The sequence below is a fragment of the Streptosporangium sp. NPDC000396 genome, from assembly GCF_042898655.1.
GTDB lineage: Bacteria > Actinomycetota > Actinomycetes > Streptosporangiales > Streptosporangiaceae > Streptosporangium.
Genome location: NZ_JBIAZA010000011.1, coordinates 1 through 57671 on the forward strand (window position 1 = coordinate 1; position 57671 = coordinate 57671).

The 57671-nt window shown below is 69.1% G+C and carries 53 protein-coding genes, 1 tRNA gene and 1 pseudogene (1 of these 55 running past the window's edge); 31 read left to right on the forward strand and 24 right to left on the reverse strand.

The window, feature by feature from the left end; all coding sequences use genetic code 11:
• The 6 genes and pseudogenes from ACFY2X_RS18820 to ACFY2X_RS18845 form a co-directional block, all read left to right on the forward strand.
• Positions 1–204: hypothetical protein (locus ACFY2X_RS18820; protein WP_389939740.1), on the forward strand; the 204-nt coding region annotated here is incomplete at its 5' end.
• A gap of 294 nt (positions 205–498) precedes the next feature.
• Positions 499–729 (forward strand): annotated as a pseudogene (locus ACFY2X_RS18825) (hypothetical protein); the annotation flags it as partial.
• Between the two features lie 35 nt (positions 730–764).
• Positions 765–1067, forward strand: a complete 303-nt coding sequence (locus ACFY2X_RS18830) for an integrase core domain-containing protein (protein WP_389939741.1) — start codon at positions 765–767, stop codon at positions 1065–1067.
• A gap of 67 nt (positions 1068–1134) precedes the next feature.
• Complete coding sequence (locus ACFY2X_RS18835; protein WP_389939742.1) at positions 1135–1539, forward strand: hypothetical protein; 405 nt, start codon at positions 1135–1137, stop codon at positions 1537–1539.
• Between the two features lie 362 nt (positions 1540–1901).
• Positions 1902–2627 (forward strand): dienelactone hydrolase family protein, encoded by a 726-nt coding sequence (locus tag ACFY2X_RS18840; protein WP_389939743.1) that lies wholly within the window; start codon positions 1902–1904, stop codon positions 2625–2627.
• Between the two features lie 1179 nt (positions 2628–3806).
• Complete coding sequence (locus ACFY2X_RS18845; RefSeq protein WP_389939744.1) at positions 3807–4184, forward strand: hypothetical protein; 378 nt, start codon at positions 3807–3809, stop codon at positions 4182–4184.
• A gap of 13 nt (positions 4185–4197) precedes the next feature.
• Here ACFY2X_RS18845 and ACFY2X_RS18850 read toward each other — a convergent pair whose 3' ends face one another.
• The 3 genes from ACFY2X_RS18850 to ACFY2X_RS18860 all read right to left on the reverse strand — a co-directional run bounded on the left by ACFY2X_RS18850 (position 4198) and on the right by ACFY2X_RS18860 (position 6491).
• Positions 4198–5181, reverse strand: coding sequence for a BtrH N-terminal domain-containing protein (locus ACFY2X_RS18850; protein WP_389939745.1), 984 nt, complete (start codon positions 5179–5181; stop codon positions 4198–4200).
• 612 nt (positions 5182–5793) lie between these two features.
• Complete coding sequence (locus ACFY2X_RS18855; RefSeq protein WP_386296029.1) at positions 5794–6132, reverse strand: helix-turn-helix domain-containing protein; 339 nt, start codon at positions 6130–6132, stop codon at positions 5794–5796.
• Complete coding sequence (locus ACFY2X_RS18860) at positions 6129–6491, reverse strand: type II toxin-antitoxin system RelE/ParE family toxin (protein ID WP_389939746.1); 363 nt, start codon at positions 6489–6491, stop codon at positions 6129–6131. The genes ACFY2X_RS18855 and ACFY2X_RS18860 overlap by 4 nt, the downstream gene beginning before the upstream one ends.
• Positions 6492–7026: 535 nt before the next feature.
• Here ACFY2X_RS18860 and ACFY2X_RS18865 point away from each other — a divergent pair.
• The 4 genes from ACFY2X_RS18865 (at position 7027) to ACFY2X_RS18880 (ending at position 9378) form a co-directional block, all read left to right on the forward strand.
• On the forward strand, positions 7027–7413 hold the full coding sequence (locus ACFY2X_RS18865; protein WP_389939747.1) for a type II toxin-antitoxin system RelE/ParE family toxin: 387 nt from the start codon (positions 7027–7029) through the stop codon (positions 7411–7413).
• Positions 7410–7739 carry a helix-turn-helix domain-containing protein gene (locus ACFY2X_RS18870; protein ID WP_389939748.1) on the forward strand — a complete coding sequence of 110 codons (330 nt, stop codon included), beginning with the start codon at positions 7410–7412 and terminating at the stop codon, positions 7737–7739. The genes ACFY2X_RS18865 and ACFY2X_RS18870 overlap by 4 nt, the downstream gene beginning before the upstream one ends.
• A gap of 374 nt (positions 7740–8113) precedes the next feature.
• Entirely contained in the window at positions 8114–8485 is a 372-nt protein-coding gene (locus ACFY2X_RS18875; RefSeq protein WP_389939749.1) for a hypothetical protein, read from the forward strand.
• Entirely contained in the window at positions 8458–9378 is a 921-nt protein-coding gene (locus tag ACFY2X_RS18880; RefSeq protein WP_389939750.1) for an NAD(P)-dependent oxidoreductase, read from the forward strand. Before ACFY2X_RS18875 ends, ACFY2X_RS18880 begins: the two co-directional genes overlap by 28 nt.
• 207 nt (positions 9379–9585) lie before the next feature.
• Here the strand turns inward: ACFY2X_RS18880 and ACFY2X_RS18885 are convergent.
• From ACFY2X_RS18885 to ACFY2X_RS18910, 6 genes are all read right to left on the reverse strand, one after another.
• Positions 9586–9657 (reverse strand) — tRNA-Val (locus ACFY2X_RS18885).
• 31 nt (positions 9658–9688) lie between these two features.
• Positions 9689–10636, reverse strand: coding sequence for an ROK family protein (locus ACFY2X_RS18890; RefSeq protein WP_389939751.1), 948 nt, complete (start codon positions 10634–10636; stop codon positions 9689–9691).
• Positions 10637–10747: 111 nt separating this feature from the next.
• Positions 10748–10990 carry a hypothetical protein gene (locus ACFY2X_RS18895; protein WP_389939752.1) on the reverse strand — a complete coding sequence of 81 codons (243 nt, stop codon included), beginning with the start codon at positions 10988–10990 and terminating at the stop codon, positions 10748–10750.
• A gap of 128 nt (positions 10991–11118) precedes the next feature.
• A complete protein-coding gene (locus tag ACFY2X_RS18900) occupies positions 11119–11577 on the reverse strand; it encodes a peroxiredoxin (RefSeq protein ID WP_389939753.1) in 459 nt (152 codons plus the stop codon).
• Positions 11578–11662: 85 nt separating this feature from the next.
• Positions 11663–12091, reverse strand: coding sequence for a DUF3052 domain-containing protein (locus ACFY2X_RS18905; protein WP_389939754.1), 429 nt, complete (start codon positions 12089–12091; stop codon positions 11663–11665).
• A 123-nt stretch (positions 12092–12214) separates the two neighbouring features.
• On the reverse strand, positions 12215–12622 hold the full coding sequence (locus tag ACFY2X_RS18910; protein ID WP_389939755.1) for a secondary thiamine-phosphate synthase enzyme YjbQ: 408 nt from the start codon (positions 12620–12622) through the stop codon (positions 12215–12217).
• A gap of 546 nt (positions 12623–13168) precedes the next feature.
• On the opposite strand from ACFY2X_RS18910, the gene aceE reads away from it, so the two are divergent.
• Together aceE and ACFY2X_RS18920 are read left to right on the forward strand one after the other, a co-directional pair.
• A complete protein-coding gene (gene aceE / locus ACFY2X_RS18915; RefSeq protein ID WP_389939756.1) occupies positions 13169–15916 on the forward strand; it encodes a pyruvate dehydrogenase (acetyl-transferring), homodimeric type in 2748 nt (915 codons plus the stop codon).
• An 88-nt stretch (positions 15917–16004) separates the two neighbouring features.
• Positions 16005–17555 (forward strand): alpha/beta hydrolase, encoded by a 1551-nt coding sequence (locus ACFY2X_RS18920; protein ID WP_389939757.1) that lies wholly within the window; start codon positions 16005–16007, stop codon positions 17553–17555.
• Positions 17556–17646: 91 nt separating this feature from the next.
• On the opposite strand, the gene ACFY2X_RS18925 is transcribed toward ACFY2X_RS18920, so the two are convergent.
• From ACFY2X_RS18925 to ACFY2X_RS18940, 4 genes are all read right to left on the reverse strand, one after another.
• Entirely contained in the window at positions 17647–19452 is a 1806-nt protein-coding gene (locus ACFY2X_RS18925) for a serine/threonine-protein kinase (protein WP_389939758.1), read from the reverse strand.
• A 293-nt stretch (positions 19453–19745) separates the two neighbouring features.
• On the reverse strand, positions 19746–19970 hold the full coding sequence (locus tag ACFY2X_RS18930; protein ID WP_389939759.1) for a hypothetical protein: 225 nt from the start codon (positions 19968–19970) through the stop codon (positions 19746–19748).
• 240 nt (positions 19971–20210) lie between these two features.
• The gene (locus tag ACFY2X_RS18935) at positions 20211–20597 is read right to left on the reverse strand and encodes a VOC family protein (RefSeq protein WP_389939760.1); all 387 of its coding nucleotides are present in this window, start codon (positions 20595–20597) and stop codon (positions 20211–20213) included.
• Between the two features lie 86 nt (positions 20598–20683).
• Positions 20684–21385, reverse strand: a complete 702-nt coding sequence (locus ACFY2X_RS18940) for a helix-turn-helix transcriptional regulator (protein WP_389939761.1) — start codon at positions 21383–21385, stop codon at positions 20684–20686.
• Between the two features lie 145 nt (positions 21386–21530).
• Between ACFY2X_RS18940 and ACFY2X_RS18945 the strand changes: the two genes are divergently transcribed.
• The 9 genes from ACFY2X_RS18945 (at position 21531) to ACFY2X_RS18985 (ending at position 30141) form a co-directional block, all read left to right on the forward strand.
• A complete protein-coding gene (locus tag ACFY2X_RS18945) occupies positions 21531–21938 on the forward strand; it encodes a hypothetical protein (protein WP_389939762.1) in 408 nt (135 codons plus the stop codon).
• A 10-nt stretch (positions 21939–21948) separates the two neighbouring features.
• Complete coding sequence (locus ACFY2X_RS18950) at positions 21949–23109, forward strand: glutathionylspermidine synthase family protein (RefSeq protein WP_389939763.1); 1161 nt, start codon at positions 21949–21951, stop codon at positions 23107–23109.
• A gap of 19 nt (positions 23110–23128) precedes the next feature.
• Complete coding sequence (locus ACFY2X_RS18955; protein ID WP_389939764.1) at positions 23129–23608, forward strand: DUF350 domain-containing protein; 480 nt, start codon at positions 23129–23131, stop codon at positions 23606–23608.
• Positions 23609–23851: 243 nt separating this feature from the next.
• Entirely contained in the window at positions 23852–25030 is a 1179-nt protein-coding gene (locus ACFY2X_RS18960; protein WP_389940006.1) for a PucR family transcriptional regulator, read from the forward strand.
• A 122-nt stretch (positions 25031–25152) separates the two neighbouring features.
• Complete coding sequence (locus ACFY2X_RS18965; RefSeq protein ID WP_389939765.1) at positions 25153–26049, forward strand: ACP S-malonyltransferase; 897 nt, start codon at positions 25153–25155, stop codon at positions 26047–26049.
• Positions 26050–26160: 111 nt separating this feature from the next.
• Complete coding sequence (locus ACFY2X_RS18970) at positions 26161–27117, forward strand: beta-ketoacyl-ACP synthase III (protein WP_389939766.1); 957 nt, start codon at positions 26161–26163, stop codon at positions 27115–27117.
• 62 nt (positions 27118–27179) lie between these two features.
• Entirely contained in the window at positions 27180–27419 is a 240-nt protein-coding gene (locus ACFY2X_RS18975) for an acyl carrier protein (protein ID WP_389939767.1), read from the forward strand.
• Between the two features lie 54 nt (positions 27420–27473).
• Entirely contained in the window at positions 27474–28706 is a 1233-nt protein-coding gene (gene fabF, locus ACFY2X_RS18980) for a beta-ketoacyl-ACP synthase II (RefSeq protein WP_389939768.1), read from the forward strand.
• Between the two features lie 13 nt (positions 28707–28719).
• Positions 28720–30141, forward strand: coding sequence for an acyl-CoA carboxylase subunit beta (locus ACFY2X_RS18985; RefSeq protein ID WP_389939769.1), 1422 nt, complete (start codon positions 28720–28722; stop codon positions 30139–30141).
• 312 nt (positions 30142–30453) lie between these two features.
• On the opposite strand, the gene ACFY2X_RS18990 is transcribed toward ACFY2X_RS18985, so the two are convergent.
• Positions 30454–30948 (reverse strand): DUF3145 domain-containing protein, encoded by a 495-nt coding sequence (locus ACFY2X_RS18990; protein WP_389939770.1) that lies wholly within the window; start codon positions 30946–30948, stop codon positions 30454–30456.
• A 205-nt stretch (positions 30949–31153) separates the two neighbouring features.
• On the opposite strand from ACFY2X_RS18990, the gene ACFY2X_RS18995 reads away from it, so the two are divergent.
• The 4 genes from ACFY2X_RS18995 to ACFY2X_RS19010 all read left to right on the forward strand — a co-directional run bounded on the left by ACFY2X_RS18995 (position 31154) and on the right by ACFY2X_RS19010 (position 35737).
• Entirely contained in the window at positions 31154–32206 is a 1053-nt protein-coding gene (locus tag ACFY2X_RS18995) for a S8 family serine peptidase (RefSeq protein WP_389939771.1), read from the forward strand.
• Between the two features lie 61 nt (positions 32207–32267).
• Positions 32268–32840, forward strand: coding sequence for an RNA polymerase sigma factor (locus ACFY2X_RS19000; protein ID WP_389939772.1), 573 nt, complete (start codon positions 32268–32270; stop codon positions 32838–32840).
• Entirely contained in the window at positions 32837–33301 is a 465-nt protein-coding gene (locus ACFY2X_RS19005; protein WP_389939773.1) for a hypothetical protein, read from the forward strand. The genes ACFY2X_RS19000 and ACFY2X_RS19005 overlap by 4 nt, the downstream gene beginning before the upstream one ends.
• The gene (locus ACFY2X_RS19010) at positions 33302–35737 is read left to right on the forward strand and encodes a CHAT domain-containing protein (protein WP_389939774.1); all 2436 of its coding nucleotides are present in this window, start codon (positions 33302–33304) and stop codon (positions 35735–35737) included.
• Here the strand turns inward: ACFY2X_RS19010 and ACFY2X_RS19015 are convergent.
• The 4 genes from ACFY2X_RS19015 to ACFY2X_RS19030 all read right to left on the reverse strand — a co-directional run bounded on the left by ACFY2X_RS19015 (position 35677) and on the right by ACFY2X_RS19030 (position 41189).
• Entirely contained in the window at positions 35677–36489 is an 813-nt protein-coding gene (locus ACFY2X_RS19015; protein WP_389939775.1) for a sulfurtransferase, read from the reverse strand. The genes ACFY2X_RS19010 and ACFY2X_RS19015 overlap by 61 nt on opposite strands.
• Positions 36486–37604: an alkaline phosphatase family protein gene (locus ACFY2X_RS19020; protein ID WP_389939776.1), complete on the reverse strand. Its 1119-nt coding sequence runs from the start codon at positions 37602–37604 to the stop codon at positions 36486–36488. Before ACFY2X_RS19020 ends, ACFY2X_RS19015 begins: the two co-directional genes overlap by 4 nt.
• The gene (locus tag ACFY2X_RS19025; protein WP_389939777.1) at positions 37601–38191 is read right to left on the reverse strand and encodes a DUF5998 family protein; all 591 of its coding nucleotides are present in this window, start codon (positions 38189–38191) and stop codon (positions 37601–37603) included. Before ACFY2X_RS19025 ends, ACFY2X_RS19020 begins: the two co-directional genes overlap by 4 nt.
• Before the next feature lie 340 nt (positions 38192–38531).
• Positions 38532–41189 (reverse strand): GNAT family N-acetyltransferase, encoded by a 2658-nt coding sequence (locus ACFY2X_RS19030; protein ID WP_389939778.1) that lies wholly within the window; start codon positions 41187–41189, stop codon positions 38532–38534.
• A gap of 176 nt (positions 41190–41365) precedes the next feature.
• On the opposite strand from ACFY2X_RS19030, the gene ACFY2X_RS19035 reads away from it, so the two are divergent.
• Positions 41366–42259 carry a carbohydrate kinase family protein gene (locus ACFY2X_RS19035; RefSeq protein WP_389939779.1) on the forward strand — a complete coding sequence of 298 codons (894 nt, stop codon included), beginning with the start codon at positions 41366–41368 and terminating at the stop codon, positions 42257–42259.
• 164 nt (positions 42260–42423) lie between these two features.
• Here ACFY2X_RS19035 and ACFY2X_RS19040 read toward each other — a convergent pair whose 3' ends face one another.
• Together ACFY2X_RS19040 and ACFY2X_RS19045 are read right to left on the reverse strand one after the other, a co-directional pair.
• Positions 42424–44493: a RecQ family ATP-dependent DNA helicase gene (locus ACFY2X_RS19040; protein ID WP_389940007.1), complete on the reverse strand. Its 2070-nt coding sequence runs from the start codon at positions 44491–44493 to the stop codon at positions 42424–42426.
• A 133-nt stretch (positions 44494–44626) separates the two neighbouring features.
• On the reverse strand, positions 44627–45448 hold the full coding sequence (locus tag ACFY2X_RS19045; protein ID WP_389939780.1) for a TauD/TfdA dioxygenase family protein: 822 nt from the start codon (positions 45446–45448) through the stop codon (positions 44627–44629).
• 340 nt (positions 45449–45788) lie between these two features.
• Here ACFY2X_RS19045 and ACFY2X_RS19050 point away from each other — a divergent pair, with 340 nt between their 5' ends.
• On the forward strand, positions 45789–46394 hold the full coding sequence (locus ACFY2X_RS19050; protein ID WP_389939781.1) for a GNAT family N-acetyltransferase: 606 nt from the start codon (positions 45789–45791) through the stop codon (positions 46392–46394).
• Positions 46395–46396: 2 nt separating this feature from the next.
• On the opposite strand, the gene ACFY2X_RS19055 is transcribed toward ACFY2X_RS19050, so the two are convergent.
• Positions 46397–47203 (reverse strand): hypothetical protein, encoded by an 807-nt coding sequence (locus ACFY2X_RS19055; RefSeq protein WP_389939782.1) that lies wholly within the window; start codon positions 47201–47203, stop codon positions 46397–46399.
• Between the two features lie 191 nt (positions 47204–47394).
• On the opposite strand from ACFY2X_RS19055, the gene ACFY2X_RS19060 reads away from it, so the two are divergent.
• Entirely contained in the window at positions 47395–49890 is a 2496-nt protein-coding gene (locus ACFY2X_RS19060) for a DNA topoisomerase (ATP-hydrolyzing) subunit A (RefSeq protein WP_389939783.1), read from the forward strand.
• A 1148-nt stretch (positions 49891–51038) separates the two neighbouring features.
• Complete coding sequence (locus tag ACFY2X_RS19065) at positions 51039–54215, forward strand: S8 family serine peptidase (RefSeq protein WP_389939784.1); 3177 nt, start codon at positions 51039–51041, stop codon at positions 54213–54215.
• Between the two features lie 301 nt (positions 54216–54516).
• On the opposite strand, the gene ACFY2X_RS19070 is transcribed toward ACFY2X_RS19065, so the two are convergent.
• On the reverse strand, positions 54517–54882 hold the full coding sequence (locus ACFY2X_RS19070; RefSeq protein ID WP_389939785.1) for a VOC family protein: 366 nt from the start codon (positions 54880–54882) through the stop codon (positions 54517–54519).
• A gap of 282 nt (positions 54883–55164) precedes the next feature.
• Here ACFY2X_RS19070 and ACFY2X_RS19075 point away from each other — a divergent pair, with 282 nt between their 5' ends.
• Complete coding sequence (locus tag ACFY2X_RS19075) at positions 55165–55725, forward strand: thioredoxin family protein (RefSeq protein WP_389939786.1); 561 nt, start codon at positions 55165–55167, stop codon at positions 55723–55725.
• On the opposite strand, the gene ACFY2X_RS19080 is transcribed toward ACFY2X_RS19075, so the two are convergent.
• Entirely contained in the window at positions 55726–56043 is a 318-nt protein-coding gene (locus ACFY2X_RS19080) for a hypothetical protein (RefSeq protein ID WP_389939787.1), read from the reverse strand.
• Positions 56044–56196: 153 nt separating this feature from the next.
• Between ACFY2X_RS19080 and ACFY2X_RS19085 the strand changes: the two genes are divergently transcribed.
• The gene (locus tag ACFY2X_RS19085) at positions 56197–56703 is read left to right on the forward strand and encodes a beta-class carbonic anhydrase (RefSeq protein ID WP_389939788.1); all 507 of its coding nucleotides are present in this window, start codon (positions 56197–56199) and stop codon (positions 56701–56703) included.
• Between the two features lie 66 nt (positions 56704–56769).
• On the opposite strand, the gene ACFY2X_RS19090 is transcribed toward ACFY2X_RS19085, so the two are convergent.
• Positions 56770–57671: the 3' end of a type IIA DNA topoisomerase subunit B gene (locus tag ACFY2X_RS19090; RefSeq protein WP_389939789.1), read on the reverse strand. Its footprint extends 1171 nt past the window's final position; the window shows 902 of its 2073 coding nt (coding positions 1172–2073); its start codon lies off the right edge, out of view; its stop codon occupies positions 56770–56772.

Consider the following 57671-nt stretch of genomic DNA (forward strand, 5'->3'; position numbering starts at 1 on the left):
GTGCGCGAGGGGCACCCCGGGCTCACCCACGCCGTGCTGATCCGGCTCGAGGACGGCACCTACACCGACACCTGGCACTGGGAGAGCGCCGAGCAACTGGGCGCCGCGTTCGCCGCCCTGCCCACCTTCCCGGAGGCGCCGCTGACCATGGCCCTCACCAAGGACGCCACCGCCCTGAACGGCCAGGTCGTCGACGAGCACTGAGAACCGATGATCGTCTCCAGCACCGACGATCTCGACGCGACCTTCGAGCGGGTACGGGCATCCGGCGCCGAGGCACTGCACGAGCCCATCAATCGGCCCTGGGGGGGCACGCGACTCTACAGTCACGGGTCTCCCAGCTCGAAAACGGCGACCTCGACGCCATGGAGATGGAGACTCTCCGCGCTTACGCGACCGCGCTGGGCGGACACGTCGATGTGACGATCAACGGCCGAACACGATGTCCTTGCCCATGCCAGAGTCAAGCAGGCCGATCCCGCCTGGCAGCTCTGCTATCAGCACAGATCCGGTGCCGAAGGGACGATCGCCCAAGCGGTGGGGAGCCTGGGCACACGTCGTTCCCGCTACCGAGGCACCGCCAAGGACGCTGCCGAACGCGGTCTGGGCGGTGGACTTCCTGTTCGACGCCACCACCGACGGCCGCCCGATCAAAATCGTCTCCATCGTCTACGAGCACACCCGCGAGTGCCTCGGCGGCCTGGTCGAGCGCAACGTCACCGGAGATGACCTCATCGACGAACTCGACCGCATCGCCGCCGTGCGTGGCTACCCGACCGCGCTGCGACAACGGCCCGGAGCCGGCCTGCACCGCGATGGCCGACTGGGCCCGCGAACGCGTCGGGCCGCACTTCATCCTGCCCGGCGAGCCCTGGCGCAACGGCTACATCGAGTCGTTCAACAGCCGCATCCACGACGAGTGCCTGAACATCGACATCTTCTGGAGCCTGACCCACGCCCGGGTCGTGATCAGCGACTGGAAGGACGACTCCAACCACCGCCGACGACACGGCTCCCTCGGCTATCAGGCACCAGCGGCCTACGCCGCGTCGTGCACACAGCGATGAGTCGTCCGTTGTCGAGCGCAGCCCACATAGCCACACGCGACAACCCCTGTGACGTAAGGTCCCGGGTGTGGACACAACAGCCCCGGTACCCCGCGTCCTCGTGATCGGCCTTGACCCGTATCGGGTTCCCGGGCCCTGGGACCCGAAGCCGGTAGCCGACGCGATCGAGGCCGGCATGGCTCGATTCGCCGAGCACGGCGTCGGCGTCGAGACCTGCCTGTTCGGCCTCGACGGCAGCGACGACGTGGAAACGATCGTCAGCCATACCCTGCGCGCGCGGCCCTGGGAATGCGTTGTCATCGGCGGCGGCGTACGGAAACTCGAAGATCAGCTTGAGTTGTTCGAGCAGGTCATCAACCTGGTACGACGACACGCTCCCAACGCGGCGATCGCGTTCAACAGCACCCCGACGGATACCTTCGACGCAGCCGCCCGCTGGATCGACACTCCCGGACCGACCAGTTCCGGCTAACCAGCGCGGCACCTGACCAAAGCACACCCCGGCCGCTAGGTTTCGAAGCGAAGCACCACCGGACCGCCGGCTCTCACCGCGTCTGGATCACTTCTCGGGGTCCCTCCACGTCAGGCAGTCGAGGGCGGGGGAGAAACCATCAGCGTCCTCAAACGTTTTAAGCCCCATCTGGTGCCGCGTCAGGCAACGTTTACCCAGCGAGGTCTGTGTGATACGTTCAGCGGCGCCGTGCGGCACTACGACTGGAGGAGGTGAGACCGATCAACGCTGTGATGACAGATCGGGGCTCCCTCTCGTGCATGGTCTAGGGAGCGCCCGCACAAGGCACCCCCGAAAGGCTTTGAAACGCTATGCGCTTCAGCTTGACCTCTCAGACGTCGACCAACGGCGTCACCGAACAGTCCTTCACCCTCGGCGAGATCCCCGGCGTGTTGTTCACGCCGCAAGGCGCCACCGGCCCCCGCCCGCTGATCCTGATGGGACACGGCGGCGGCCAACACAAGAAGGCCCCCGGCGTCCTGGCCGGCGCGCACCGGTTCGCCGCCGAGGGAGGTTTCGCCGTCGCCGCGATCGATGCTCCTAACCACGGCGACCGGCCGAAAGACGAACAGTTCATCCAGCTCGCGGGCGACATGCGGGCCCGCATGGCGGGCGGCGAGGATCCGACCGGGCTGGTCGCGGCCATGCACGACCTGCTGGCCGGACAGGCCGTCGCCGACTGGCAGGCCGTTCTGACCGCGGTCCAGGAGCTCGACCACGTGGGCGCCGGCCCGGTCGGCTATTGGGGTGTGTCGATGGGCTGCGGGCTCGGTGTGCCACTACTCGTCGTCGAACCCCGGGTCCGCGCCGCGGTGCTGGGCCTGCTCGGCGTGCACGGGCTGGCCGAGACCGCGGCCCGGGTCACTGTGCCGGTGCAGTTCCTGCTCCAGTGGGACGATACGCGGGTGCCCAGGGACCAGGCCTTGGCACTGTTCGGCGCCCTGGGCTCGACCGGCAAGACGCTGCACGCCAACCCCGGCGACCACGGGGGAATCCCCGCGTTCGAGATCGACAATGCGCTGCAGTTCTTCGCCCGGCACCTTGGATAAGACCGCTGCCTTGTAGCTCGCGACGCGCTGACCGGGGTCCGTTCCCGGTCAGCGCGTTCGAGCCGGACTGTTCGGCATGGCCGAGCGGGTTCAGGTGCGGGAGATTGACGATTCCCGTGATAGCGGCACGTCAGCGCGAGGTTGCCGGAGACCTCTTCGACGTGACGGATGATGGCCGGGCACCGCTTGGCCTCATGATCGAGCGAGGGTTCGGGTTCGACATGGATGATCTCCGTAGTGGCCGGAGACCCAGACGTCAACGACGATCGTCAGTTTTAGAGCCAATCCGTCGACCATCAACTGAAGATCGACACGAGTGATCATGCATCACATAGGTTGGCGAAGTGCACATCCTCGATGACCCATCGGTCTCGCCACGAGTGCGGAATCTACTCCTGACGTACGGCGAGCGGATCACTGCCACCTCGATGGAGCAGATCAAAGCCCGCAACTGCGCGGTTGACCAAACCGGAACCTCAGTCCCGATACCGTCAAGCGTAGTGGCGGCAATGGTCGACTTCGAGGAGCGATACGGCGGTCTCGCCTACGGCTTGCCTGGAAAGAACAGCATGGACTACGCCTCGACGGTGAGATGGAGGCTCGTGAGACTCCCTACGGCTGGGCGTTCCCCGCAATCGTCGACGGCGATTGGACTTGGGAGGCCGATGTCCTGGAGGACGGGCGAGTCGCAATGGCGTTGTCCCCGCCCATTCCATACCAGATCATCAATCGATCGGTTGAGCAGCGCCTTGAAAGCCACGCGCTGCTCGCTGTCGTCCGATCATGGCCACATCGTGCCTTTGGGCTGACAGTCGACACAAACGAGACCCCTATGATCGCGTCAGATGAGCTCCCGCCGGTCGTGTCGGAGGCCACCGGACCGGCAGACCTCTGGTGGTACGACGACGAAACGGCAGTGCATCTGCAACTCGACTCCTGGTGGGAAGATCATGACACTTGGGTGCTGCGGTGCTTCGCCAAGCGTCTCGAACCACTCAAAAAGATCCTGGCAGCGCCCAGACGCGCTGCCACCGGGCTGCCCACCATGGAACGTGACTGCTGCGAACTATGCGGACGGTCCGTCCGGCCTCGAGAGATCTGTCTCTGGACCCGTAGGCCCTGATCGTCCGGCGCTCAGATGCGGGTCAGCCCCGTGGCGCCGACTGGACCCCTCGCGAGATGCGGCACAGCTTCGTCTCGTCGCTGTCGGACTCCGGCGTCCCGATCGAGGACATCTCACGCCTGGTCGGCCACCGGAACATGGTGGTCACCGAAACCGTCTACCGGAAGCAGATCCGCCCGGTGCTCGTGCAGGGCACGGAGGCGATGGACGGCAGCAGGTCCGGGGCGACGAGTTCGGCATGTGCGTGGACAGATCCGGCGTGCCGCGGATGGTCGACATCAGCCGGCCGCAGATTCAGCAGCTCCGGGATACAGGCCAGGCAGTCGCCGGCGGCCAACGACGCCGAGGTCATCGTGAGCAACGAGCCGATGGTGCACGACAGCGAGGCCACCGCGGGACTCAGGCCGTACCCGTACAGCCGGCTTTCCCTTTGAGCTACAACTTGAGCTACAACTGACGCAGCACCTGCATGGCGTCCTTCTCGATGCGCGAAAGATCGCAGAGGATGACGCCGGCCTGCTCCAGGTACCCCGCGTCGCCGCTCTCTCCAGCCTTGGCTATCAAGGTGGACACGTCCGTCCACAGGACGGCGGCCTCGGCGTACAGCCTGTGACCGGTGCGGAGGTTGCCGTCGTCGATCAGCCGGGTGCACTCGTCGAGGAAGTCGCGATAGAGGGCGCGAAACAGGGCACCGCCGGTACCGGCTTTCTCCATGAGGAGGGCGGCCTGCGGCAGGTCCTGCTGCGGCTCGCCGGCGCGCAGCAGCCATCTGGGCACCTGTTTGCCGGCTTTCTCGATGCCGCGGTGGCCCAGGTTCGCGATGGGAGCGGCGAGGAAGGCGTCGGCGCAGTCCCTGATGGCGGGGATGATCTGGTCCTGCCAGGAAGGCGAGTGAGCCGGCAGGGTGATGGTGAAAGATCGGTTCCTGGCGGTCATCGGGCCGCGTTCGGCCCGCGCCATGGCGAGGCTGGCCCGGCTGGTGCGCACCGCTCCTCCCTGCTGGCCGGTGTCCACCAGGTAGACGTCGTGCTCGTCGTAGCCGTACATGGCGACGACATGACCGCCGAAGTGCACCTTGGAGCGGAAATAGTCCAGGTGGTAGCAGTCGAGCTGAAGGCCGACCGGCCGACCGGCGTCGATGGGGGCGGCCACGTTCTCCCACGCCTTGCGCGGCGAGGTGGTCTCCTCGGCCAGTAATGTCAGCCCCAGCCGGGCGGCCAGGTTCCTGGTGAGGTCGAAAGGCTTGACGCGGCCTCCGAGAAAGGGGAACGCCATGCCCTTGCTGTCCCAATAGACGAAGGACAGGCCCGAGCCCAGCCCGAACAGCATGGGCTCGGACAGATCAAGTCCTTCATGCCGCAACAGCACCCCCAGCGCCGTCGTCTCGCAGTGGTGCATGCCGCGGGCCTCGATGTCCTTCACGATGGTCATGCGTCGCTCTCCTCATTCTGACGCGGCGAACGGTCACACCGTCCCCATCCCTGACACTTTCATGATCAGCTGCTGGGGACCGCTGGGAGTAGCATGAGGCCTCTCACAGTGGGAGAGTCCAGCCGCACGACAGGGCAGTGGCGGCTTCGGGAGCTGGTTTGAACGGAGAAGGCCGTCAATAAGGGGTTCCGTTCTCGGAGAGGAAAGCGAGTCAGGCGGCGGGCCTCCCGATAGGCGCGCTGGGCATCGATCAGATCAGGCGGAAAGACGCAGGCGAGCGCTCACTGAGCAACGTAGCCGTTTGCCCAGGTCCAAAAACGCAAAACCCCCGACCTGTCGTTGCAGATCAGAGGTCTTTTTTGTGGGCACCACTGGGTTCAAACCAGTGACATCTCGCTTGTAAGGCAATCCGAGCAGGACCCTCACCAGGACCGACACCGCCCCTGACCTGGACGTACGGTCCACGGTGATCCACCGGCGTCCGGGCCTGTCCGCGGTCGTCGTCACTCAGTTGGTCACTCAAATACGACATGCGGCCAGATGGGGCGGCAGCAACGCAAAAGGTGGCACAGGAGAGAAGAACACCGGAACTACGTACCCATCATGAGCACATCACCCCGTACGACGACCGCGAGGCGTATCGAGCACCATAGCCGAGTCGCCGAAGTCGGCCACGATCTTGAGCTGACCTCCGAGCGCCGTTACGTAGGCGGCCAAGGTGGCCACTTCGCTGATCACTCCGCTCTCGATCTGTGAGATGCGAGCCTGTGACACGCCCATCGCCTGAGCGACATCCTCCTGCCGTAGGCCAAGCTTGCGTCTGGCTTCAGCGAGTTGGTAGGCACGCTGGCGAGCCACGAGCCCGTCGCGGAGTTGAGCGACCTCCTGCTCATCGCTGGGCTGGACAAGCTCAGCACGCAGTTCCTCCCACGTCACCGCCTGATCGCTCATTGCTCCCCCTCCTTGAGGTACCGGGCAAAACGCACCTCGGCCGTTTTGATCGCCACGTCATACCAGCCGCTCCAATCGCCGGACTTGTCTCCGGCGACCAGGAACACAGCTTGACGCCAAGGGTCGAAGACGAAGAGCATCCGTACCTCGCTCCGCCCACTGGATCCAGGCCTCAACTCCTTGAGGTTACGGATAGTCGATCCTTGAAGCGTGTCCACCAAGGGCCGCCCCAAACCGGGACCTTCCTCGGCGACCCGATCCAAGGCCGCAGCGATCAGCAAGAGTGTCTGCCGATCCGCCTTCCGTAGCTCGTGAAGCCAGTCACGGACCTCTGGAACGATCACTATCTGCCAGTTCACTCAAGCATAATAAATTTCTTATCTTGATCCAAGAGAAGCTTTGGCAACTCAGCGTATCGCCAACGTCACAGAATCTCCCTCTCCTCTTGATGCGGAGATCTTGAGGCAGGGATCACGAGTGGCTCAGAACGGAGACCGCATATCGCGAGCAGATCCCGCCCGGCGCGCCTACAGGCTCGGAGGCGTTAGACGAAGCCTCCAGAAGTTGGTCACCCAGTCGCCACCCTCGCCTTACGCCCAAAGCGAGATGAGAGACGTTTTGCCTGCTGAACACTACTGACTGGTGGGCACCACCGGGTTCGAAGCAGTGGCATCTCGCTTGTAAGGCAAACCGAACGAGTCCCTGACCGGGGTCGACACTCATCCCGACCTGGGCGTACGGTCCACGGCGATCCACCGGCGTCCAGCCTCGTCCGTGGTCGTTGTCACTCAGTTGGTCACTCAGAATCAACGCTCTCCTCAGGTTCTCTTAGTTCATTCGGACCTTCTGGCCGATCCTTCGGACTGAATATGAGTCAGAGGTTATATTTCGAAGATGGCTTGGGAGATCGTTCTGCTGGAACCCGTGGACTCCTGGTTCCTCAAACTCTGCGCGGGTGACCCAGACTCGGCGGTCCTCGTCGAGAAGGCCATCGATCGGCTCGCCGAAGTCGGCCCTGCTCTCGGTCGCCCCTTGGTGGACACGTTGGAGGACGACGACCTGAACAACCTCAAAGAGCTCCGCCCAGGCTCGCGGGGACGGTCAGAGATTAGAATCATCTTCATCTTCGACCCCGACAGAGAAGCGATCTTCCTCGTGGCAGGAGACAAGGCAGGAAAGTGGTCGCGCTGGTACGACGAGGCGATTCCGCTGGCCAAGTCTCGCTACGCGGAGTACCGCGCGGAGAAGAAGGCCGAGAAGACGAAGGAGGACAGGCGATGAGCCCTGCTCGCCGTTGGCAGGAGGTCAAGGCCGAGGCCCACCGGCTTCATCCCGAGTTGGCCACTCCCGGGCGACAGGCCACCGCCGAAGCCGGACTGGATGCGTACGTGGCCGGGCACCACTTGAAAGAGCTGCGCAAGTCACTGGGTAAGACCCAGGCCGATGTCGCCACCGCACTCGGCATCTCCCAGTCACGGGTCTCTCAGATCGAGAACGGCGATCTCGACGCCATGGAGTTGGAAACCCTCCGCGCCTACGCGGCTGCGCTGGGCGGGCACGTCGATGTGACGATCAGCGTCGGCCCGCATTCCGTCAAGGTCGCCTGAGGCCGATTGATCCGCCTGGAACGGCCCCTTTCACGAGTACACGAGCACTCAGCGTTCCGCTGACCCGACAACATATTGATGACACGAAGCCCCATCCAAAATTCTTGGATGGGGCTTCGTGAGCTGTGGGCACTACTGGGTTCGAACCAGTGACATCTCGCTTGTAAGGCGATCCGAACGAATGCCCGACCAGGGTCGATATCAACCCTGACCTGTAGTTACGGTTTCTGATCGTCCACCGATGTCCGGCCCCGGACGGGGCGATTGTCACCCAGTTAGTCACTCACGCCCATGTCTTCCGAGACGCTGCGAGCAACGCTGTCCCTGCCGGTGACTGCTGTCGTCATCACACGTAACTGATCAAGGGAGCCACGGTGACGGACTCGCACGAAGAATTCGGCTGGCTTGCAAAGCACGGCCCGTTCTATCACGTCTCCTGCATCACCTTCGCCCGATCCCTCAGCCCTCGCGAGGCGTTGATGCGTCTCGGCGCAGACAGCAATGGGATCGAAGAGGTGACCTTTGAAAAACACCAGGAACGAACAATGGAGTACATCGACTCGGACAACATGCGCACCAGCTACGCGGGCGCACTGGAGATGAACGGCTGGACCGTGCTGATCCACGCTTTCCTGCGCATCACCCACATTCGCGATCTGGTAGGCCAGGGAGCATGTAGACGGCACCCGTGGGCCGGGCGGATCATGGAAGCGGAGTCATGGGCTCGGTCGAACAGGGGTGCGTAGTGGACGTCGGTTTCATCGGCCTTGGCCTCATGGGGGAGCCCATGGCGCTCAACCTGGCCGGGGCAGGGACGTCCCTCGTGGTGTGGAACCGCACGGCCGGGCGCGGGCAGCCGCTGCGCGAGGTCGGCGCCGAGGTGGCGACGAGTCCCGCAGAGGTCTTCCGGCGAGCCCGCGTCGTGATCCTCATGCTGGCCGACGGTGCGGCGATCGACTCCGTCCTGGGCCGTGGCAGCTCGGACTTCCCGGTGAACGTCGCGGAGCACACGATCGTCCCGATGGGCACCACATCGCCCGACTACTCGCGGGGACTCGAAGCCGACATCCGGGCGGCCGGCGGACACTATGTCGAAGCCCCCGTGTCCGGCTCCCGCACGCCCGCGGAGGCCGGCAGGCTGGTCGCCATGCTGGCCGGTGAGCAGGCGGCGGTGGAGGAGGTACGCCCGCTGCTGCGGCCGATGTGCCATGAGGCGTTCACCTGCGGACCGGTGCCGAACGCCTTGCTGACGAAGCTCGCGGTGAACCTGTTCCTGATCACCATGGTCACCGGCCTGACGGAGGCGTTCCACTTCGCCGACCGGAACGGGCTGGACTTGAGGCGGTTCCTCGATGTGCTCGACGCCGGTCCAATGGCCAGCACCGTCTCCCGGATCAAGGCGGCCAAGCTGCTGGAGCGCGACTTCGCGGCGCAGGCGGCGGCCCTGGACGTCCTGACCAACAACCGGCTGATCGCCGAGGCGGCCCGGAAGGCGCACGTTGCCTCGCCGCTGCTCGATGTCTGCCATGCCCTTTTCGGGGAGACCGCGACACTCGGGTACGGACAGGAGGACATGGTGGCCGTCCTCCATGCGCTCGAAGCCCGCACGCTGAACGCCGCACGCCGCGGACGAGACTGACCTCACCGGCTGGACGCTACTTCTCAGTCGCAGATTCAGTTGCTCTCGTCGATCAGTCCGAGGATCGGCCCCGGCTCGTACGGCTCCGCAGGTTCGTTTTCGGCCGCCTGGGTGTAGGCGAGCGCTCACCGAGCAACGCAGTCGTTTAGCCAGGCCCGGAAAAGCAAGATCCCCTGACCTGTAACGACAGGTCAAGGGTCTTTTTTGTGGGCACTACTGGGTTCGAACCAGTGACATCTCGCTTGTAAGGCGAGCGCTCTACCGCTGAGCTAAGCGCCCCGAAATCCCGTCGGACGGACGGGATAACACCTTACGCCACCGGAGGGGACTTCAGCACATCAATAGACCATGTGGCGCCCGCGTCGGGGGCTCCGGCCGCGCGCCAGCCCAGGAGGGCCGCGCCGAGCATGCCGGCGTGGATGCCCAGGGCCGCCGAGCGGAGCGGAGGGGCCTCGCGGAAGGTGAGGCGTTCCTGGAGGCGGTCGGCCAGCGGGTCGGCGAGGAGGGCGCCCGCCTCGGACAGGCCTCCGCCCAGGACGATCGCGGAGGGGTCCAGGAGGAGCGTGTAGGTGGCCAGGGCGAGAGACAGGGCCTCGACCGCGGTTCCCCACACTTCCGCGGCCACGGGATCACCGGAGGCCGTCAACGCGGCCACCTGCTCGGCCGTGGCGGGCTGGGCGGCCCGGGTGGAGTAGCGACGGCTCACGGCGGAGGCGGAGGCGTAGGTCTCCAGGCAGCCGATCTGGCCGCAGGCGCACGTCTCGCCATCGGGGAAGACCGGAATGTGGCCGATCTCGCCGCTCCATCCGGCGGTCCCGCCGTACGGCTCGCCGCTCAGGATCACGGCACCCGCGATGCCCGTCCCGATGGGCAGGAACAGGAAGTCGGAGACCTCGCGACCGGCGCCGAGCACGCTCTCGGCGAGGCCGCCGGTGCGTACGTCGTGACCGAGCATGACGGGTACGTCCAGCGGGACGAAGTCCGGGGCCGGAACGTCGCGCCAGCCGATGTTGGCGGAGTAGACAGCCGTGTCGGAGGTGACCAGGCCGGGTACGGCGAGGCCGACTCCGGCGGGGGTGCCTCCGCCCGCGATGGCGAGGTCGTCGATGAAGGACCGGATCGCCTCGATGACGGCGGCCGAGCCCTTCTCACGCGGGGTCGCACGGCGGTCGGTGAGGACGATCTCGCCCGCGTCGGTGACGAGGCCGCCCTTCATGGACGTGCCGCCGACGTCAAGGGCTACAACGAACGAGCTCATGCACGCATCCACCGAATCGAAGGGGCGGGACCGAGGCCGACCTTAGCGCATAGAAACATCGTCATATTGCCTCATATGCTCATGAATGCAGTAAAAACAGATTTATGAGCACTAATGTGCACGCCCGAGGACTCGGTTCAGCGCCGCCTCGACCTCGTCCGACAGACCGGGGGCGCCGGACACGATGAGTTGCTCTCCGGCCCGCGCGAGCCGTACCGACCCGCAGGAACGGCACTCCACCTCGCCGAGCCGGCAGATGAGCGCGACGGAACCGCACGAGGAGCATGCGTCGAGGTCGAGATCGTGCGTGCGCTGGCAGTCCGGGCAGATGAGCACCTGGGTTTCCTGGCGCACGCCGCGTTTCCACGGACTGGCGCCACGGATCGGGTCGGTCTGCCGGGCCCCGCAGGAGAAGCAGGGCATGATCGCCTCCGAGAGGTCGAGACCGGCGGTCGCCTCGCGCGGCGACCGCCGGTCACCACTTAGGAAAGTTCGGCAAGCACCTTGCGGTACTCGGCGATGTCGCGCGCCTCCGGAATCGGGTTGACGACGCTCCAGCGGACCACGCCCTCGCCGTCGATGATGAAGGTGCCCCGCACGGCGAGACCCTTCTCCTCATCGAACACACCGTACGCCTGGGCGACCTGCCCGTGCGGCCAGAAGTCAGAGAGCAGAGGGAAGGTGTATCCCTCCTGATCCGCCCAGGCGCGGTGGGTGAACACCGAGTCGACCGAGACGGTGATCACCTGGACGTCCTCAGGTGCGGTGGCGATGAACTCGTCGCGGAGGGCGCAGAGCTCACCGTGGCAGACACCGCTGAACGCGAGCGGGTAGAAGATCAGCACGACCTTCTTGCCTCGGTAGTCCGAAAGCTTGACCGGAGTGCCGTGCTGGTCCTTCAGCTCGAAGTCCGGAGCCGGGGAACCCACCTCGACCGCCATATCCAAAGGTCCTTTCATCGGATGATGGACAAACGCCATCATCCTGCCGTACGGCTCACGCGAGCCGTACGGCAGGGCGGGGCCCCTAGCGGCGCGTCTTGGGAGGAGCCAGCCGCGTCCCCGACCAGTCAGGGGCCGCACTGATGCTGCTGGTCTGCGAGAGACCTGCCGTCGCAGCGTCTTCCCCGATGTCACTGGGCTCCACGTGCCCGTCTCTGCCGGCCTTGGGAGTGAGCAGCCAGATCTGGCCGCCGGCACTCAAGTTGGTCAGCACACTACTCAGGGCGTCGAACAGATCGCCGTCACCGTCGCGCCACCACAGCAGCACGACGTCGACGACGTCCTCGAAGTCTTCGTCGACCAGTTCGTTACCGGTCAATTCCTCGATGGAGTCGCGCAGATCGTCGTCGGCGTCCTCATCCCATCCGACCTCCTGCACCACCTGACCCGGCTTGAGACCGAGTCGTTCGGCCAGGCTGCGTTCGCCCTGCGCCTGACCCGCGGTCGCGCTCACGTTTGTCCCTCCTGCTTGAATGGCCCCGTAATTACACGGTGCTCAAAGTGCTTCGGCACAGTCCACACGCTGTGACCCTCGGTCGTCAACGGTCGCCACGGCAACGACTGGGCTACGCATGAATTAGTCCGACAAAAATGACAAACGGACCTGGCGTTCCCGATTGTCGACGTTGAGATCCACGACAGCGATGGACTGCCAGGTGCCCAGCGCGAGCCGTCCGGACAGGACCGGAACGGTGGCGTACGGTGGAATGAGGGCCGGCATGACATGCGACCGCCCATGCCCCCTGGATCCGTGCGCATGCTTCCATCTTTCGTCGGCCGGAAGCAGATCCTCCAAGGCCGCGAGTAGATCGTCGTCGCTGCCCGAACCGAGCTCGATCAGCGCGATCCCCGCGGTCGCGTGGGGCACGAAGACGTGAAGCAGACCGTCTCCTCCGCACGACCGGACGAAGCTCCCGCACTCGGAGGTGATGTCGTGAACCCGCTCACGGGATCCGGTCACCACCTCGATCGTCTGAGATCTCACATACCGATCCTACGATCCATGCTGAGCTGGGACGACGACCGAGTTCGGTTCGAGGGGAACCCGTTGCGCATCCGTCGCCGGGCCGTACTGCACATGAGATCCGCCGTGGCCCCGGACACCCCTTCTCCAGCAGGCATGACGACCGGTCAGGGCTCCCCGCGCGGGTCCGGTCGCAGGCCGTACGGTCCCGTGACCGTTCCGGCCGTCCCACGCCGGAGCGCCTCACGTCCATGGGTCCGTTCACTGAAAGCCGAACTCACTGGAAGTCGGCCGCCCGTTCGCCCCGCGGGTCTCTCCCGCCACCCCGACTCCGCAGGTCAAGGAGTCGTCCGAATCCGTTCTCCCCGCGCCTCCATAAAAGGAGGAACCTCGATGTAACCTGTGGTGGCCATTCGTCCTACCATCGGTGGTCTAGGCCACATTTAGCCCCCTGCCAGCAGGGACTTCCTGGTTACCGGTCAGTAGAGATGCACTTTCCGGGGTAAGCGACCAGGATGGAAGACGACCTACACCAGACAAAAGTCCATCCTCGGAAGGCGAGACCCAGTGGCTTCCGGACGCCAGCGTTTCTCGGTCATCAGCGACGGCCTACCCAGCCAGCTCCCTGATGTCGATCCCAGCGAGACCCAGGAGTGGCTCGAGTCGCTCGACAACGTCATCAAGACGGAAGGTCGCACTCGGGCCCGTTATTTGATGCTTCGCCTGCTGGAGCGGGCCCGTGAGCACCAGGTCGGCGTGCCCGGCCTGCGTAGCACCGACTACATCAACACCATTCCTCCGGAGCGCGAGCCCTGGTTCCCCGGCGACGAATACGTCGAGCGCCGGATCCGCGCCTACATCCGGTGGAACGCGGCCGTCATGGTGACCCGGGCCAACGCCCGCACCAACGTCGGCGGCCATATCGCCACCTACGCCTCGGCCGCGTCGCTCTACGAGGTGGGCTTCAACCACTTCTTCCGCGGCAAGGACCACGGCGAGTCGGGCGACCAGGTCTTCATCCAGGGCCACGCCGCGCCGGGCATCTACGCGCGCGCGTTCCTGGAGGGCCGCCTCAACGAGGCCCAGCTCGACGCCTTCCGGCAGGAGCTGTCGCACGGCTTCCAGGGCCTGCCCTCCTATCCTCACCCGCGCCTGATGCCCGACTTCTGGGAGTTCCCCACGGTCTCCATGGGCCTGGGGCCCATCGGCGCGATCTACCAGGCCCGGTTCAACCGCTACCTGCTGAACCGGAAGATCAAGGACACCAGCCGCAGCCACGTCTGGTGCTTCCTCGGCGACGGCGAGATGGACGAGCCGGAGTCGCTCGGCGCGATCGGCCTGGCCGCCCGCGAGGAGCTCGACAACCTCACCTTCGTCATCAACTGCAACCTGCAGCGTCTCGACGGCCCGGTGCGCGGCAACGGAAAGATCATCCAGGAGCTGGAGTCCTACTTCCGCGGCGCCGGCTGGAACGTCATCAAGGTCGTCTGGGGCCGCGACTGGGACCCGCTGCTGGCGGCCGACGTCGACGGCGTGCTGGTCAACAAGATGAACACCGTCCCCGACGGCCAGTTCCAGACCTACTCCGTCGAGTCGGGCGAATACATCCGCGAGAGCTTCTTCGGCGGAGACCCGCGCCTGCGCAAGATGGTCGAGCACCTGTCGGACGAGGACATCCGCAAGCTCTCCCGCGGCGGCCACGACTACCGCAAGGTCTACGCGGCCTACAAGGCGGCCACCGAGCACGTCGGCCAGCCGACGGTCATCCTGGCCCAGACCATCAAGGGCTGGACGCTCGGCAAGGACTTCGAGGCGCGCAACGCGACGCACCAGATGAAGAAGATGTCCAAGGCCGACCTGAAGGAGTTCCGCGACCGGCTCTACCTGCCGATCCCCGACTCCGCTCTCGAAGGCGACCTGCCGCCCTACTTCCACCCGGGCGAGAACGACCCCGAGATCGCATACATGAAGGAGCGCCGCGCGGCCCTGGGCGGCTTCCTGCCCAGGCGCGTGGTCCGGGCCAAGCCGGTCAAGCTCCCTGGCGACGCGGCCTTCTCGCAGCTGAAGAAGGGCTCCGGCAAGCAGAACGTCGCCACGACCATGGCGTTCGTCCGCCTGCTCAAGGACCTCATGCGTGACAAGGAGATCGGTCACCGCTTCGTGCCGATCATCCCGGACGAGGCGCGCACCTTCGGCCTCGACGCGATCTTCCCGACCGCCAAGATCTACTCGCCGCACGGCCAGACGTACGAGGCGGTCGACCGCGAGCTGCTGCTGTCCTACAAGGAGTCGACCGAGGGTCAGATCCTGCACGAGGGCATCAGCGAGTCGGGCTCGATGGCCTCGACGATCGCGGTCGGCACGTCGTACGCCACGCACGGCGAGCACATGATCCCGGTCTACATCTTCTACTCGATGTTCGGCTGGCAGCGCACCGCCGACCAGATGTGGCAGCTCGGCGACCAGATGGGCCGGGGCTTCCTGCTCGGCGCCACCGCCGGCCGTACCACGCTGAACGGCGAGGGCCTGCAGCACGAGGACGGCCACACCCCGCTGATCGCCTCGACGAACCCGGCGGCGGTGTCCTACGACCCGGCGTGGGCGTTCGAGATCGGGCACATCATCAAGGACGGCCTGCGGAGGATGTACGGCGAGCAGCCGGAGAACGTCTTCTACTACCTGACCGTCTACAACGAGCCCTACCTCCAGCCGGCCGAACCCGCCGACCTGGATGTGGAAGGCCTGCTCAAGGGCCTGTACCGGTTCGCCCCGGCTCCGGCCGCGGCGGGCCCGAAGGCCAACATCCTGGCCTCCGGCGTGGCCGGTCCGTGGGCCATGGAGGCGCAGCGGATGCTGGCCGAGGACTGGGGCGTGGCGGCCGAAGTATGGTCGGCCACCTCGTGGTCGGAGCTGCGCCGCGAGGCCCTGGCCGCCGAGGAGCACAACCTGCTCAACCCCGACGCCGAGCCGCGCGTGCCGTACGTGACCCAGGCGCTGTCCTCGGCCCAGGGCCCGTTCGTGGGTGTCAGCGACTACATGCGCGCCGTGCAGGACCAGATCTCCCAGTGGGTTCCGGGTGACTGGACCTCCCTCGGCACCGACGGTTTCGGCCTGTCGGACACCCGGTCGGCGCTGCGCCGCCACTTCCACGTGGACGCGGCCTCGATCACCCTGGCCGTGCTCACCCAGCTGGTCAAGCGAGGCGAGCTCAACCCCGAGGTCCTGAACGAGGCCATCGCCAAGTACCACCTGAAGAACGGCGTGACCGAGGCCGGTGGCGCCGAGAGCAACGACACCCAGTCCATGGGCCTGTGATCCCCACCGGGCGGGTCCTTCTATGGAAGGCCCCGCCCGGTTAGGGTTGACTTGCTTCCCCCGGCAACGATTCAAGGGGGAGCACTCTATGCGAAGAATACTGATGGCCGTCGCCGCGACGGCGGCCATGTCCACCGCTCTGGCCGCCTGCGGCGCCGATGGCAGCGCCCGCGGGGCCGGTGGCGATCCCTCCACGCCGAGCTCCGCCCAGGGCGAGACCGGGACCTCCGGCCCGCTCGCCTGGACCACGTGCAAAGACATCAGGCGCCCGGGTGAGCAGAGCCCGGCCAGGCCTGACTCCACGTTCCAGTGCGCGAAGCTGAAGGTTCCGCTCGACTACGCCAAGCCCGGCGCCGAAAGCCTGGAGATCGCGCTGATCCGGGTCAAGGCCACCGGTCCCGGCCAGCGGATCGGCTCCCTGGTCTTCAACTTCGGCGGTCCCGGCGCCTCGGGCGTCGACACCCTGGCCCAGGCCGCCAAGGTCTTCAGCACCCTGAACACCCGTTACGACCTGGTCAGCTTCGACCCTCGGGGAGTGGAGCGCAGCTCCGGCATCAGGTGCGACGGCAAGGAGGTGATGGACAGGTACACCGCGATGAACAGCTACGCCTCCGACGAGGCCGAGTGGGCCACGCTCGAAAAGACCGTGGACGAGTTCGTCAACGCCTGCCAGGCGTCCTCCGGCAAGCTCCTCCCCTACGTCGGCACGGTGAACGCCGCCCAGGACATGGACAGGATCCGCGAGGCCCTCGGCGACCAGAAGCTCAACTACTTCGGCATCTCGTACGGCACGCAGCTCGGCGCGGTCTACGCGACCAAGTTCCCCCAGAACGTCGGCCGTTTCGTGCTGGACGCCCCGCTGGATCCGGACATCAGCATGAGGGAGCGCACGCTGGTCCAGTCGGCCGGGTTCCAGCAGGCCTACGACTCCTTCCTGAAGGACTGCGTCGAAGGCCCCGGCGGATGCGAGATCGGCTCCGACGCGACCGTCGCGAACAAGAACGTCGACAAGTTCATCGTCGACCTGAAGGCCAAGCCGCTCTCGGTCAACGGCCGCCAGCTCACCGAGGGACTGGCCAACACGGGCATGGCCGCCGCCCTGTACTCGAAGCTGACCTGGCCGCTGCTGGAGCAGGGGCTGAGCCAGGCGTTCAAGGGTGACGGCCGGCTCCTGATGGCCCTCTCCGACAGCTACAACGGCCGCATGCCCAACGGGTCGTACAACACCCTCATGAGCAGCTTCCCGGCCATCAGCTGTGCGGACACCTCCGAACGGCCCACCCGTGACCAGGTGATGCAGACGCAGACCGAGGCGTTGAAGGCCTCCCCGCTGTTCGGCAGCCCGGGCATGGGGCTCATCTGCCGGGTGTGGCCTGCTCCGGGCAGCGACGAGGCCAAGAAGGTGAACGCCGCGGGCTCCGCGCCGATCGTGGTGATCGGCGGCACCGGCGACCCCGCCACGCCCTACAAGTGGGCGCCGAAGCTGACCGCCGAGCTCAAGACGGGCGTGCTGGTCACCTACAAGGGCGAGGGGCACGGCGCCTATCTGGCCGGCAACCCGTGCGTCAAGAAGACCACCGACGGTTACCTGCTCGACGGGAAGGTCCCCGCGACGGACACCACCTGCACCGCCTCATGACCGGCCGCCGGGCCTCTCCTTCCCGGCGGCCCCACCGTCCTCCCCGGCGGCCCTACCGGCGTCCCGGTGACCCGTCGGCGGGAAGGTGCCCCTATCGGCAGGTCTCCAGGCGGGGCGGCCTGGCCTCGAAGCGGAGGCCGACGTTGCCGAAACGGCGCTCGAACAGCTCCTTCATGGTGCCGTCGGCATACATGGACGCGATCGCCTCGTTGATCGCCTTGCAGGCCACCGGGTCGCGGCGTTTGAGCGCCACGCCGTACCGCTCGGAGGTGAGCCGGATTCCGGCGATCTTGAATCTCGTTCCGCGCAGGCGCGCGCCGAACCCGGCGAGCAGCAGGTCCTCGCCGGGCATGGCGTCGGCGGAGCCGTCGGCGATCCGGGTCGCGCACCTGGCGGAGTCGTCGTCACGGACGTCGACGAACGTGATGCCCCTGTCCTTGATCATCCCACCGGTTTCCGCGCCGGGCGCGATGCAGATCGTCTTGCCTCGCAGGTCCTCCAGCTTGGAGATCTTCGCGCCGGCCCGGACGAGCACGTCACGGTGGGCCACGTAGTACGGCCCGGCGAAGGCGACCCGCCCTCGGTCTGCGTTGTCGATCGAGAAGTTGGCGATCACGAGGTCCACCTTGCCCCGCTGGACCGCCTCCTCACGGGTGGAGAGGCCCACGGGCACGAGCTTGAGCCCGCCCTTGGGCACCTTCAGGGCTCGCGCGATGTGTCTGGCCACGTCGATCTCGAACCCGTCGGGCGGATCGCCCAGCGCGACCCCCGGCAGGCCCCCGCGATAGCCCACCTTGAGCACTCCGGTGGCCCTGATGCGGTCGAGCAGGGGCGAGCCGGTGGAGGGCGCCGGGGTCGGGGTCGGGGTGAGTGCCATCGGCTTCGGGGTGACCGTCACTCCCCCGCTGGGGGCGGGGAGCAGCTGGATGATCGCGAGGACGGCGGCCGCCCCCAGGATGACGCCCCCGCCGGCCACCGCCCATCGGCGGCGCCGTCCCGCCGGAGTCCGCCTGTCCGTCCGGGTCAGGTCGACCGTGGCGGCCTGGGCGCCCTCGGCCAGCACCTCGTCGGAGGCCTCGGCCTCGTCCACCGGATGGCCGAGCAGGCGTTTCAGCACCCCGTCCGCGGTCGGCCTGAGTTCCTGGTCCTTGTTCAGGCAGTCGGCGACGACCTCGCGCAGGCCGTCGGGGAGGGCGCTCAGATCGGCCTCGTGGTTGATGACGCGGTTGAGCGTCGCCACGATCGTCTCCCCGCCGAAGGGCGCCTTGCCGGTGGCGGTGAAGACCATGGTGGAACCCCAGGCGAACACGTCGGCGGGGCGGCCGACGCGCTCGTCGGCGATCTGCTCGGGCGCCATGTAGGCGGGGGTCCCGACGGCCCGGGTGGTGATCGTCCCGCTCTCGTCGATGATCTTCGCGATGCCGAAGTCGACGACCCGGGGGCCGCCCGTGGCCAGCAGCACGTTGTCGGGCTTGAAGTCGCGATGGGCGATCCCGGCGTGGTGGATGGCGGTCAGCGCCGTGATCGTGCCGAGGGCGAGCTGTTCGAGCTCCTCCCCGCTCAGCGGCCCGTCGCTCTCGACGATCTGGCGCAGCGAGGGCCCGTCGATCAGCTCGCTCGCGATGTACGGCGTCTCGCCGTCGAGATCGGCGGCGAGCACCCGGGCGGTGCAGAAGGCCTCCACCCTCTGGGCCGCCGCGAGCTCACGCGCGAAACGGGATCGGGCGTGGGCCTCGCCGGTGAAGCGCACGTGCAGCAGCTTGACGGCGGCGCGTTCCCCGCTCTCCGACTCCCCCAGATAGACGACCCCCTGACCGCCCTCCCCCAACCTGCCCTTGAGCGAATAACCCCCCAGCTGCGGCGGATCCCCCGGCCGCAGTGGTTTGATCTCCGGCATCGCCGACCCCTCGCGTGCACCACTTTGCCCAAACATTACACATCGGAGAGGCCGAGATCATCTGCTCTGAGGGGCCGGGACAAGGATCGGTCGGGCGAATTCACCCAAGGAAGTTTCGGCAGGGTTCCGGTCATACCCGCGGCGACAGGAAGGGAATTCCGGCGAGAACAGATTCCACGGCCGCGGCAGTCGTCTCGCGGCCACGCGGGCGGGCGGGACGCCTTTTGGGGATCGCTCAGCGTGCACGAGGCAGCAAGGTCAACTGAAAACCGGATTTATCTCGTTAAAGCACATTAATAGGAGGAAAAGGGATAACTTCTAACTCTTCTCCGGAGAAATAAGGCGATGAAGACCCGCGAACAGCGCCCGCCCGGCCCCGGGAAGCGGCCGGCGACGATCACGGCGTCCACGTCGCCGACGTCGGCGGCGATCACCCCGTCCTCGACGAGCACGTCCGCTTCCGGCAGGACGCGCGGCTCCAGGTCGGTGTCGATCACGGTTCCGCCGGTGATGAGCATTCGCATGAGAAATTTCCCCGTCGACAAAGCAATATGGAAAGCTTTTCATAAAGCTATCAATCTGGAGAGACATCCTCAATCCCACGGCGCGGCCAGAGACGACGGAACGCGACCGCGTCGACGAGATGATCGAGGGGGCGGGCGGAGCCCCCCGAGGCCGCCCGCCGTCCAGCTGGAGATCATCAAGCGCACCGCTGAACCCACCCGGCCGTCACGGCGAGACGGCCCGCCCCGGGAGCGCTACGCCTCGGCGGCGGCCTTCGGCGGGGTGAAGACGCCGAACAGGTTGCCCGCGGTGTCGCGGAGGTAGGCGAAGTCCGGGCCGTTGGAGTTGCCGAGCAGCCTGAACACCACCTCTCCGCCCAATCCCTCGACCCGCTCGCAGGTGGCCGCCGTGTCGGCCACGGCGACGGAGAAGATCGCGTGGCCGGGCGACGCGCCACCGGTCGCGTACAGGCCGCCGCCGAAGCCCTCGGCCCCCGGGTAGCCGATGAGCCGGTAATCCATGCCACCCTTCGCCGCGTTCTCATCGACGGCGAACGACCAGCCGAACAGCTCGCCGTAGAACTTCTCCGCCCCCTGCGGGTCATCGGTGGCGATCTCGAACCAGGCAACAGTGTTGATCATCAGATGTCTCCTCGAAGTAATTTTCGAACACATCTACGATCAGTCAGCCCGGCGACAACCCTATGTCGGTGTTTTCGGCCAGCGTTTCAGCCGAGATCAGGATTTCCCATGACCGCCTCGGGGATTCGCGTGGCGAACCGCTCCGCCGGGTGTTCGGGCGCGATCTCCTCGGTCTCCTCCGCCCGGCCGATGCGGTCGAGGCGGAAGATCCGCGCGTCCTGCCGGAGCCGGCACATGCCCACGAGATACCAGTGGCCGCCACGTCCCCCCACGAAGACCGCCGGCTCCACCTCACGCGAGGTGACCTGACCCTTCCGGTCCTCGTATTCGATCCGCAGCACTCGCCGGTGCAGCAGCGCCTGCTCGATCACCCGTGACACCCGGGGGTACGGCTCCGGCTCGACGACCATGTGCACCCGCGCGGCGAGATCCCTGGCCCTGGCGTCCTCTGGCGGCGGCATCGCGGCGAGAAGCTTGCGCAAGGCGCTGCGCGCGTGGGAGGCCAGTGGGTTGTCCGCCGCCCTGCCCAGCGCCACGGCGACCGCCACCGCCTCGGCCGGGGTGAAGTTGAGCGGGGGCAGGGACATCCTCTTGTCGAGAACGTAACCGCCCCGCCTGCCGGGCTCGGCGTAGATCGGCACACCGGACTGCTGGAGCGCGGAGATGTCACGCTCGACCGTGCGGACGCTCACCTCGAACCTGGCGGCGAGCTCACGCGCCGACCGGGGCCGGGGCGAGATCGCGCGAAGCTCCTCGACCAGAGCGTAAAGCCGATCAGTACGGTTCACACTTGTGACGTTACGCGCCCATACCGACACTCTCGATGGGGACCGGCACCTTTCCCGCAGTTGAACAGACAAAACAGCCTCGATAGCCTGTCGCCACACATCTCATTGGAGTTCGATGGCCGAAGGATCGAAGCACCCACTGGCCGTGAGGCAGAACCTCTCGCACATACCGGAGCCCCGGCCCTCAGGCGTGAAGGCGTCCACGGTCATCACGCTTACCGGGATCGGCGTCGTCTCGCTGATCCTCATCGGTTACTGCGCGGCCCAGGACGACTACGAAGAGGTCAACGCCGAGTGCGTGGATCTCAACAGCTACCAGCCGGACGGCTCCTACACCGTCGTGGACGATGACTACTGCGACGACGACGGCCACTCCCACTACGTGGGGTCCCACGGCGCCTATCGCTGGTATTACGGGGGCACGAGATCCGGGGCCCGGATCAGGCAGGGCACCACCGTGCGTCCCTCGGACGTCCAGATCGTCACCCGTAAGGGCACCGTGATCCAGCGCGGTGGCTTCGGCGGTCGCAGCGGCTGGGGCAGCGGAAGCTGAGCCCTGACCGATGAGACGCGAGACCTCACTCCCCCGGGACGACTGGGAGAGCATCATCGAAGGCCACGGCCTGGCCTATCACCGTTCGGCTCACCCCGAAGGCCTCGACCGCCCCTATTGGGACGAGAGCGTGCAGTACGTCTTCTCCATGGACGAGGTCCTCGATCTGGAGAACCAGGTCGAGGAGCTGCACCGGATGTGCCTGCACGCGGTGGAGCACGTCATCGAGCACGGCCGCTACGCCGACTTCGCCATCCCCGCGTGGGCGGCCCCGGAGATCGCCCGCTCCTGGGAACGGGGCGCCCCCCACCTGTTCGGCCGGTTCGACCTGCGCTACGACGGAACCGGTCCCGCCAAACTGCTGGAGTACAACGCCGACACCCCGACCAGCCTGCTGGAGAGCTCGGTCGTGCAGTGGTTCTGGCTGCGGGATCGCTACCCGGACGACGACCAGTGGAACTCCATCCACGAGCGGCTGATCGAGCGGTGGCAGCAGATAGCGGCCGGTCTGCCCACCGGGCCCGCGCACTTCGCCTGGACCAAGATGGACGAGACCGGCGAGGAGGCGATGACCCTCGCCTACCTCCAGGAGACCGCCGAGCAGGCCGGGCTGAAGACCATCTCCGTGGCCATGGAGGACATCGGCTGGGACAGCCTCAACCTGCGGTTCGTGGACGTGGAACGCCGGGTGATCCGCTCGCTCTGCAAGCTGTACCCGTGGGAGTGGGTGATCGCCGACCCGTTCGGGGCCCACGCGGTGCGCCAGCAGGTCTCGATGACCTGGATCGAGCCGCTGTGGAAGATGCTGCTGTCCAACAAGGCGCTGCTCGCCGTGCTCTGGGAGCTGTATCCCGGCCACCCGAACCTGCTGCCCGCCTACCTCGACGGCCCCCGCGACATGCCCTCCCACATCGCCAAGCCGCTGCTCGGCAGGGAGGGCGCGAGCATGCGGATCGTCACCCCGCACGGCCACGTCGAGACCTCCGGCGGCTACGGCACCGAGGGCTACGTCTACCAGGAGTTCCAGGCTCTTCCCGCCTTCGACGGCTGGCGTCCCGTACTCGGCGCCTGGGTCGTCCACGACGAGGCGGCCGGGGTCGGCATCCGCGAGACCTCGGGGTTCGTCACCGACGACACGTCGTCCTTCGTCCCGCACCGCATCGAACTCTGAGTTCCAGAAAGAGAACCTCATGACCCCCACCCCCCTGCCGTCCCCGCTCCCGACGGGCGTCGAGACGTTCTCGCTCGCCGAGGCCCTCGGGCGCGGCGCGCTCGCCATCGCCTCCTACGCCATGCTCGGCGTGATCCTGCTGATCATCGGGTTCTACGTGCTCGACATGGCCATCCCCGGCAAGCTCAGCCAGCTGATCAAGGCGGACCGCAACCCCAACGCCACCCTGCTGACAGGCTCCGGCCTGGCCGCCGTCGGGCTCATCGTCGCCGCCTCCATCTGGTCCTCGGGCGGAGCCCTGCACGAGGGCCTGCTGTCGACGCTGGTCTTCGGCCTGGTCGGCATCGCCGTGCAAACCGTGGCGATGGTCATCTTCGACAAGGTCGTCGGCATCTCGGTCCGCGATCTGGTCAAGGAGTCCGACCCGCAGCCCGGCGCCCGCCTTCTGGCGATCACCCACCTGGCCATCGGCCTGATCACCGCCGTCGCCGTCATCTGACCCGGGCCGCACGCGCACCGGCCGCGCGGGAACGGCCCGGCGTTACGGCGCCCGGCCACGCACGCTGGGGAAACGCCGGTCACCGGGGCCGGTGCGGGCGGCGGGCGGCGCTTGGCCATGCTTGGCCGTACAGAATGCGAGCCCGGGTACTGTCCGGGACGGCGGCTGGTGCATCCCGCTCGACCTGGCACCCTTAGTGACGTGAGGGAGCGGAGCGAGCGAGCCGGCGGAAACGGCGACGTCATGGTTGACGCCGGCGGAAGAGAAGTCGACCAGGATCGGGTACGGCAAGACACCACGCGCAGGCTGGAGCGGGCCATGGGCGCGCTGGGCACGGCCGCGATGTCCAGGATGGACGACCGGTTGATGTGGTTTCGCGCGTTGTCCGCCGAAGACAGGTCGTGGGTCGGGCTGGTGGCCCAGGCAGGGATCGCGGCCTTCGTGGAGTGGTTCCAGCACGCGGGAGAGGGACGCCCGACCCCCAGCATCGAGTTCTTCGGCACCGCGCCCCGGGAGCTGAAGCGGTCCATCTCGCTGCAGCAGACCGTGGACATCGTCCGGATCGTGGTCGAGGTGGTCGAGGCGCAGACCGGCGAGCTGGCCGCTCCCGGCGGGGAGGACCAGCTCCAGCAGGCGATGCTTCGCTACACCCGGGACGTCGCGTTCGCCGCCGCCCAGGTCTACGCCCGGGAGGCGGAGGCCCGTGGGGCCTGGGACGCACGGCTGGAGGCCCTGATCGTGGACGCCCTGGTGCGGGGCGAGGTCGACGACGGCCTGCACTCGTGGGCCGCCGCGCTCGGCTGGACCTCCTCGCCCATCGTCGTGCTCGCCGGGCAGGCACCTGACGGAGACCCGCAGGCCGTGATCGACGGGCTGCGCGACCGTGGCCGCAGGTCCGGGCTCGACATGCTGGCCGGGGTGCAGGGCGACCGGCTGATCGTGATCGTGGGCGGAGCGGACAGCGTCAACGCCGCCGCCAGGCACGTGGTGCCGCGCTTCGGCCCCGGCCCCATCGTGATCGGCCCCGAGGTGAACGATCTGCAGGCGGCCACGAGCTCGGCCCGGGCGGCGATCGCCGGGCTGCGGGCCGCGTCCGCGTGGCCGGACGCGCCCCGGCCGGTCCACGCCGAGGACCTGCTGGCAGAACGGGCCATCGACGGCGACGCCGACGCCAGGCACCAGCTGATCGAGAACGTCTACATGCCGCTGATCGGCACGCCGCTTCTCGACACGCTCGCGACCTACCTCGAACAGGGCACATCCCTGGAGGCCACGGCCCGATTGCTCTTCGTGCATCCGAACACGGTGCGCTACCGTCTACGCAAGATCACAGAGCTGACCGGATACCAGCCCACGGAGGGTCGTTCCGCCTTCACCCTGCAGGTGGGGCTCATTCTGGGCCGTTTGTCCGACGCTCTGTAACCTGGCTGTCTTTACTTAACCTCCACGAAACTCTCATTGTAGGATTCCCACAAAAGACTGAGGATAAAGTTCGTCCGGATCTCTATCCGAGTAGCGAACTTCTACAGGGCAGGCTGGATTTCGTGCTCGTCATCGCCGCTCCGGGCCAAGGCGCCCAGACCCCAGGCTTCCTGACTCCCTGGCTCGAAATGCCAGGCCTTCGGGATCGCCTGTCCGCTTGGTCCGATCTGGTGGGCCTTGATCTGATCGCTCACGGAACCACTTCCGACGCGGACGAGATCCGTGACACCGCGGTCGCGCAGCCATTGCTCGTAGCCGCCGGCCTGGCCGTCGCCGAGGTCCTCGGGGCCTCTCCGGCGATGGTCGCCGGTCACAGCGTCGGAGAGCTGACCGCCGCGGCCCTGGCCGGGGTGCTCACTCCCGAGCAGGCTCTGACCCTCGTCCGCGAACGCGGCCGGGCGATGGCCAAGGCCGCCTCGATCTCCGAGACCGGCATGGTCGCCGTCCTCGGTGGCGTCGAGGAGGACGTGCTCGCGGCCGTTGAGAAGCACGGCCTCACCCCCGCCAACATCAACGGCGCCGGGCAGATCGTCGCCGGCGGCACGCTGGCGCAGCTTGAGGCCTTCAAGGCCGAGCCGCCCGCACGGGCCCGCCTGATCCCCCTCTCGGTCGCGGGGGCGTTCCACACCGTCCACATGGCGCCCGCGGTGGATCACCTGCGCGAGGCCGCCTCCGGCATCACGCCCGGCGATCCGGCCGTCGCGCTGCTGTCCAACGCCGACGGCGCGGTGGTGACCAGCGGCGCCGAGTTCGTGGAGCGGCTGATCAACCAGGTCGCCAACCCGGTCCGCTGGGACGCCTGCATGGCCACGATGGCCGACCAGGGCGTCACCGCGATGATCGAGCTCGTCCCCGGCGGCACGCTCACCGGCCTTGCCAAGCGCGCGCTGCGCGGGGTGACCACCGTCGCCCTGAAGACCCCCGACGACCTGGACGCCGCCAGGGAGGTCCTGTCGTGAGCCGGCCCGGACCGGATGCGCTGAGCGCGGCGGCCCGTCAGGCGCGACGCATCGGGCCGCGGGCACACTCGGTGGACTCTTGCCCGGCGAATGGGAAGCGGTGAGCAACGAATGAAGATCTCGCAGGGCGCTCCGGGCGCGAAGATCCTGGCCTTCGGCCATTACCAGCCGTCCAACGTGGTCACCAACGACGACCTGTCGGCGACCATGGAGACCAACGACGAGTGGATCCAGAGCCGGGTCGGCATCAAGGAACGCCGGATCGCCCCGGCGGGCGAGTCCGAGATCGATCTGGCCGTGCAGGCGGGCGGCAAGGCCCTCGCCGCCAGCGGTCTGCCGGCCTCCGACATCGATCTCGTGATCGTCGCCACCTGCACGCTGGAGACGCAGATTCCCAACGCGGCCGGCCGGGTGGCCACCCGGCTGGGCATCAACGCCCCCGGCGCGTTCGACGTGAACACCGCCTGCTCCGGTTTCTGCTACGCGCTGGCCGTCGCCAACGACGCGATCCGCGCGGGCTCGGCCACCAACGTGCTGGTCATCGGCACCGAGAAGCTCTCCCAGTGGATCGACTGGACCGACCGGGCCACCGCGGTGATCTTCGCCGACGGCGCGGGGGCCGCGGTCGTCGGCCCGTCCGACACCCCCCGCATCGGCCCGGTGGTGTGGGGCAGCGCCGGTGACAAGTCCGACGCGATCGCCATCAAGGACCGCGACTCCTTCCTGCACCAGGAAGGCCAGACCGTGTTCCGCTGGGCCACCACCGCCCTTCACCCGGTGGCCAAGGAGATCTGCGATCGTTCCGGGGTGGACCCCGCCGACCTCGCCGCCTTCGTGCCCCACCAGGCGAACCTGCGCATCATCGAGGCCATAGCACGGAAGATCGGCGCCGACAACGCCGTCATCGCCAAAGACATCGTGCTGGCCGGCAACACCTCCGCCGCCTCGATCCCGCTGGCCCTGTCCCGGATGATCGAGCGCGGCGAGGTCCAGTCGGGCGGGCTCGCCCTGCTGCTGGGCTTCGGTGCCGGCCTGACCTACGCCGGTCAGGTCATCGAGGTCCCCTGAAGCTTGTACGGCTCTGCCGTGCAAAACCGTAAAGAACACAGAACCCAAGGAGAACACCCGACATGGCTCTGACCGAGCAGGAGATCCTCGCTGGTATCGGCAAGATCATCAACGAGATCACCGGCATCCCGGCCTCCGAGGTCAGCCCGGAGAAGAACTTCGTGGACGACCTCGACATCGACTCTCTGTCCATGGTCGAGATCGCCGTGGCCGCCCAGGACGAGTTCGGCGTCGAGATCCCGGACGAGCAGCTCAAGAACCTGAAGACCGTCAAGGACGTCATCAACTTCATCCAGAGCTGAGACGCCTGACCATATTTCCCAGCTTTGACCCGTGATTCACAAGGAGCGCAGAACGTGAGTACAGACCAGGCACGTGTCGTCGTCACCGGGCTCGGCGCGACGACGCCTCTCGGTGGAGACGTCGCCTCGACCTGGTCGGCGCTCCTCGCCGGTCGGTCTGGGGTTCGGACCCTCACCGAGGACTGGGTCGACTCGGTCCCGGTGAAGTTCGCCGCCGTCGCCGCCGTGGACCCGACCGAGGTGCTGCCCCGGCCGGAGGCACGGCGGCTGGACCGGGCCGAGCAGCTCGCGCTGGTCGCGGCTCGCGAGGCCTGGAAGGACTCCGGGATCGAGAAGGTCGACCCGGAGCGCCTCGGCGTGGTCGTGGGCAGCGGCATCGGCGGCATCACCACGATCCTCGCCGCCTACGACACCTTCAAGGAGAAGGGCTGGCAGCGGCTCTCGCCGTACACCGTGCCCATGCTGATGCCGAACGGCGCCGCGGGCTGGATCGGCATCGAGGTCGGCGCCCGGGCCGGCGTGCACGCCACCGTGAGCGCCTGTGCCACCGGCGCCGAGTCGATCGGCTACGCCATCGAGATGATCCGCTCCGGCCGGGCCGACGTGGTCGTGGCCGGCGGCACCGAGGCGGCCATCCACCCGCTGAACATCGGCTCTTTCGCCGCCATGCGCGCCATGTCCACCCGGAACGACGAGCCCGAGCGCGCTTCGCGCCCCTGGGACAGGACCCGTGACGGGTTCGTCCTCGGCGAGGGTTCCGGCATCATCGTGCTGGAGTCCGAGGAGCACGCCCGCGCCCGCGGCGCCCGCATCTACGCGGTGGCCGCCGGAGTCGGCTACTCGGCGGACGCCCACCACATCGCCCAGCCGGAGCCGACCGGAGCCGGGGTCATGCTGGCCATGCGCCGCGCCCTCGCGAACTCCGGCCTCACCGGCCAGGACATCAAGCACGTGAACGCGCATGCCACCTCCACCCCCGCGGGTGACGTGGTGGAAACCATTGCGATCAAGGAAGTCATCGGCGGTCACCCGCTGGTCACCGCCACCAAGTCGATGACCGGCCACCTGCTCGGGGGAGCCGGGGGCATCGAGTCGGTTTTCACCGTCCTCGCGTTGAACGAGCGGATCGTTCCTGCCACGATCAACCTGGACGACCCCGACGACGGCATCGAGGTGGACATCGTGTACGGCGACTCGCGTAAGCTGCCCGACGGTCAGATCGCCGCGATCAACAACTCCTTCGGGTTCGGCGGACACGACGTCGCCGTGGCCTTCACCAGCATCTGACAGGGAGCTCGTGATGACTGTGCTCGACAATAGGGTGGTGACCGACGCCTCCGAGAAGGAGGCCGTCGATCATCGTGATCCCCAGGTGCGACTCGCAGCCCTTCTCGACGAGGGTTCGGTCCGGCTGATCTCTCCGGTTGACCGCAGCGGCGTGCTGTCCGCGATGGGCCGGGTCGAAGGCGTGCCGGTTGTGGCATTCGTCAGCGACGCCCGCGTTCAGGGCGGCGCGATGGGCAGCGAGGGGTGCGAGCACATCGTGCACGCCTACGACGTCGCGGTCCGCGAGCGCGTTCCGATCATCGGCGTGTGGCACTCGGGCGGCGCCCGGCTCGCCGAGGGCGTCGAGTCGCTGCACGCGGTCGGCCGCGTCTTCGCCGCGATGACCCGCGCCTCCGGCGTGGTCCCGCAGCTGTCCGTGGTGGTCGGCCCCGCGGCCGGCGGCGCCGCGTACGGCCCGGCGCTGACCGACATCGTGATCCTGGCCGACGAGGGCCGCATCTTCGTCACCGGCCCCGACGTGGTCCGCAGCGTCACCGGTGAGCAGATCGACATGGCCGCCCTTGGCGGCCCCGAGCCGCACAGCAAGCGCAGCGGCGTGGTGCACGTGGTCGCCAAGACCGAGACCGACGCCTACGTCCAGGCCCGGCGCCTGGCGGTGCTTCTCGGCCACCAGGGCCGGATTCGCACCGACATCGACGAGGTCGACTTCGGAGGCCTGCTGCCGGACAACCCGCGTCGCGCCTACGACGTGAAGCCGCTGGTCAAGGGCCTGCTCGACGAGCCGGGTGTCGAGCTGCACCCCAAGTGGGCGCCGAACATCGTCACCACGCTGGGCCGTCTCGGCGGCCGGACCGTCGGTGTGATCGCCAACAACCCGCTGCGCCTGGGCGGCTGCCTGGACGCCACCTCCGCCGAGAAGGCCGCGCGGTTCGTCCGCATGTGCGATGCCTTCGGGGTGCCGCTGGTCGTCCTGGTGGACGTCCCCGGCTACCTGCCCGGCGTGGGCCAGGAGCACGACGGCGTGGTCCGCCGCGGCGCCAAGCTTCTGCACGCCTTCGCCGAGGCCTCCGTGCCGCGGATCACGCTGGTGACCCGCAAGGCGTACGGCGGCGCCTACATCGCGATGAACTCCCGCTCACTGGGCGCGACCCGGGTGCTGGCCTGGCCGACCACCCAGGTGGCCGTGATGGGCGCGCTGGCCGCGGTCCGCATCCTCAAGCGCCGTGAGATCGCGGCCGCCCCGGAGGAGGAGCGCGCCGCCCTGGAGGCCAGGCTCGCCGAGGAGCACGAGATCCTCGCCGGTGGCCTCGACCGGGCCATCGAGCTCGGCGTGGTGGACGAGGTCATCAAGCCCGAGGAGACCCGCGGTGCCATCGCCAGGGTCCTGGCCCAGGCGACCCCCGCCCGCGGCGCCCACGGCAACATCCCCCTCTGACCCGCTTTCACGATGCCCCCGCCGGTTCGCACCGGCGGGGGCATCGTGCTTTCCGCCCGGCGGCGGATCTCGCTCGATCGTTCTTCGGCATCGTTGTCCCGCACGAACCGGCCTTGACGGCATCGTGCCCCGCACGAACCGGTCCTGATGGCATCCCGCGCCATCCCCTACACGGCATCACCGTGCCGCCCAGCGGCTCCCCGTCTTCCCCCGCCGCCCTCGGAGCCTTCACCGCCATGCGGCAGCCGTGAACCGGCTTCCTCCCCGGTCCGCGGCCCCCGCCCCTGGCCGGAAGAGGTCGTCCGGTCAGAGTCAGACCGCGGCGTGCAACCAGCGGACCGGGGCGCCCTCACCCGCGTAGCGGAAGGATTCGAGCTCCGCGTCCCACTGCTTGCCCAGCAGGCGATCCAGCTCCTCCTCCAGCACCACCTTGCCCTGCCGCGCCATCAACATGGCCGAGCGCAACCGGTCTTCGGGTATCAGGATGTCACCCGTGGCTCCGATCACCGCCGTGAAGGCGCCAAGACCCGGGGTGTAGGCATGGCGAGACCCGTCGGCGCCCGGCGAAGGATCCTCGGTGATCTCAAAGCGGATCCGCTGCCAGCCCATCAACGACGAGGTGATCGCCGCCGCGGTCCCCTCACGACCCACCCATTCGGCCTGCGCGCGCACATGACCGGGCGCGGCGGGCTGCGGAGTCCAGGTCAGGTCTACGGGCACGCCAAGAACACCCGCGACCGCCCATTCGATATGAGGGCACAGCGCAGGCTGAGCTGAGTGGACGTAAAGCACGCCACGAGCAGACACCGGACCTCCCGTTTCGTACGAGGTGCGCCTTCCCCAACGGCCTCGCCTTCAGGATGATCACAAGTGACTGAAGGAGAGACTACCGTCGGTTGTGACGCGGCACCAGAGGGGGGTCATACCGAGATGTTGCGCCGAAGGCCCTTGCTCTAGGGCATCCTCAAGAGGGAAAGACCCAGCGACCTGGTGATCGACCCCGGAGGGCCGGATGGATCCCGATATCAAGCGGGTGGAGCCTGTTGCCGGAGCACCCGCTCTGATCAGGCCTGGCCAGCTGCTGACCGACGCCTCCGGGACGGCGGCCGTCGCCCGGTGGACCGCCGCCGTGGCCGAGGCCGACGGGGTCTTCCGCGTGCGGCTCTCTCCCGGCGTGGACGTCTGCGATCTGGTGGCCACGATACGCGGCCAGGGCCATCGCGCCTCCCCCAACCACGTCCTGACGGGCCAGCCCCTCTTCTTCGGGGGCCCGGCCTCGCGCCCCTTTCCCGCCGCCCCGCTCACCCCTCCCGAGGGCGCCGAGAGCGCCGTGACCGTCGCGGTGCCCGACACCGGCCTGACCGCGCACCCCTGGTGGCGTGAACGGCCCTGGTTCCTGGAACGGCGGCGCGAGGCCGTCGAGCTGCCCGGCTCCGACGGCGACGGCGAGCTGGAGGCCCAGGCCGGACACGGCACGTTCATCACCGGCCTGATCCTGCGGTCGGCTCCGGGGGTGGAGGTGCACCCGCTGCGGGTGCTGGACAGCCACGGCGTCGGAGACGAGGCAGGGCTGCTACGGGCCCTGGCCCACCTCAAGAACGACCCGCCCCAGGTGCTCAACCTCTCCCTTGGCGGCCACACCTTCGACGACCGGCCGTCCCCGCTGGTGGAGGCCGCACTGGCCGAGCTGACGGGCACGGTCGTGGTGGCCTGCGCGGGGAACACGGCCTCGGACCGCCCGTTCTGGCCCGCGGCGCTGTCCGGGGTGATCGCCGTCGGCGCGCTGGACGCGGCCGAGGAGTCCAGGACACCGTTCTCGGCGTACGGCCCCTGGGTGGACGCCTGCGCTCGGGGTGAGTGGCTGACAAGTGCCTTCCTGGAGCGTGGAGCGTTCCACGGCTACGCGCACTGGAGCGGAACCTCCTTCGCGGCGGCCGTGGTCAGCGGGGCGATCGCGGCGGCCGCCCGGGACCGGACGCCGAAGGAGGCCGCCGAGCACGTTCTCGACCCCCTGCGAAGCAGGCAAATCCCCGATCTGGGGGTTGTCGTGCCCGCGCCCAGGTAAAGTCTCACCCAAAGTCCTCGCTCGAACACCGAGAGTGTTCGACGTTGCCTCGGAGGCGCCGGTGAGTGACCAGCACACGTTCGACGCCGCGCTGGCAGGCGACCAGGCGGCATGGGATGTGCTGGTCAGCCGGTTCTCGGGCCCGCTGTGGTCGGTGGTCCGCGCCTACGGCCTGAGCGCGGCGGACGCGGCCGACGCGGTGCAGGGAACGTGGCTGCGGCTGCTGGAGAACCTGCACACCATCCGCGACCCGGACCGGATCGGTTCCTGGTTGTTCACCACGGCCAGGCGCGAGGCCTCCCTCCTGAGCAGGCGGAGGCGGGGTGAGCGGCTGATCGCCGACCCCGCCGACGCCGAGCATGCTCACTTCGACACGACGCCGGCCGGGCAGGCCTTCTCCGATCCGGCGCTGGCCGTGCTGACCGCCGACGAGGGCCGTCGGCTGTGGCGGGCCGTCGAGGCGATGCACGAGCCCTGTCGCTCGCTGTTCCGGCTGATGGCCACGGCACCCGACGCGGGAGTCCACCAGCTCGCCGGACGTCTCGGCATGCCCAGCGGGAGTTACGGCCCGACCCGGGGCCGCTGCTTGAACCGACTACGCACCATGCTCACCGCCCAGGAGGCGACACCGTGACCCGACATCCCCCCGCGATCGACGACGAGTCCCTGATCGCCGCGCTCCGCCTGGCGGCCGGTCACGACCCCGTGCCCGCTCATGTCTCGGCCGCCGCCCAGGCGGCGTTCGGCCTGCGGCTGCCCGGCGCCGCCACGGCCAGGCCCGTGGCCACGCCCGTCCCGCTGGGCGTCCGGTCCGCCGACGAGGCGCGGCTCCTGCGGTTCACCGCCGCCGAGCTCACCGTGGATCTGGAGGTCACCTCCATGGACGGCCTGGTCGACCTGGCCGGTCAGGTGTCCCCGTGCCCGGGCGCGGGCGCGCGGGTCGAGGTCCGCACCCTGCATCTCACCGAGTCGCGTGAGCTCTCTTCGACGGGCCAGTTCGCCGTCACGGGCCTGCCTCCCGGCTGGTTCAGCGTGGTGTGCCACCGGCCCGGCCACTCCCCCGTCGTCACCATCTGGACCCGGATCCGCCCGTAGGTGACCCCCGACGACGCGATCACCACCGCCGAGCGCGCGGTGGACCTCTCCGGCAGCGACCCGGCACGAGCCCGCGCGCTGGCGCATGTCGTGCTCCGTTCCGCACCGGCGGCCGATCCCCGTGGCGAGGCCGCGGCGATCGCCCACCGGGCCCTGGCGGTGGCCGCGCGCGAGCTGGGCGACCTCCCTCTGGCGGAGGAGCATCTGCGCCGAGCCGTGAGCATCGCGCTCCTGGCCGGGCTGCCGCACCGAGCCGCCCAGGCGCGCCTGTCACTGGTCCACGTACGCACCGAACTCGGTCATCCCCGGCAGGCCCTGGCCATCGCCGCGACCGCCGAACCCCACCTCGACCGGGTCGAGGTGGCCAAGCTCGGCGTCCACCGGGCGGTGGCCCTGAGCCGGCTCGGCCGATACGCCGAAGCCGTCAGCCACTGCGACCACGCCGTGGACGTCCTCCGCGACGACGTCAGGTTCCTGGCCGGGGCGATGCTGAACCGAGGGCTCGCCCGGGTGTTCCTCGGGGAGTTCGAGGCGGCGGAGGCCGATCTGACCCGGTGCGCGGAGCTGGCGAGAGATGCGGGCCTGGACCACCTTCTCGCGCTGGCCGAGGGCAACCTGCCGTTCCTGGCCGCACGGCGCGGTGACCTGCCCACGGCGTTCACCGCCTACCGGCGTGCGGAGAACAGCCTTTTCGGATACCCCGAACGGCTGGCCACGATGCGTTGCGACCTTGCCGAGGCTCTGATCGCCGCCCACCTGCCCGGTGAGGCCCGGGTGCTGCTCGACCTGGCGGTGCCGGAGCTGGCCGCGGCGGGCGCGGAGGTGGCTCTGGCGGAGGCCCGTCTCCTGCTCGCCCGGGTCGAGCTGCGCACCGGCGATCCGCATCGTGCCCGGCAGAGCGCCGAACGAGCCGCGGCCGATCTGACCGCGCAGGGCCGGGTGGCCCTGATACCGCTCGCCACCGAAGTCCTCCTGCGGGCTCGGCTCATGCTCGGCCCGCCCTCCGGAGAACTGCTCGTGGAGCTGCTCTCGTGCGCGGACGCCCTTGAAGGCGCGGGCCATCGGGAGGTCTCCAGGGCGCTCCGGTTCACCGCCGCCGAGGTGGCGCTCCGGCTCGGCGATCGCCCTGGCGCCGACGACCAGCTCGCCCGTCTCGCCTCCGGCGGCTCGGACGTGGTGTCCCGCCAGGCCACGGCGTTGCTGCGGGCGCTGGCCGGGGATCGGCGCGGAGCCTTCGCCGCGGTCCGGGCCGGGCTGGCGGAGGTGGGCGCCGCGGCCATGGCGTTCGAGGACCCCATGGTGCGAGCGCACGCCGTCAGGTCCGGTGAGCCGCTGGCCGCGTTCGGGCTGGCCCTCGCGCTGCGGACCGGGCGGGGCCGGACGCTCCTGGCCTGGGCCGAACGGTGGCGGGCGGTCGCCGGGGGCGCCGGGCGACCGGTCGCACCCGACGTGGATGAGCTGCGGTCCGCGCTCGGAGACGGGGCACTGGTGGAATTCGTCCGCAACGGTGACGAGCTGATCGCCGTCGCGGTCACCCCGGACCGCGTCATGTTGCGCCGCCTCGGCCCCTTCGCCGCCGTCGCAGAGGCCACGGTCAGGCTCCGGTACGGCCTGCGCCGGACCTGCCTGCTCGACGGGCGTGCGCCCGAACTGGCCAGGGAGGCGGCCCTGCTGGAGCGGCTGCTGTTCGGCCCGCTGCGCGGCCGGCTGGGCGACCGGCCGCTGGTGATCGTGCCGACCGGTCCCCTGCACACCCTTCCCTGGCCGATCCTGCCGATGAATGCCGATCGGCCGGTCACCGTGGCCGCCGGCGCCGCGGCGTGGCTGGCGGGTGGGCGGGTGCGAGCCGCATGGGACGGAGGGGTCGTGGCGGTCGCCGGTCCCGCGTTGCGATGCGCCGAAGCGGAGGCGGCCATGGTCGGATCCTGCCATCCGGGCACCGAGCGGGTCGCGGCGCTGCGGGCAGAGGTGATGGCGGCGCTGGAGCGGGCCGAGGTGGCTCATCTGGCCGCACACGGAATGTTCTCCCCGCGCAGCCCGCTGCTGTCCAGCATCACCCTCGACGACGGCCCGATGATGGCCTATGACCTGTTGCGGCTCCGCACGCCGCCACGCCTGGTGATCCTGTCGGCCTGTGAGGCGGGCATGGCGCACGCCCCGGCCGACGGGGCACCGCTGGGGCTGGCCGGCACCTTCCTGTCGACGGGGTCGCAGTGCGTGGTGGCCAGCCTGGTGCCGGTGCGTGATGAGGAGACGCTGGCTCTGATGACGACCTTCCACGAACTGCTGGCCGCCGGCGGCTCCCCGGCCCGGGCGCTGACCACGGCGAGCGGGAAGACCGGGGTGGCCGGGTTCGTCTGCTTCGGATACGGGGATCAGCCCACGGCGACCGGCCGCGAGGGGTCGGCCACCCAGTTGGACCAGGACCCGACGTAGAGGGCGGCCGGAATGCCGGCCACCTCCAGGGCGAGCACCTGGTGGGCCGCCGTCACACCGGAGCCGCAGTAGGCGCCGACCTCCACACCGGGCACGACCCCGAGGGTGTTGAACCGCTCGCGAAGGAAGTCGGGCAGGTGGAAGCGTCCGGACGGGTCGACGTTGGCGCCCGTGGGTGCGTTCACCGCACCGGGGATGTGCCCGGCGACGGGGTCGATCGGCTCGACCTCGCCTCGGTATCTCTCGGCGGCGCGAGCGTCCAGGAGCACCCCGTCCGCGGCGAGTTCCAGAGCCTGAGCAGCGTCGAGCACGGGCATGCCGCCCGGGCGCGCGACGAAATCGCCCGGCGAGACGGCCGGCTCTCCCTTGGAGACGGGCAGGCCTTCGGCGGTCCATGCGCGCAGCCCGCCGTCGAGGACCCGGACGTCGGGGTGGCCGAAGTGGCGCAGCGTCCACCAGGCCCGGGCGGCGCTGGTGGAGTCGGCCTCGTCGTAGACGACGACAGCCCGGGATCCGGACACGCCCAGGCGGCGCATGGCGTCCTGGAACGTCTCGGCCGAGGGCAGCGGATGGCGCCCCTGCGGTCCTGCGGGGGCGGCGAGGTCTGCGTCGAGGTCGCAGAAGACGGCGCCGGGGATGTGCCCCTCGCGGTAGGAGTCGATCCCGGGCGGTCCGCCGAGCTTCCAGCGCACGTCCAGGATGGTCACGTCGGTCATGCCGGCGAGGTCGGAAGGGGTGATCAGCGGGCTCATCGGGTGCTTACCTCCAGCAGAGGGACATACTGCTCGGCGGGGGTCAGAGAACCGTGGTACCCGGTGAACGACGATTCGAACGGCTCCGCGACCGAGGCGGTGATGACGCAGTCGGTGTAGGGCACGGCGAGGACGTCGCCGATCCGGGGCAGCCATTCGGAACGCACGCGCGGCCCGAACCAGCCCGATTCGACCGCCTCCTCCCGGGAGACCACCCATGCCCTTCCGGCGAGGGTATCGCGCCAGGCCTCCAGCACGGCTTCTGCCGCGCCCGGACCGGCGTAGACGTGCCGGGCCCTGGCCTCGCCACCGAGCAGGGCCACGCCCTCACGCAGCGCGGGAAGGGTGTCGGCGTCGACCCGTTCGGTGGCGTTGATCATGCCGTGGTCGGCGGTGACGTACATCGCCGAACCGGGTGGAAGCGTGCCGGCGAGCCGCTCGGCCATCCGGTCGACCAGGGCGAGCTGGTCGAGCCACTGAGGGGAGCCCCATCCGTGCATGTGGCCCACGGCGTCGAGATCGCCGTAGTAGACCGAGACGTGGGCCCGGGGAGTGGCCAGAGCCCGGCGGGCTCCCTCGATCCTGTCGTCGACCTCGTCGGCGCCGACGAAGCGCACGCCGCGGTAGACGGCCTGGCTGAATCCGCTGGCCTCGAACACGGCCGGGGCGACGTAGCTCATGGGGATGCCCGCCGCCGTGGCGCGCTCGTAGACGGTCGGGGCGGGCTGCCACAGGTCAGGGCTGATGGGTGGGCCCGCACTGGTCCAGCGCAGGCAGTTGAGCAGGTAGCCGGCCCCTGGCACGGCGAGCTTGTAGCCGAGCATCCCGTGCTCGCCCGGCGGCAGGCCGGTGCCGAGCGTGCCCAGGCTTGTCACGGTGGTGGCGGGGAAACCCGCGGAGAGCACCCCGCCGGTGGCGGAGGACAGGAACGGGGCCTCCCGCGGGTGGGCGCGGAGCAGCTCCGCGCCCAGACCGTCGACGAGGAACAGCAGGACCCGCCCGGCCGGTTCGAGACCCAGCGGGTTGCCCCCCTCCATCCCGAGGGCGGCCAGAAGAGAGGGGGACAGGTCGGCCAGGGAGGCCGTGCCGTACGCCGGGACCAGCGGGGCGCTCACGAGGCGGCGCGGGCGGTGGCCTCCGACAGAGCCTTGGCGAAGGCGAGCACGTGGGAGACGGCCTCGGGGCCGTCCGCCGCCTCACTCACCCGCAAGGACAGGTCGTCGGCCGTGACGGCGCCGGTATATCCGTGGTCGGCCTCGCAGTTCTCGTCGCCGCAGGTGGCCGGCTCCAGGTCGACGTGTGAGATGGCGCCCCAGCCGATGGTGAGGGTGACCTCCGTGGGCGGCACGCCCGGCACGTAGGAAGCGGGGTCGGGGACGACCCGGGTGACGGCGACCGACTGGATCCGGCTGAGGCGCACCGCCTCGGTGGTCGTGGACGCGTGGGCGGCCGACACCCCCTCCACCGGCGGGTGTTCGTCGGTGTGGCAGACGAGCAGCCGGGTGGGCGAGAGCACGAGAACCGTGACGTGCCTGCGTACCTCCATGGCCGGGTCGAAGGTGGCCTCGTGGTGCACCACGTATGCGCCCACCTGCTCCTTGCCCAAGGCGGATTCGACCGCGTCGGCGACCAGGTCGGGGTAGTAGCCACTGCGGTCGATGGCGTCACGCAGGCCGGCGGCCGAGAGTCGGGTTTCCCTCATGGGTCCATCCTGCCCTGTCCAGGGCAACGCTTTCACCTTGAGCACACGAGGTTCGGCCTTGGGAGCAAATCGTGATCCCGATCGGCCACGACCACGCCATCCCCCACAAAGACTAGTTGAAAATTACACAATTTTTCATATTTCTCGCTAAAGCGGTTGTTTTAACTTCAATCTTCCTCCAGACGAATCGGCTCATCGGCCAGACCCCGAAGAAGCTCCGAGGAAGCCCGAGGAAGTCCCGGAGAAGCACGACCGGCCGCCCTTTCCCGCCCTCAGTCGAGACGGCACCCGGGGTGTGTTCCGTGGATTTCCCCCGGGCGTGTTCCACGAATCCGTGTACCTAGCCAAGGCGGCGCGGACCGGCGTCGACCCGGGGCCCCTCCGGGCTGCGCAACACGACACGCGCCCCCAGCACGATCACCTCGGACTCCCCGACCAGCACGGGGTCGAGTTCGAGCCTGGCCACTTCGGGAAGGTCGTCGGCCAGCCGCCCGACCCGGACCAGCAGCTCCTCCAGCGCCTCGACCGCGACCGGCGGGTAGCCGTACTCGCCGAAGAGCAGGGGCGCACCACGCGGTGACCTGACCATGGTCGCCGCGTCCTCGCCCGTCAGCGGCGCGAGCCGGTACACCTCGTCGCGCAGCAGCCGTGCGGTGACCTCGCCCAGCCCGAAGGACACGACCGCGCCGAACGCGGGGTCGTCGATCACACTGACCACGGCCGGCACCGCGGGCTGCGGTGCCATCCGCTGCACCGCGAGCACGGCCTCGGGACCGAGCTGCTCCTTCAGGCCCGCGTAGGCGTCACGCACCCCGTCGGGACCGGACAGTCCAAGACGCACCGTCCCCGCGCGTTTGGCCGCCTCGGGATCGGCGGCCTTCAGCACCACCGGCCAGCCCAGCCGCTCGGCCGCCGCGACGGCCTCATCGGGCGACTCCACCACCTCGGACGACCACACGGTCAGCCCGTAGCAGGCGAGCAACTCCGTGGCATCGATCTCGACCGCGCCCCGGCCACCGGTCACCGGCGATGGTCCGGCCTGCCCGGAGGCCTCCAGCACCCGGGCGACGAGCTCCCGCGCGGCGGGGGTGTCGACGTCGCCGGTCTCCACGGGCAGGCCCACCGGCTGGTCTCGCCAGCGTGCGTGCCGTACGACATGAGCCAGGGCGCGGACCGCCTCTTCCGGTGCCGCGTAGGACGGGATCGAACCCCGCTCGGGGACGACGCCGACCCGTAGTTCCGGCAGCATGCCGAGCTGGCCCTCGAACGTCGCCAGCACCGGCTTGCCCCCCTCCCGGGAGACGCGGAGCAGTTCGGCGGCGACCTCGTCGGCCCTGCCGGGGATCGGCGGCATGTAGATCACCACTGCGGCGTCCACGTCCGGGAGCAACGAGGCGAGGGCCGTGCCGAACTCCTCGGCCCCCGCGCGCGCACCAAGGTTGACCGGCGGCCGGGGCTCCAGGCCGGCGCTGACGCAGGCGTCCACGGCGAGCAGGGCCAGCGCGTCGGAGTTGCCCACCAGTCCCACTCTGGGGCCCGCCGGCAGCGGCTGGTAGGCCAGGAGCTGCGCCACGTCGAACTGCTGGATCAGGTCGTCGACGCGGATCACTCCAGCCTGCTCGAACAACGCGCTGAGCGCGGTGTCGGGCAGGCCGAGCACGGGGGCGGCGTGACCGGTCGGCACGCCCTGGGTGGTGCCGCCGCTCTTGACCACCACGATCGGCTTGCGCCGGGAGATCCGCCGGGCGAGGCGGGCGAACTTTCGGGGGTTTCCCAGCGACTCCAGGTAGAGCAGGATCACATCGGTCTGCGGATCCTCCTCCCAGTATTGGAGCAGGTCGTTGCCCGACACGTCGGCGCGGTTGCCCGCCGACACGAACGAGGAGATGCCCATGCCGCGCTGGGCCACCCGCTGCAGCAGCGCGGTCCCCAGGGCACCGGACTGGCTGAAGAAGCCGACCCGGCCCCTCCCGGGGATGGTCGCCGCGAGCGTGGCGTTCAGCCGGACCGCGGGGTCGGTGTTGGCGATGCCCAGGCAGTTGGGGCCGACGACCCGCAGGCCGTACGCCCGCGCGATGCGGACCAGCTCGTCCTGCCTGGCCCGCCCCTCGGGACCGGTCTCACCGAATCCGGAGGAGACCACGATCAGCCCGCGCACGCCCTTCTCCGCGCACTCCTTCACCACCTCGATCACCCCGTCGGCGGGTACGGCCAGCACGGCGAGGTCGACCTCCCCATCGATGGCCGTCACGCTCGGGTAGGCTCGCACCCCGGCGACGGCACGCGCCTCCCGGTGCACCGGGTAGACCGGGCCGGTGAAGTCCGCGCCGAGCAGGTTGCGCAGCACGGTCTGGCCGACGCCGCCCGGCTCCCGGCCCGCGCCGACGACCGCCACCGACCCCGGTGAGAGCAGCCGCTCGATCGAGCGGGCCTCGGCCCGGTGCTCGCGGGAGGCGGTCACCTCCTGGGAGGTCTCGGTCGGGGTGAGGTCGAGGGTCATCCGGACCACGCCGTCGGCGAAACGGCTCTGCGCGGTGTAACCCGCCTGCTTGAGGACCCCCATCATCTTCTGGTTCGCGGGCAGCACGTCGGCGACGAACCGGATGATCCCCCGCTCCCTGGCGGTCTCGGCCAGGTGCTCCAGCAGCACCGAGGCGACCCCCCGCCCCTGGTGGGCGTCCTCGACGAGGAACGCCACCTCCGCCTCTCCCGGCTCGATCCGGTCATAGCGGATCACCGCCACCATCTCCGTGCCGATCGTCGCGATCAGCGCCACACGGTCCGCGTAGTCGACGTTGGTGAACCAGGTGATTTCGCGATCCGACAACTGGGGCCGGGGCCCGAAGAAGCGGAAGTAAATCGACTCTTCTGACAGCCTTGAATAGAAGGAACGCAATCGGTCGGCGTCGGCCGGCCGAATCGGGCGCACATGGGCGGTGCCGCCGTCCAGCAGGACGACGTCCGCCTCCCAGTGGGCGGGATACCGAGTAGCCTCCACAGTCCCGAGAGTAGACGTCAATCCCGCCCGGCAGGCAGACCGGGTGAATTCACGCAACGCTTGTGCATCGACTATGGCGCGTTGTCGGCTCCCGACCCCATACGCTGGCCTGAAGCTGTTAAGTTTTTCGCGGCTATGAGGCACTTCAGCATCGAAGGCAGCAAGGTGGTGACATCATGACGCGGGTGGTCGTGGTGGGCGATCTCATGACCGACGCGGTCGCGCGGGCTCGCTACCCGCTGGCCAGGGCCAGCGACACACCGGCGATCGTCACCATGCACGGCGGTGGCTCGGGAGCCAACATCGCCTCCTGGCTCGCCGTCGAAGGTGCCGAGGTCGCCTTCATCGGGCGTCGCGGCGCCGACATCACCGGCCGTAACCGCGACATGGAGCTGATGGGCTACGGCGTCGACGCCCGGCTCGTCATGGACCCCGAGCGGCCGACCGGCACCTGCGTGGTGCTCATCACCCACAAGGGTGAGCGCACCATGCTGTCCGACCCGGGAGCCAACGCGGCCCTGTCTCCGGAAGACCTGCCCCGCGACCTGTTCTCCCAGGGCGGCCACCTGCACCTGTCGGGCTACACCCTGGTCAACGAGGGCTCCCGCGAGGCGGGCATCGCGGCCCTGGAGATGGCCCACCGCTCCGGGATGTCCATCTCGGTCGACTGCTCCTCCTCTGCTCCCCTGGAGCGCACCGGGGCCGAGCCGTTCCTGGAGTGGACCCAGAGCGCCAAGCTGCTGTTCGCCAACGCCGAGCAGGCCAAGGTCCTGACCGGCCGCGACGACCCCACCGCCGCCGCCAAGGTGCTCACCGCCTGGTTCCCCCAGGTCGTCGTCAAGCTCGGCGCCGACGGCGCGCTGTGGTACACCAACAGCCGCGCCGAGCCGGTCAAGGCTCCGGCCGAGGCCGTGGAGCGCGTGGTCGACGGCACGGGCGCGGGCGACGCCTTCATCGCTGGCTTCCTGCCCATCTGGCTGGAAGGAAAGCCCGCCGCCGAGTCGCTCGCCTCCGGCTGCCGCCTGGCGTCCCGGGCGATCTCCCACCTGGGCGCCCGCCCCCGCCTCTGACCGCGCCCACCTCTGACCGCGCCCGCCCCACGGCTCGCGCTGAACGTACGGCCGGCCCGGTGATGCGCCGGCCGCCGCACGTGGTCCCGCCCGTGCCCCGGCGCTCCCCCAGATCACCGGGTCGATCGCCGTCACGCCACCACACGGCCGGGACCGGCGGACACCTAACTCGTCACGGCGAGAGTCAGCGGCAGCACGGCGGGTGCCCCGGCGTGGCGGATCATGGCCGCGGCGAGCGTCATGCTCCAACCGGTGTCGACCCGGTCGTCAACCAGCAGGACCGGGCCGTTCGCCGCCGCGACGGCCTCGCCGAGGGCGGACGGCATCGCGAGGGTGGCCCGGATGGCCTGGACCCGCTGCGCGCTGTTGAACTGGCGCCCGGGCGAACCCGATCGATAGCCGAGGTCGCCCAGGTAGGACAGGCGGCCGACCTGGGCCAGCCGTTCGGCCAGGCTGCGGACCAGCTTGGGGCGGCTCGCGGAGGGCATCGCGACCACGGCGACCGGGCGCTGCGCCCATCCCCATGACGACAGCACCTTGACCACCGCCGCGAAGACATCGTCGGGGACGGGACCGTCAGGGGCGCCCTCGGCGAGGAGGCCGCGCAGGCGGTTGCCCCAGCCGATGTCGGTCAGCCGGCCCAGGGCACGACCGGGTTCGGCGCCCAGCTCGGGCTTGATCCGACCCTTGAGGTCGGCCAGGCCGGTCGGCCACTGCCGACGCGACTCGATCTCCACTCCGGGCCTGTGCAGGCTCTCGGCGGCACGCTCCACCGCCCGCGCCTCGACCTCGGGCGAGCGGTGCGCACCGGTGCAGTTGTCACAGCGCCCGCAGGGACTGGCGGTGTCGTCGTCCAGGCGGCGGCGGAGGAACTCCTCCCGGCACTGCGTGGTGCCGAGGTAGTCGAGCATGGCCTTCTGCTCGGCCTCGCGCTCGGCGGCGACCCGGGCGTAGCGGTCGGCGTCGTATTTCCAGGGCTCGCCGGTGGCCTCCCAGCCGCCCTTGACCCGGCGCACCGCCCCGTCCACGTCGAGGACCTTGAGCATGGTCTCCAACCGGCTGCGGCTGAGATCCACCCGGTTCTCCAGCGCTGCCGTGGACAGCACGCCGCCCTCCGCCAGGGCGGCGAGCACCGCCCGCACGACCGGCTCGGGAGGGAAGGCCAACGAGGCGAAGTAGGCCCAGATCTCCCTGTCCTCGGCGCCGGGCAGCAGGATCACCTCGGCCCGCTCGACTCCTCGCCCGGCCCGGCCGACCTGCTGGTAGTAGGCCACGGGCGACTGCGGCGCGCCGACATGGATGACGAAGCCGAGGTCGGGCTTGTCGTATCCCATGCCCAGCGCGGAGGTGGCGACCAGCGCCTTGATCTTGTTGTCGAGCAGGGCCTGCTCGGCGGCGAGCCGCTCGGCCTGCTCGGTCTGCCCGGAGTAGGCCGTCACCTCGTGACCTTGCTCGCGCAGGTAGGCGGCGATCTCCTGGGCCGCGGCCACGGTGAGCGTGTAGACGATCCCGGAGCCGGGCAGCTCGTGCAGCGTCTGGGCGAGCCAGGCCAGGCGCTGCTCGGCACCCGGCAGCCGCACGACGCCCAGGTGGAGGCTTTCGCGCTCCAGCGCCCCGCGCAGCACGAGGGTCTCCTCGCCCATCTGGTCGGCGACGTCGCGGGTGACCCGGGCGTTGGCCGTGGCGGTGGTGGCCAGGATCGGCACGCCCTCGGGCAGCTCCTCGAACAGCGTGCGCAGCCGCCGGTAGTCGGGGCGGAAGTCGTGGCCCCAGTCGGAGATGCAGTGCGCCTCGTCCACCACGACCAGGCCCGCGCTCTCGGCCAGCTCGGGCAGAACCTGGTCGCGGAACTCGGGGTTGTTGAGCCGCTCGGGGCTGACCAGCAGCACGTCGACCATGCCCTCGGCGACCTGGCCGTAGATCTGCTCCCACTCTTCGGGATTGGCGGAGTTGATCGTGACCGCGGTGATCCCGGCCCGCTCGGCGGCGGCGATCTGGTTGCGCATCAGGGCCAGCAGGGGCGACACGATCACGGTCGGTCCCTCGCCCAGCTCGCGCAGGAGCGCGGTGGCGATGAAGTAGACCGCCGACTTTCCCCAGCCGGTGCGCTGCACCACGAGCACCCGGCGCCGGTCCATGACGAGCGCCTTGATGGCCGCCCACTGGTCCTCGCGCAGCCGGGCGTGCTCACCCGCCAGCGCCCGCAGTCGCTCCTCGGCCTCTTCGCGCAGCATCTGCTCTTCGCTCACCGGTCATTGGTACCAGGTTCCGGTGACTGTTTCCTTCCGGTACGGCTTGCGGGCCGTACCGTCCCGGCCGTGTGGCCGCACGCGGCCGGCCCCCGCACGTGACCGGCCCCGCGCATGGCTAGCGGTCCAGGTGCTCCGGGAAGGCGTTGATGGTCACCCGGTGCATACGGCGGCGCTCGGTGTAGTCGGCCACCGCGTAGTGCTGGGTGCTGCGGTTGTCCCAGAAGGCCATGGTGCCCGGACGCCATCTGAGCCGCACCTGGTACTCGGGTGAGCGGATGTGGTCGATCAGGTAGGGCAGCAGGGCCTCGTTCTCCCGGTCGGACAGCTGCACCAGCCGCGTGGTGGAGGCCCGGTTGACGAACAGCGCCTTGCGCCCGGTCTCCGCGTGGACCCGCACCACGGGGCGCTCGATCGGCGGCCACTTGGCCTGGATCTCGGCCAGATCGAAGTCGTGGCCCTTGGAGATGGCCTTCTTCATCGAGGCCGTGATGTCGTGGATCGCGGTGAGCTCGTCACAGAGCCGCTGGATGGGCGGGGAGAGCGTCTCGTACGCCAGGTGGGCGTTGGCCCACATGGTGTCCCCGCCGACGCTGGGCAACTGCACGCAGCGCAGCAGCGAGCCCATCGGGGGAACCGGCTCGAAGGTGTTGTCGCTGTGCCATTCGTCCCCGCCTTCCCCCTTGGGGCTGGTCTGGTCGAGGATGTGGATCGGCGTGCCGCTGTCCTTCTTGAAGGCCGGGTGGTTGATCGAGCCGAAGTTCTCCGCGAAGCGGACATGTTCCTCGTCGCTGATGAGCTGGTCACGGAAGAAGAGGACCTTGTACTCCAGCCAGCCTCGGCGGATCTCCTGGACCTCGTCCTCCGACAGTGGCTTGCGCAGGTCGACACCGCTCACCTCGGCGCCGATGTGCCTGGTAACAGGCTCGAATTTGACCATCTTGGCGACACCCCTCCATCAGTGGCCGCACGCCGATCAGGGATGTTAGGGCACCCTTACCCGAATCCCTGCTCCGAGCGTAGTCCGGTCACGCCAATCAAGCAATCGCTTGGTTAAGAATATGCCGTGGCGGGCACCCCGGGGAAAGTGACCTGGGTCACTGTCGACGGGACGCGACTCAGGGATCCGGCCGCCGTGCCGGACCACTTCCGCACTGCTCCCATGCCTCCCGAAGCCGGCTCCCGGGGCTCTCGGCGACCGCTCCGAATCCAGTTGCCGGCCGCCTGAACAGGGGCGAGACGTCGGCGGAGCACGAGGTCATGTTTTGATACGTTTCACTATGGACGTCACGACGTGGTACCTCGAGCAGACCTCGCCCTCCGACCTGCTCGCCGCGAAACCCCCGGCGATCGAGATCGACATCGTGCTCGCAGAGGTGCCTTCCCCCGAGTTCAGCCGGTTCCTGAACACGGCCGTGGGCGGAGACTGGCACTGGACGGAGAGGCTGCCGTGGACCTGGCGGCAGTGGGCGGACTGGCTGGACGGCGGGGTGGAGACCTGGGTGGCCTACCACCGCGGCACCCCCGCGGGCTACGTCGAGCTCGCCCCCGGCGACGACGCGAGCGTCGAGATCACCTGCTTCGGCCTCCTGCCGTGGGCGATCGGCAAGGGCGTGGGCGGGCACCTGCTCGAGGCCGGTACGGCTCGCGCCTGGGACCTGGCCGATCGCCAGGCGGAGCGCGAACCCACCCGGCGCGTGTGGCTGCACACCTGTTCCCTCGACAGCCCGGCCGCGCTCGCCAACTACCAGGCGCGAGGGTTCCGGATCTACGACACCAGGCTCAACGTCCCCGGAGACGAGTACGAGGGCGACCCGCCGGGCGCCTGGCCGGGAGTCGGCCCCCGGTCCCGGCCCACCCCGGGCGCCTCATCCGGTCCGGGCTAGGGTCAGACCTCGTCGACCGTCCCGCACTCCCCGTCCTTGAGCGGAACGGACTTGTCGTCGTAGGGGTCGTCCGCCGGGCCGGAACCACCGCCCCTGCCCGCGTAGTCGGGGCGCAGGAACCCGTCCGGAGAATCGCACTCGGCCCCCGCGGACCAGGATTCGGCGCTCTCACCGTCCCAGTGGCGCAGCCGGGCGCCGGGCTCGTCCCGCCAGAACTCGTGCCGTGCCTTGACGAAGACCATCACCCGGACGACGGGACTCGTCCTGCCCGCGGGACGAAGGGCGTAGACGAACCGGGCCTCATAGTTCACCCACAACTCGGGCCGGCCGTTCTCGTCCTTGCCCGGCTCGGCGGCCATCTCCCCCTGCACCTTGACGACATCGCCCACCAGCTCGGTCGAACCGGGAGCGAAGCTGGTCACCCAGAGACGGGTGTTCTTCTTCTGATCTTTGTGATCGAGGTTTTTGAGAAAGAACTTCCGCTGTTCGGCGTCGAGCTGCTTCGCGAAGACGTCCGGCTTCCCGCCGAGCAGGGTCTGCCTGTCGAGATGCGCGGCCTCCAGCATTCGCCTGCTGGTCAGAAAGGCCGACCGGACGTCTCCGGTGGAGAAGCCCTTCACCGGCTTGGCGTCGGGAACGACGACGCCGTCGATCCCTTCGGCGAACTTCTCCGCGGGCGATCCCTGGAACGGCCGGGTCTCGGTGATCACCGCCTGGTCGGTCGCGAGATCCTCGATCACCCCGCACCCCGCCAGCGCTCCCGCGAGGCACACCGCCCCGGCCATCCGCGCCATCCCGTGATACGACATGACGGAATGCTATTATTGATCTACCTCTGCTTTACCATGTGTCACGGCGCCTCGACCTGAGCGCCCCTGGCGACGTGGACGGAGAAGTCCTTCCGGACCCACGGCCGGCGGCGGGGCGACATACGGCATATAAGCGCTCGCCGAGGCATTGCGGTCGCGGGCACCCGCGATCCTTCGGCACAATGTTCGATATGGCCCGACGTACGACCACACCCCCGCCTGACGAGGACTTCGAGGAGCGGATCGTCGACATCGACGTCTCCGCCGAAATGCGCACGAGCTTCCTCGAATACGCATACTCGGTCATCTACCAGCGCGCGCTGCCCGATGCCCGAGACGGCCTCAAGCCGGTCCAGCGCCGCATCCTCTACTCGATGAGCGAGATGGGCCTGAGGCCCGACCGCGGGCACGTCAAGTCGTCACGGGTCGTCGGCGACGTCATGGGCAAGCTGCACCCGCACGGTGACACCGCCATCTACGACGCCCTGGTCCGCATGGCCCAGCCGTTCTCGATGCGGCTGCCGCTGATCGACGGGCACGGCAACTTCGGCTCCCCCGACGACCTGCCCGCCGCCATGCGCTACACCGAGGCGCGCCTGGCCACCGCGGCCATGGCGATGGTGCAGTCGATCGACGAGGACACGGTCGACTTCAAGCCCAACTACGACGGCCAGGAGACCGAGCCCACGGTCATGCCGTCGGCCTTCCCGAACCTGCTCGTCAACGGGGCCACCGGCATCGCGGTCGGCATGGCGACCAACATGGCGCCGCACAACCTCGTCGAGGTCGTCGCCGCCGCCCGCCACCTGATCAAAAAGCCGGACGCCACGCTCGACGACCTGATGCGGTTCGTCCCGGGTCCCGACCTGCCCACCGGCGGCACGATCATCGGCCTCGACGGCATCCGTGACGCCTACGCCCGCGGCCGGGGCACTTTCCGGATGCGCGCCAAGTGCTCCGTGGAGCAGGTCAGCCCCCGTCGCAAGGGCATCATCGTCACCGAGCTGCCGTTCAACGTGGGCCCCGAGCGCGTCGTCACCAAGATCAGAGAGCTGGTCACGGCCAAGAAGCTCCAGGGCATCTCCGATCTGAAGGATCTCAGCGACCGGCACAAGGGCCTGAGGCTGGTCATCGAGATCAAGAACGGTTTCATCCCCGAAGCCGTACTGGAGGAGCTCTACCGGCTGACGCCGATGGAGGAGACCTTCGGCATCAACAACGTCGCGCTGGTCGACGGCCAGCCTCGCACCCTGGGCCTGCGCGAGCTGCTCCAGGTCTACGTGGACCACCGCATCGACGTGGTCCGCCGCCGTTCGGCCTACCGCCGCCGCAAGCGCGAGGAGCGCCTGCATCTCGTCGAGGGCCTCATCATCGCCCTGCTCAACATCGACGAGGTCATCCAGGTCATCCGCTCCTCCGACGACTCGGCCCAGGCCCGCGAGCGCCTGATGGGCGTCTTCGAACTGTCGGAGACCCAGGCCAACTACATCCTCGACACCCCGCTGCGCCGCCTGACCCGCTACGACAAGCTCGAACTCGACCGGGAGAAGCAGACGCTGCAGGACGAGATCGCCGAGCTGACCGAGATCCTGTCCTCCGACAGCAAGCTCCGCAAGGTCGTCTCCGACGAGCTCGCCCAGGTCGCCAAGACCTTCGGGACGCCTCGCCGTACGGTGCTGCTGGAGTCCTCCGGTGTCACCAGGAACGCCTCGGTGTCCCTGGAGGTGGCCGACGACCCGTGTCTGGTGCTCTACTCCTCGACCGGCCTGCTGGCCCGTACGGCCGACGCCTCCCCGCTGGCAGGCGACGGCGAGCGCTCCGCCCATGACGTGCTGGTGTCCGTGGTGAACAGCACGGTCAGGGGCGAGGTCGGCGTGATCACCAACCAGGGCCGGATGATCCGGATCCAGGTGGTCGACCTGCCGACCCTGCCTCCCTCGGCCAACCCGCCCTCGCTGTCCGGCGGGCACCCCGTGTCCGAATATGTCAGCTTGAATCCGGGTGAAGCGGTCGTGGGCATCGGCTCGCTCGATCCCGAAGGGCCCGGCCTGGCGCTGGGCACCGCCCAGGGCGTGGTCAAGCGGGTCGTCCCCGACTACCCGGCCAACCGCGACGAGTTCGAGGTCATCGGGCTCAAGGACGGAGACACCGTGGTGGGAGCGGCGGAGCTGACCTCGGAGGAGCACGACCTCGTCTTCATCACCTCCGACGCTCAGCTGCTGCGCTATTCGGCCACCAGCGTGCGGCCCCAGGGCCGTCCCGCGGGCGGCATGGCCGGCATCCGGCTGGACGGCGGTGCCGAGGTGATCTGGTTCGGCGTGGTCGACCCGGCACGTGAGTCCATGGTCGTGACGATCGCGGGCTCCTCCACCGCGCTGCCCGGCACCCAGGTCGGCGGGGCCAAGATCTCCGACTACGCCGAATACCCCGCCAAGGGCCGCGCCACCGGCGGCGTCCGGGTCCAGCGGTTCCTCAAGGGCGAAGACGTTCTACTGCTCGCCTGGGCCGGCCCCGCCCCGGCGCGCGCGGTTTCCAGCGTCGGCAAGCCGGTCCCGCTCCCGGAGGAGCTGGGCCGCCGCGACGGCTCGGGGTTCCGTCTCACCCACACGGTGGCGGCCGTCGGAGGCGCCCTCGGCGCCGTGGACGGCGAACCCGCCGCCGCGCCGCCGCCCGCCCCGTCGGAGTGACTTCTCAGCTCCGCGCGGAGCTCCCAGCCCGCGCGGAGCATCCCGCTCCCGGCGCGATCTTGACCATACTTCGCCAGACGAAGTATGGTTCTCCGTGTGCCTAAAAGATCATTTGTGGCGTTCGCCATTTTCGCGGCTTCCGCACCGTCTGATGGGGAACCGCCTCAGCAGCCACCACGTCATCCGGCCTCGCCGGGAAGGGTTCCGTGAGTCCCGGCGGGCGGCGGGCCTCGGGAGGTGCTCGTCCGTCAAGCGGTGGTCCAGATGAATGACCCGCAGAGCGGGAACCGCCCATCGCGGAGCCACGGGCGGCAAGATCCCGGGGGTCGCGGCGGGCGCGAGCTCGCGTGGCGATTTCGCGGGGTGGGGCGACAGCACGACGAGGAGCCGTCTGGACGCCACATGGTAGGAAGAAGATCCACGGGACACTTCTGAGAAGCACGATCTCACTTCTTGGAAGCAGAACCTCACTTCGTCCTCTCGGGCACCGGATCGGCACGCGCCCGAAGGCGAGCGGCAGACGTCATGCCAGCCTCATCCAGCCGTGTCAGTCTCACCGAGAGGCTGCCGGGCAAGGGCATCGCCCGTAAGAGGACATCTTCAGCACCCTTACCGGCACGGTCACGCCGACCGTGACGGCCGCCCAGCGTGAGCCGGGCGGGAACTCCCGGCTCGCCCGCTTCACCGTCCCCCAGGCCTCCCACTCCCGGTGGCCACGGCCGAGACTCCCGCAGGGGGCGTCCGCGGTCTCCGGCGTCGGAGCTCGGCCTCGATAGGTAAGACAGACCCGGCCCCGCCGGACGGCGACCCCGGCAAGGCGTATTCACCCACGCCCTGATGGGCGGCCATGGCTTGTGTCCCAGCCGGCTCGAAAACACCGATCACGCACGGCTCCGTCGTGGCCGTGGATGGCTCCGCAGTCCTTTCCGGCCCGGCTTTCACCTTGATCGGCCCCGCGTTCGGCGGCGCCCGGACGACCCGGATCGCGATCCGGCACCCCGTGACGCCTGCCCGCCTCTCCCGACCGCGACGGGATCCCCGGTGAGCCTTGGCCTCCCGGGGGGACGGCGCCGCCGTCCGAGGCACGTGAGCGGGGCCCGCGAACAACCCGAAGAACACATCACTCTCCATCACCGAAGAGGTAGCGCATGACTTTAGGCAAAGGCCTTGTCGCCGTTCTCCTGGCGGGAACGCTCGGCGTCGCACCAGTACAGGGACAGCAGGCCGGCGCACCGCAACCGGGCACCGGACGGGCGAACACCGTGACCCTGATCACCGGTGACCGGGTCACGGTCATCGGCAAGGGCTACCGGGTGGAGCCCGGTCCCGGCCGGCAGGTGGGATTCACCAGGCAGGTGCGCGGGGGCCACCTGTACGTGATCCCGTCCGACGCCTGGGCGCTGGTGGCGAAGGGGACGCTCGACGCGCGGCTGTTCGACGTCACCCAGCTGCTGGAATGGCATTACGGCGACGCCGACCGGCCCGACATCCCGTTGATCACCCAGTCGTCCCGGGGCCTGGCCCCCGCGCCGCGCGCCGCGCGGCAGACCCGGCAGATCGCCGCCCTCGGCATGAGCGCCCTGCAGGTGCCCAAGGCGAACGCGGGCCAGGCCTGGCAGGACCTGATCGGCGGCTCCCGCACCCTGGCCGCGGGGACGACCAAGCTCTGGCTGGACGGACGCCGCTCGTTCACCCTCGACCAGAGCGTCAAGCAGATCGGCGCCACCGAGGCGTGGAAACAGGGCATGACCGGCAAGGGCGTCACGGTGGCCGTCCTGGACTCCGGCTACGACCCCGACCATCCCGACCTCAAGGGTGTGGTGGCGCAGGAGCGGAACTTCAGCGAGGACCCCGACATCCGCGACATCGTCGGCCACGGCACCCATGTCGCCTCGACCGTCGCCGGCGCCGGGGAGAAATACCGGGGGGTGGCCCCGGACGCCAAGCTCGCCATCGGCAAGATAGGCAGCCGGTGGGGCATGACCGACTCCGCCATCCTGGCGGGCATGGAATGGGCCTCCGTCGAGGTCAAGGCCAAGGTCGTCAACATGAGCATCGGCGCACCGGACGGCCTGGACCTCGACCCCGTGGAACAGGCGGTGAACACGCTGTCGGCGCGGACGGGCACGCTGTTCGTGGTGGCCGCCGGCAACAATGGCACCCCGGGCTCGGTGGGCAGCCCCGGCAGCGCCGACGCGGCCCTGACCGTCGGCGCCGTCGACAAGGCCGACCGGCTGGCCGACTTCTCCAGCCGCGGCCCGCGAGTGAGCGACCACGCGATCAAGCCGGACCTCACCGCGCCGGGCGTCGACATCGTGGCCGCGGCGGCCAAGGGCACGGCCGACGGCCCCTACCGCACGCTCAGCGGCACCTCGATGGCCACCCCGCACGTGGCCGGAGCCGCCGCGATCCTCGCCCAGCGCCACCCCGACTGGAACGGCGAACGGCTCAAGGCCGCGCTCATCGGCAGCGCCAAACCCACGGGAGGCGCCACGCCGTACGAGCAGGGCGCCGGGCGGGTGGACCTGGTCCGCGCGCTGGCCCAGCAGGTCGTGGCCGTTCCGGGCAACGTGTGGGCCGCCTTCCCCTGGGACGACCCGAGCGAGCGCGTATCGGCCAAGACCATCACCTATGCCAACTCCGGCGACGCGCCGGTCACCCTGGACCTCGCCGCCGAGGGTGAGGTGCTGAAGCTGTCCGCGCAGCGGCTGGAGGTGCCCGCGGGGGGCGAGGCATCGGTCACGCTCACGATCGACGCCAAGGGCAAGGCCCCGGGCGACTATCCCGGGACCGTCACCGCCAGGTCGGGCGAGGCCGTGATCCGCACGCTGGCCGGCGGGTATGTGGAGCCGGAGTCCTACAACGTGACCATCACCGCCCTCGACAGGGGCGGCAAACCCACTGATCTCGCCCAGGCCCAGCTCTACGACCCGAAGACCGGTGCCGCCCGCGACCTGGTCTTCTTGAACGGGGCCGCCAAGGTCCGGGTGCCCGAGGGCGACTGGAACCTCTTCACGACGATGTTCGAGCGGACGGTCGGGAGCACGATCGCCCACACCACGCTGAAGGTCGACAACGCCGACCAGCAGGTGACGGTGGACTCCCGCCAGGGCAAGCAGGTGCGGACCACGATCGACGACCCGACCGCGGCACGGCGACCGTTCTTCGATGTCGAGCTGAGCTACGGGCCGTGGATGACCGCCTGGTCGGAGCATCTGGGACCCGGGTTGGAGTTCTTCGTCATTCCCACGCGCCAGCCGGGACTGCACTACGGCTACACGACCGTCTGGGAGAACAAGGACGTCTCGCCGAGCCCATACGTCTACAACCTCGTCGACTACCACACCGACGGCCTCCCCGAGAATCCCATCTACGCCGCCAGGCAGCAGGACCTCGCGAAGGTCACGGCCACCTACCGGGCCTCCGGGGTGGCGGCCAAGGGCACCCCGCTCTTCGGGCCCCGATTCGGTGACACCCCGACCCCGTTCATGGAGTCGCCCCAGGCTGAGGTGGACCTGCCCGGCACGCTCACCTACTACCGGACCCCCGGGCTGGTCTGGGACAGCGCACTCCAGGTCGGCACGTCCGTGCTGGCCGACAGCGGCAAGGCCATGAAACGCGGGCACACTCGCGAGGTGTGGAACACCGCGGTGACCGGGCCCTCGCTCGCCGCATCCGGCGGCAGCCGTACCGGCGACAAGCTGACCTTCCCCGCCGGCGGGCTCTTCGCCGACGGCGCCGCCGGGCACAGCGGCACCGACGGCGCGGCCACCGGCACCGCCACCCTCACCAAGGACGGGCAGGTGCTCGCCACGACCGACCTGGCGGGCTGCGCGCTCGACCAGCCGCAGACCTGCGAGCTGCACGCCGACCTTCCCGCGCAGGCCGCCACCTACACCCTGAGCACCTCGATGCGTAGGCAGGTGCCGTACTCCACGCTGTCCACCGCCGTCGACAGCCGCTGGACGTTCCGCTCGGCGCACACGGCCGCGAAACAGCCGCTGCCGCTGATGGCGGTGCGCTACGCCCCCGCCGGGCTCGACGACCTCAACCGCGCCAAGCCGGGTTCGCTGACCCGGCTGCCCCTGTGGGTCGAACGCAACCCGGGCGCCCCCGAGGCGGCGGTGACGTCCGTCCGGCTGGAGATGTCCGTTGACGACGGCACCAGCTGGCACCGGATCCCGGCCGTCCCCACCCCCTCCGGATGGACCTCTGCAGTGCCCAACCCGCGCACCCCGGGGTTCGTCTCGCTGCGGGTGACCGCCACCGACGCCTCCGGCGCCGGCGTCACGCAGACGATCACCCGCGCCTACGCCGTCGGGTGACCCCGGAAGCCCTACCCCGCCGGTTCCCATGATGGTCAGACGACTGCCGCCTGACCATCGTGCGGGTGAGGCCTGAGAGCCTCCCGGACGTGATGTGGATCATCGCTCCACACCGCGCCGGGAGGCTCTCGTCCTTTCCACGGCCATCGCTCACATTCCGCGATGCCTGGCGGTGGTCAGCCGGATCCGGCCACCGCCAGGGGATGGGCGGGCAGGACCGGCCCCTCCCCCAGGTCGCCGGGATCCTTGCCGAAGCGGAGATGAGAAGCCGAGCGCGGTGCGGGTCATCCCGCGGGTGCCCTCAGTCCACGCAGAGACAGAACGGGTGCCCGGCCGGGTCGAGATAGACCCGGAAACTGCCGTCCTCGCTCGGCTGGTGCGCGTGTTTGACGGCGCCCAGCGCGAGCACCGCGGTCTCGGCCTCGTCCAGGTCGTCCACGGTCACGTCCAGGTGGAACTGCTGGGGCTTGTCGGGGTCGGGCCAGTCCGGCGCCTGGTGGTCCTCGGCCAGCTGGAAGCAGAGCCGTCCCGGCTGCCCGTTGGTGACCACCACCCAGTCGTCTTCGACGCTGGTGATCTCCCAGCCCAGGAGCGCACTGTAGAAATCAGCGAGACGTTTGGGATCGGGACAGTCGACAACAACCGATCGCATCCGCGCGATTGCCATGTTTCCTCCTTAGATAACACCATCAAAGCTATTATGAAGGTGTCTCGTTGAGGCTTCAACAACGTTGGCACCCATCAGCCCGAGCGCGCAAGGCACCCCGGCCCAGCGCCACCATCGCGGCTTTCATCCGTGCTTCCCCGGCATACGGGCCGAAACCCGGCCACCGCCTCCGCGCCCGATGCACCCCGCGCAGCGATCGCGACCCGCGGCGGCAGCCGGTCCGGCGAACGCATGCGGGAGAGGGAGTCACCTGATCGACAACGAATGCGGGAGAATTACCCCATGGCTGTCAGCTCGTTCATGGTTCCCCTGGGCACCCAGGCTCCCGACTTCGACCTGCCCGCGATCAACGGGGGCCGGGTGACCCTCGGCGACCTGAAGGGGGCACCCGCGACCCTGGTGATCTTTCTGTCCAACCACTGCCCCTACGTCAGGCGGATCGAGAACGGCATCGCCGCCTTCGCCGCCGACTACGCCGGGAGGGTCGCCACCGTCGCCATATCCAGCAACGACGTGGCGAACTATCCCGACGACAGCTCCGCCAACCTCCTGGAACAGGCCGGCCGGGCCGGATTCGCCTTTCCCTACCTCGTGGACGAGACGCAGGAGGTGGCCAAGGCCTACCGGGCGGCCTGCACGCCGGACTTCTTCCTTTTCGACGGCGATCTCAAGCTGGCCTATCGAGGTGAGTTCGACGGTGCCCGCCCGAGAAACGACATCCCCGTGACCGGTTCGTCCCTGCGGACGGCCGCGGACGCCATACTCGCCGGCGAGCCGGCCCCCGCCCAGAATCCCAGCCTGGGCTGCGGCATCAAGTGGAAGCCCGGCAACGAGCCGTTCTGATCAGTTCAGCGAGCCCTGAAGGGCGAACCGGATGGCCATCAGCAGTTCCCAAGGCTCGCCGGCCTCCCAGGAACGGATGATCCTCGCGATCTGGTCGTCGGGCTCGAAGTCGTTGAACCCATGGGGGCCGAAGCAGCCGGCCTCCATGAGGACGGTCACAAGGGGGTCGTCGTCGCCGAGAGCCTCGGTGTAGGCCGCCGCGTCGAGCAGGGCGAGGGCCGCGCGAGCGTTACGGCCTCCGTCACGGACCTCTACCCGATCCAGCTTCCGTCTGCCCTGAACGCGCAGATATTCGGCCAGAGATTCGATCCTGCTCATGACCTCTCCAGATTCCCGCACTTTGCGTCATGACATCATCACCCAAGGTGATGAGCAATTGTGGGATCTTCCTGAAGTCAGCCCAAACAAAGGCCCCGGAAACTTTCGCGAAACGGTCATGCGGGATTATTAGCCTGTTGATTCCGATGACCGATGGGTGTTTACGTGAGTGACTTCGACGACCTGCTGGCCGCCAACGAAGAGTTTTCAGCCACGTTCACCGACGCCGAGCTGACCGGCACGGCGGCACGCGGCCTGGCAGTGGTCACCTGCATGGACTCCAGGATCGACCCGCTGGGGCTGTTCGGCCTGAAGCCCGGTGACGCCAAGATCCTGCGCAACGCGGGAGCCCGGGTCACCGACGACGTGCTGCGAACACTCGTGCTCGCCGTCTACCTCCTGGGCGTGAAACGTGTGCTCGTCATGCCGCACACCGACTGCGGTATGGCGAAGGTCACCGACGACGACGTGCACAAGCTCGCCGCCGAGCACGGCGTCGACACCCGGAGCCTGGAGTTCCGCACCGTCCCCGACCAGGGCGCCGCCCTGCGCCACGATCTGACGCGTGTCAGAACCAGCCCGTTCCTCCCGCCGGACCTGGCCATCGGCGGCGCCATCTACGACGTGCGCACCGGAAAGATCACACCGATCGACATGTGACGCCCCGCCGGGCACGCCTCGATCTCGACATGGGACGCCCGCCGGGCACGCCGCCCGGCGGGACGTCTAGGCGTCGATGTGGTCGCGGTCGACCTCGGCCGCGCTGCCCACGATGAATTCCCTTCGGGGAGCCACGTCGCTGCCCATCAGGAGGTCGAAGATGCGCTCGGCCCCTTCGATGTCTTCGATGCGGACCCTGCGCAGGGTTCGGTGGCGAGGCTCCATGGTCGTCTCGGCCAGCTGGTCGGCGTCCATCTCGCCCAGGCCCTTGTAGCGCTGCACGGGGTCCTTCCACCGCTTGCCGCGGCGCTCAAGGTCGCGCAGGACCCGATGCAACTCCGCGTCGGAGTAGCAGTAGACGTATTTGTCCTGGCCGCGCCCCGGGTTCGTGATCTCGATCCGGTGCAGCGGCGGGACCGCGGCAAAGACCCGGCCCGCCTCGACCATCGGCCTCATGTAGCGGTGGAACAGGGTGAGCAGCAGGCAGCGGATGTGCGCGCCGTCGACGTCGGCGTCGGCCATCAGAATGACCTTGCCGTAGCGTGCGGCCTCGATGTCGAACGAACGCCCCGACCCCGCGCCGATGACCTGGATGATCGCGGCGCACTCCGCGTTCTTGAGCATGTCGGCGACGGACGCCTTCTGCACGTTCAGGATCTTGCCACGGATCGGCAGCAGGGCCTGGAACTCCGAGTCTCGAGCCGCGCGGGCGGTGCCCAGTGCCGAGTCTCCCTCGACGATGAACAGCTCGCTGCGGTCCACGTCGTCGCTGCGGCAGTCGACCAGCTTGGCGGGCAGCGCGGAGTTCTCCAGGGCGGTCTTGCGCCGCTGGTTGTCGCGGTGCTCGCGAGCGGCGATGCGGGCCTTGGCCGCCGCGACGATCTTCTCCAGAGCCGCCCGCAGCTGCGGCTTGAGAGCGCGCGACGGGTTGGCGAACAGCTCCTTGAGCTCACGGGAGACGACGTGGG

Excerpts from the sequence above, each read along its gene's own strand:
- ACFY2X_RS18845 (WP_389939744.1), top strand. The coding sequence starts at position 3,807 with ATGCGGCACAGCTTCGTCTCGTCGCTGTCGGACTCCGGCGTCCCGATC.
- ACFY2X_RS18850 (WP_389939745.1), bottom strand. The coding sequence starts at position 5,181 with ATGACCATCGTGAAGGACATCGAGGCCCGCGGCATGCACCACTGCGAG.
- ACFY2X_RS18855 (WP_386296029.1), bottom strand. The coding sequence starts at position 6,132 with ATGAGCGATCAGGCGGTGACGTGGGAGGAACTGCGTGCTGAGCTTGTC.
- ACFY2X_RS18865 (WP_389939747.1), top strand. The coding sequence starts at position 7,027 with ATGGCTTGGGAGATCGTTCTGCTGGAACCCGTGGACTCCTGGTTCCTC.
- ACFY2X_RS18870 (WP_389939748.1), top strand. The coding sequence starts at position 7,410 with ATGAGCCCTGCTCGCCGTTGGCAGGAGGTCAAGGCCGAGGCCCACCGG.
- ACFY2X_RS18880 (WP_389939750.1), top strand. The coding sequence starts at position 8,458 with ATGGGCTCGGTCGAACAGGGGTGCGTAGTGGACGTCGGTTTCATCGGC.
- ACFY2X_RS18890 (WP_389939751.1), bottom strand. The coding sequence starts at position 10,636 with ATGAGCTCGTTCGTTGTAGCCCTTGACGTCGGCGGCACGTCCATGAAG.
- ACFY2X_RS18900 (WP_389939753.1), bottom strand. The coding sequence starts at position 11,577 with ATGGCGGTCGAGGTGGGTTCCCCGGCTCCGGACTTCGAGCTGAAGGAC.
- ACFY2X_RS18920 (WP_389939757.1), top strand. The coding sequence starts at position 16,005 with ATGCGAAGAATACTGATGGCCGTCGCCGCGACGGCGGCCATGTCCACC.
- ACFY2X_RS18925 (WP_389939758.1), bottom strand. The coding sequence starts at position 19,452 with ATGCCGGAGATCAAACCACTGCGGCCGGGGGATCCGCCGCAGCTGGGG.
- ACFY2X_RS18930 (WP_389939759.1), bottom strand. The coding sequence starts at position 19,970 with ATGCTCATCACCGGCGGAACCGTGATCGACACCGACCTGGAGCCGCGC.
- ACFY2X_RS18935 (WP_389939760.1), bottom strand. The coding sequence starts at position 20,597 with ATGATCAACACTGTTGCCTGGTTCGAGATCGCCACCGATGACCCGCAG.
- ACFY2X_RS18950 (WP_389939763.1), top strand. The coding sequence starts at position 21,949 with ATGAGACGCGAGACCTCACTCCCCCGGGACGACTGGGAGAGCATCATC.
- ACFY2X_RS18955 (WP_389939764.1), top strand. The coding sequence starts at position 23,129 with ATGACCCCCACCCCCCTGCCGTCCCCGCTCCCGACGGGCGTCGAGACG.
- ACFY2X_RS18960 (WP_389940006.1), top strand. The coding sequence starts at position 23,852 with ATGGTTGACGCCGGCGGAAGAGAAGTCGACCAGGATCGGGTACGGCAA.
- ACFY2X_RS18970 (WP_389939766.1), top strand. The coding sequence starts at position 26,161 with ATGAAGATCTCGCAGGGCGCTCCGGGCGCGAAGATCCTGGCCTTCGGC.
- ACFY2X_RS18975 (WP_389939767.1), top strand. The coding sequence starts at position 27,180 with ATGGCTCTGACCGAGCAGGAGATCCTCGCTGGTATCGGCAAGATCATC.
- ACFY2X_RS18985 (WP_389939769.1), top strand. The coding sequence starts at position 28,720 with ATGACTGTGCTCGACAATAGGGTGGTGACCGACGCCTCCGAGAAGGAG.
- ACFY2X_RS18995 (WP_389939771.1), top strand. The coding sequence starts at position 31,154 with ATGGATCCCGATATCAAGCGGGTGGAGCCTGTTGCCGGAGCACCCGCT.
- ACFY2X_RS19015 (WP_389939775.1), bottom strand. The coding sequence starts at position 36,489 with ATGAGCCCGCTGATCACCCCTTCCGACCTCGCCGGCATGACCGACGTG.
- ACFY2X_RS19025 (WP_389939777.1), bottom strand. The coding sequence starts at position 38,191 with ATGAGGGAAACCCGACTCTCGGCCGCCGGCCTGCGTGACGCCATCGAC.
- ACFY2X_RS19035 (WP_389939779.1), top strand. The coding sequence starts at position 41,366 with ATGACGCGGGTGGTCGTGGTGGGCGATCTCATGACCGACGCGGTCGCG.
- ACFY2X_RS19040 (WP_389940007.1), bottom strand. The coding sequence starts at position 44,493 with ATGCTGCGCGAAGAGGCCGAGGAGCGACTGCGGGCGCTGGCGGGTGAG.
- ACFY2X_RS19045 (WP_389939780.1), bottom strand. The coding sequence starts at position 45,448 with ATGGTCAAATTCGAGCCTGTTACCAGGCACATCGGCGCCGAGGTGAGC.
- ACFY2X_RS19050 (WP_389939781.1), top strand. The coding sequence starts at position 45,789 with ATGGACGTCACGACGTGGTACCTCGAGCAGACCTCGCCCTCCGACCTG.
- ACFY2X_RS19055 (WP_389939782.1), bottom strand. The coding sequence starts at position 47,203 with ATGTCGTATCACGGGATGGCGCGGATGGCCGGGGCGGTGTGCCTCGCG.
- ACFY2X_RS19060 (WP_389939783.1), top strand. The coding sequence starts at position 47,395 with ATGGCCCGACGTACGACCACACCCCCGCCTGACGAGGACTTCGAGGAG.
- ACFY2X_RS19065 (WP_389939784.1), top strand. The coding sequence starts at position 51,039 with ATGACTTTAGGCAAAGGCCTTGTCGCCGTTCTCCTGGCGGGAACGCTC.
- ACFY2X_RS19070 (WP_389939785.1), bottom strand. The coding sequence starts at position 54,882 with ATGGCAATCGCGCGGATGCGATCGGTTGTTGTCGACTGTCCCGATCCC.
- ACFY2X_RS19075 (WP_389939786.1), top strand. The coding sequence starts at position 55,165 with ATGGCTGTCAGCTCGTTCATGGTTCCCCTGGGCACCCAGGCTCCCGAC.
- ACFY2X_RS19080 (WP_389939787.1), bottom strand. The coding sequence starts at position 56,043 with ATGAGCAGGATCGAATCTCTGGCCGAATATCTGCGCGTTCAGGGCAGA.
- ACFY2X_RS19085 (WP_389939788.1), top strand. The coding sequence starts at position 56,197 with ATGGGTGTTTACGTGAGTGACTTCGACGACCTGCTGGCCGCCAACGAA.